This is a genomic window from Serratia quinivorans (assembly GCF_052113645.1).
GTDB classification, from domain to species: domain Bacteria; phylum Pseudomonadota; class Gammaproteobacteria; order Enterobacterales; family Enterobacteriaceae; genus Serratia; species Serratia quinivorans_B.
On the sequence record NZ_JBIEIU010000020.1, the window covers coordinates 1 to 55,007 of the forward strand.

Sequence of the window (55,007 nt, forward strand, 5' to 3'; positions counted from 1 at the left end):
TGAGGTGTCTGAGTGGCTGAAGGAGCACGCCTGGAAAGTGTGTATACGCGTAAGTGTATCGAGGGTTCGAACCCCTCCCTCACCGCCATATTTTAAAGAGAAAGTCTGGATTAACCTCCAGACTTTTTTTTTGCCTGTCATAACGAGCAGAGGAGAAAGATCCTCGACGGTTTTTGACAAGGCAAAAAGCCTGAACACAAGTTCAGGCTTTTTGTTGTCTGCCCTTCGCCTCAGTGCGTGCGACTGGCCGTCATCTGCGGCTGCATCACGCCACGGCGCCAGTCGCCCGGGGTTTGGCCATAGTGGCGTTTAAAACTGCGATTGAAGGACTGCTGCGAATCAAAGCCGAGTGAGATCGCCACGCTGACGATCGGCTCACCGCTGTTGGCCAGGCGCTCGGCCGAAACCCTCAGCTTCTGCATACGGATATACTCCCCCAGCGCGTAGCCGGTCTGGCGCTTGAACATACGTTGCAGGTGCCATTTGGAATACCCCGCGCGGCCCGCCACGGTGTTGATATCCAGCTTCTCTTCCAGATTGTTGTCAATCCACTCAATCAAATCAGTAATAAAACCCGTGCTGTTCATGCTGACGCTCCCATGACATTGGCAGGTAGATCCGCTGCCCGATGTCATTACGTTGCAGCAGTTTCGCATTAAATGCAATTTTTATTATTGCATTTAACAGAGGGGCACTTCTATAATCCACCCAATTAATGTAACCGATATTGATACATTAATGTGACAACAATGTGTTTCAAAACCTAACCGTTGCACCGATAGATGATGCAACCGCACTACCGTCGGTCTCAGGCCAGAGTCGTTACCCGGATCACAGGGCCGGGTGTATGGCCTGATTGTGCTTACCCACTGGAAATAAAAATAATGCCAAGCCAGCCAAACTCATTGTTCCACCCACTCCACCGCCAAAACGGCATCGGTTTCGGCGCACGCCTTTCGGCAGTCACGCTGCTGGCCATGCTGTTGGCGGGGTGTGATAACAGCGTCGCGAAGAATGCGGCTCCCCCGCCGCCTGCCGTCAGCGCCGCCGACGTGGTGATCAAACCCATCAGCCAATGGGATGCGTTTAACGGTCGGATCGAAGCGGTGCAAAGCGTGCAGCTGCGTCCGCGGGTTTCCGGCTATATCGACAAAGTGAATTACACCGAGGGCGATGAAGTCAAAAAAGGCCAGGTGCTGTTCACCATTGACGATCGCACTTACCGCGCCGCTCGCGAACAGGCTCAGGCCGAGCTGGTGCGGGCGCGCAATCAGGCGGCGCTGGCCCGCAGCGAATCCGGCCGGACCGAGAAACTGATCGGCAGCCAGGCGATTTCGACTGAAGTCTGGGAACAACGCCGTTCTTCCGCTGCCCAGGCGCAGAGCAACGTTTTGGCGGCCCAGGCCCAGTTCGACCTGGCGCAGCTGAATCTCGACTTTACCCGGGTGATCGCGCCAATCGATGGCCGTGCCAGCCGCGCGATGATCACCGCAGGGAACCTGGTCACCGCCGGCGACAGCGCCAGCGTACTCACCACACTGGTCTCGCTCGATAAGGTGTATGTCTATTTCGACGTCGATGAAGCCACTTTTCTGCGTTACCAAAATGATGGCCGACGCACGGCAAAACTGCCGGTGAAGATTGGGCTGGTGGGCGAAGACGGCTATCCGCATCAGGGCCTGGTGGATTTCACCGATAACCAGTTGAATGCCGGAACCGGCACCATCCGCATGCGTGCCCTGTTGGAAAACGCCGAACGTCGCTTTACGCCAGGGCTGTTTGCCCGGGTGCAGATGCCCGGCAGCGCCGTGTTCAACGCCATGCTGATCGACGACAAATCGGTGATGACCGACCAGGACCGCAAGTTTGTTTATATCGTCGATAAAGACGGCAAGGCCCAGCGCCGCGACATCGAAGTGGGCCGCGTGGCCGACGGGCTACGTATTGTGAGCAAAGGCCTGTCTGCGGGCGACCGGGTGATCGTCGACGGTATGCAAAAAGTGTTTATGCCGGGCATGCCGGTCGCAGCAAAAACCGTGGCGATCAACGCCAATGCTTCCGCGCTTAACTAAGCCCCAGCAGGAATCCTGAGCCATGGACTTTTCCCGTTTTTTCATCGACCGACCGATCTTTGCCGCGGTATTGTCGATCCTGATTTTTGTCGGTGGCGTGATCGCCATCCCGCTGTTGCCTATCAGCGAATACCCTGACGTCGTGCCGCCCAGCGTGCAGGTGCGCGCAGAATACCCGGGCGCCAACCCGAAAGAGATCGCCGAAACGGTGGCAACGCCACTGGAAGAAGCGATCAACGGCGTCGAAAATATGATGTACATGAAGTCGGTAGCCGGTTCTGACGGCGTGCTGGTGACCACCGTCACCTTCCGCCCGGGGACCGATCCTGACCAGGCACAGGTTCAGGTGCAAAACCGCGTGGCGCAGGCCGAAGCGCGGCTGCCGGAAGATGTGCGTCGGCAAGGGGTAACCACCCAGAAACAGTCTCCGGCCCTGACGCTGGTGGTGCATCTGGTTTCCCCTTCCGGTAAATACGATTCACTTTACCTGCGCAACTACGCCACCCTGAAGGTCAAGGATGAGCTGGCCCGTTTGCCGGGGATCGGCCAGGTACAGATTTTCGGTGCAGGCGAATACGCGATGCGCATTTGGCTGGATCCGAACAAGGTCGCCTCGCGCGGGCTGACGGCCTCTGACGTGGTTTCCGCCATGCAGGAGCAGAACGTGCAGGTTTCCGCCGGCCAGCTAGGTGCAGAACCGATGCCGACCCGCAGCGATTATCTGCTGTCGATCAATGCGCAGGGCCGTCTGCAAACCGAGGAGGAGTTCGGCAATATCATCCTCAAGAGTGGCGACAACGGCGAGATCGTCCGCCTGCGTGACGTGGCGCGCATTGAAATGGGATCCGGCAGCTATGCGCTGCGCGCCCAGCTCAATAACAAGGACGCGGTGGGGATCGGTATCTTCCAGGCCCCGGGCGCCAATGCTATCGAGCTGTCCAATGCGGTGCGGGCCAAAATGGCCGAGTTGTCGACCCGCTTCCCGGACGGCATGAGCTGGCAATCTCCGTACGACCCTACGGTGTTCGTGCGCGATTCGATCCGCTCGGTAATAGATACCCTGCTCGAAGCGGTGCTGCTGGTGGTGCTGGTCGTTATCCTGTTCCTGCAAACCTGGCGCGCGTCGATCATCCCGCTGCTGGCGGTTCCGATTTCTATTGTCGGCACCTTCGCCGCCCTCTATCTGTTGGGTTTCTCACTCAATACATTGAGTCTATTCGGGCTGGTGCTGGCCATAGGTATCGTGGTCGATGACGCCATCGTGGTGGTGGAAAACGTCGAACGTAATATCGAAGAAGGTCTGTCGCCGCTGGCGGCGGCGCATCAGGCGATGCGCGAAGTCTCCGGCCCGATTATCGCCATCGCCGTGGTGCTGTGCGCGGTGTTCGTGCCGATGGCGTTCCTTTCCGGCGTTACCGGCCAGTTCTATAAGCAGTTCGCCGTCACGATCGCCATTTCGACCGTGATCTCCGCCATCAACTCGCTGACCCTGTCACCGGCGTTGGCGGCGCTGCTGCTCAAGCCGCACGGTGCGCCGAAAGACATGCCGTCGCGCCTGATCGATCGGCTGTTCGGCTGGTTGTTCCGTCCATTTAACCGCTTCTTTGCCAACAGTTCGCAACGCTATCAGCGTGGGGTTTCTCGTGCGTTAGGCAAGCGCGGCGCGGTATTTGTGGTGTACGTGCTGTTGTTGTGCGCCGCAGGGGTCATGTTTAAAACCGTGCCCGGCGGATTTATCCCGACGCAGGACAAGCTTTACCTGATTGGCGGGGTGAAAATGCCGGAAGGCTCGTCACTGGAACGCACCGATGCGGTGATCCGCAAGATGAGCGCCATCGGCCTGAGCGTCGACGGCGTGACCGATGCGGTCTCCTTCCCTGGGTTGAATGCGTTGCAGTTTACCAATACGCCCAACACCGGCACCGTGTTCTTTGCGCTTGAGTCGTTAAGCACCCGCACCCGCAGTGCGGCGCAGATTAACGCCGAGATTAACACCAAGATTTCGCAGATCCAGGAAGGGTTCGCCTTCTCGATCATGCCGCCGCCGATCCTCGGCATCGGCCAGGGTTCCGGGTATTCGCTGTATATTCAGGACCGCGCCGGTCTGGGGTATGGCGCATTGCAGACCGCGATCAATACGATGTCGGGATCCATCATGCAAACGCCGGGCATGGGCTTCCCAATTTCGTCTTATCAGGCCAACGTGCCGCAGTTGGACGCGAAAATTGACCGTGACAAGGCCAAGGCGCAAGGCGTGCCGCTCAACGCGCTGTTCAGCACGCTGCAGACCTATCTCGGTTCGTCATACATCAATGACTTCAACCGCTATGGCCGCACCTGGAAGGTGATGGCGCAAGCCGATGGACAGTTCCGCGACAGCGTGGAAGACATCGCCAACCTGCGCACCCGTAACGATAAGGGTGAAATGGTGCCGATTGGCAGCATGGTCAGCATCAGTACCACTTACGGCCCCGATCCGGTGATCCGCTATAACGGCTTCCCGGCGGCGGATCTGATTGGTGATGCCGACCCACGCGTGTTGTCATCATCACAGGCGATGAGTGAACTGACGGTGATGGCCAACAAGCTGTTGCCGAACGGCATGAACATCCAGTGGACCGATCTGAGCTACCAGCAGTCCACCCAGGGCAATGCAGCGATCATTGTGTTCCCGGTGGCGGTGCTGTTGGCCTTCCTGGCGCTGGCGGCGTTGTATGAAAGCTGGACGCTGCCGCTGGCGGTGATCCTGATCGTGCCGATGACCATGCTGTCGGCGCTGTTTGGCGTCTGGCTAACCGGCGGTGACAATAACGTCTTCGTCCAGGTGGGGTTGGTGGTCTTGATGGGGCTGGCCTGTAAGAACGCCATTTTAATCGTCGAGTTTGCACGCGAGCTTGAGCTGCAGGGCAAAAGTATCATGGACGCGGCGCTGGAAGCCTGTCGTCTGCGACTGCGGCCGATCGTGATGACCTCCATCGCCTTTATCGCCGGGACCATTCCGCTGATCCTGGGCCACGGTGCCGGGGCAGAGGTGCGTGGCGTCACCGGCATCACGGTGTTTGCCGGTATGCTGGGTGTCACGTTGTTTGGGCTGTTCCTGACGCCGGTGTTCTACGTTACCCTGCGTCGTATGGTAACGCGCAAGGCGCGCCAGCAAACGGTATAACCTTCCGGTAACGTCAGTCATAAAAAAGCCCGGTTTAAAAACCGGGTTTTTTATTTGTCTTATCGTTTAGCGCGACTTACTTTTCTGCCGCTTCCGTGTCCTGACCGGCAAGTGCCATATATTCCGCACAGGCACGCTTATCGCCCCGCTCCAGCTCAGCCAATGCATCGGCCACCGTGTGGCGCGCCAGCACTTCCAGCGACGCTTCTTCCGCCTCGTTCACTACCGATTTAAAATACCAGCAGGCGTTGGCGCTGACCAGACAACGGGCCGGCACTTCCGGGCGCGCGGCCCAGATGCGTTTATCGTCAATCACGGACAGGTAGATATCGCGTAGGGTGATCTGCTCCGCCGGCCGCCCCAGGTGAATAGAGCCGTTACGGCCCAGGGTCGAGACGATGACGCCATTTTTGGTCAAGGGCACCATCAGCTTGCGGATAAAACTGGGATTGGCTTCCAGACCGGCGGCAAGGACCGCGCTGGTCGAACGCACACCCAGCTTTTCAGCCACGGCTACGCTAAGTACCATTTGCAACGCTGTCGGGAAGCGAAAATCTAACATGTTTTTATCTCTGTCTCCGGGAGACCAAATTCTCAGGTTTGGCCGGTGCGGCTCCTCGCCATAACACCCGCGCAACTGAGCAATAATATAACAAACACTGTTGCACTATTGAAGTTATGCCCGGATAAATCGCACGGATACATTAGTGCGGAAATTGTCGGGGTGCGGCATTAATCGGACGGATTTTTTCACCTGCAGTCACTGGGCTAACAACGTTGCTATTGGAAAGACGATGGGAATAAAAAGCAGAAACCCGCGCCAATGTTAATGCCGCTCGCTTAACTGCGTTAAACGATCAGAACTAACACTGTTCGCGGGTTTAATTCTTATAGGATGATCAGGCTTTGTTCAGCACCAGCTGGCCGCTTTTATCCAGCGGGATCTGGGTGCCGGGATCGTGATCCATTCGGATCTTGCCCTGCTGATTGCCAATCTTGTAGGTCACATCGTAACCCAGCATTTTCTGTGATTTGTCGTAGACCGTTTTGCAACGCTGCTGCGTGCTGGTGGTGGTGTCGTTATTCTGCATCGCCCCCTGCACCTGGTTACCGGCATAGCCGCCACCCAATGCACCGACGACCGTTGCGACATCACGTCCACGCCCCCCACCGAACTGGTGACCGATTACGCCACCGGCGACCGCACCCAGCACTGAGCCGGCAAGACGATTTTCGTCCTGCACTGGCGCACGGTGAGTCACCGTCACATTGCGGCATTCCTGACGCGGGGTCTTGATGGTTTCTTTGATCGGCGTTGCCGCGAGTACCTGCGCGTATTGCGGACCGGAAGAGAAAACGTCAAGACTGGCAACCGCAGCAATACCCAGAGCGGCTGCAATACCAATACCCACACCGGCTAACATTGACTTGTTCACAGGAAATCCTCCTGAAAGTGTTACCACGCATTTGTACCGGGGACTTTACCTACATTGCACCGCGCTTATTATTTTGCGCATTGGCGGCACGTGGTATTCCGGTTTACGGCGTGCGCGACGCGCCGTCTGTAAACGAGATAAAGTCTGCACAATGTTCCAGAACCTCGCAATAAGACAATGTGACCAAAGATGCCGTAAATCACGCTTACCCCCAGTGTTTAGGAGGAATCTTAAGACTTTTACCCATAATGACGGGACATTGTTCTACACAATCGGCGTGCAACCCCCCTAACCCACGGACTCGGGCACAAAAAAAACCCACGCGGGCGAACCGGCGTGGGCGAGTCGATAACCTGGGCTGTTAGTGCATTTTTAAACGCGGGCGGATCACCCGGTTGATGCCACCGACCAGCATCATCAGGCCGGTTTTGATGTAACCGTGCAAAGCGACCTGGTGCATGCGGTACAGCGAGATGTAGACAAAACGCGCAATGCGACCTTCCACCATCATCGAACCACGCATCAGGTTACCCATCAGGCTGCCCACGGTGCTGAAACGGGACAGAGACACCAGCGAACCGTGGTCTTTATACACGTACGGCTTCAGCGTCTGGCCGTTCATCAGCGCCAAAATGTTGGTAAAGCAGCGTGATGCCATCTGGTGCGCCGACTGAGCGCGCGGCGGTACAAAGCCACCGCCCTCTTTCGGACAGGAAGCACAGTCGCCAATGGCGAAAATGTTCGGGTCGCGCGTGGTCTGCAACGTTGGTTCTACCACCAGCTGATTAATGCGGTTGGTTTCCAGCCCGGCGATATCTTTCATAAAGTCCGGCGCCTTGATACCGGCCGCCCACACCATCAGATCGGCATCGATAAATTCGCCACCCTTGGTGTTCAGGCCGTTGGCATCCGCGCTGGTGACCATGGTGTTGGTCAGTACGCGTACGCCCAGTTTGTTCAGTTCCTGATGTGCAGCCGCGGAAATACGGGGTGGCAATGCAGGCAAAATGCGCTCACCCGCTTCGACCAGCGTCACGTTCAGCGCGCTGTTGTCCAGGCCTTCAAAACCATAGCTGTGCAGCTGCTTCACCGCATTATGCAACTCGGCGGACAATTCAACGCCGGTAGCGCCGCCCCCCACGATAGCGATGTTCACCCTCTCTTTTTGCCCCGGCTGCGCCGAGAACTTGAGGAACAGGTTCAACATCTCGTTGTGGAAACGTCGCGCCTGATGCGGGTTATCCAGGAAGATACAGTGGTCTTTGACGCCGGGCGTGCCGAAGTCGTTCGAGGTGCTGCCCAGCGCCATCACCAGAATGTCGTAAGACAATTCACGCTCAGGCACCAATTCGCCGCCCTGCTCATCGCAGATTTGCGCCAGGTGCAGCGTTTTCGTTTCGCGATTGATGTTGGTCAGCGAACCCAATTGGAAGCTGAAAGAGTGATTGCGCGCGTGCGCCAGGTAGCTCAGCGCGTCAACGCCGTCATCAAGGGAACCGGTGGCTACTTCATGCAGCAAAGGTTTCCACAGATGGCTGTGGTTACGGTCCACCAGCGTGATCTCTGCTTTGTGCTTACGACCGAGTTTATGGCCCAGGCTGGTCGCCAGTTCCAGGCCACCGGCGCCACCGCCCACGATGACGATTTTTTTCTTTGGCGTTGTCAAAATAACCCCCTAAATGTGAACCAATTGTTACCCAAGGGTAAAGAAATAATATCCTTAGAATACATAGGGTTCGCGTAAATTAAACCTGCTATCTGAAGCCAGAATAGCATGTGGGGTTATTTGGTCATACCAAAATTGATGTACATCAAACTTTTTTGGTTAAAGGCTGGACGAAGGGGAATTTTGAGGATTGTGATTCAAATAGTTAGCGCGGGGTCACAGTTTCAAAATTTGCCGCTCGACGGGCAAAACGGCGCTTTTTGACCCGAAAATGCCGCAATTTTTGCCCGAGAAAAGCAATCATTGCGGCGCTATCCGGCGTTATGAAACTGTTAAACCAGAGTCTTGAATGCCTTGATGCGTTGCAGGTGCGGCGAAATGTTTTTGAACTTGTGGGTTTGCTGTTCATCCCAGACGATTTCATAGTACTTGTGCAGCAGCTCCGCACTGCGCTGGCTGTCCAGCACCTCGTCATGGCGAGAAAGTACGGCCAGGCAGCGATCGCGGTTTTTCTCGCGGAAGTCTTCGACACACTTGGTGGCGATGTCGCGGTACTCTTCCGGCCGGTCGATTTTGCCTTGCATATGTTCTTCAGGATACAGGTTGGGGTTGAAGATCACCTGCCGGATACCGCACAGAAAGCCGATACGTTCGGCCCAAAATCCCCCCAGACCGACTCCGCAGATCAACGGATGTTTATCCCCTTCCTGCTGAACCGCCTTGTCCACCTCTTTCAACAAATGCTGCATGTCATGGCGTGGATGCAAGGTGCTGTAGCTGATAAAGCGCACGTCCGGATCGATAAACTGTAGCTGTAACACCTTTTCATGATTGCCGGGACTGGTGGAATCGAAGCCATGTAAATAGATAATCATGTGGATCCTCGCAACAAGCTGAGGGCCGCGTTGCCGCCCTCATCATTTACGCCGCATTACGACGCCCTGGGTTCACCCCGCATTACGCTGTTTGTGCTCCTCCCAGCGTTCGCTGAGCGCATTCAGTTCTTTATGCGCCTGCTGCCAGCGCGCAGAATCACGCAGCTCCTGACGGGTGAACTGACCGCGATGATATAACTGCTTCACCCTGTCTGCTTTGACCGGGGACAGGTTATCCAGCACGCTGACCGCCCCTGCGCGGTTATTGCACACCAGGATCATGTCGCAGCCGGCATCCAGCGCCGCCTGGCCGCGTTCGGCATAACTGCCCATGATCGCCGCCCCTTCCATCGACAGATCGTCCGAGAAAATGACGCCGTCAAAGCCCAATTCCTGGCGCAGGATCTGTTTTAACCAGTAAGGCGAACCGCTGGCCGGGCGAGGGTCTGCTTCAGTATAGATGACGTGCGCCGGCATCACGGCGTCCAGCAGCTGGTGATTTATCAATTCACGGAAGATCGTCATATCATGGTCGCGGATCTGCGCCAGCGGACGTGGATCGCGCGGGGTTTCTTTGTGCGAATCCGCACTGACGGCGCCATGGCCCGGGAAATGCTTGCCGGTGGTTTTCATGCCGGCGCTGTGCATGCCCAAAATGAACTGCTCAGCCATCACCAATGCCTGCTGCGGATCGCTGTGGAACGAGCGCTCACCAATTGCCGCGCTGACGTGGCCGATATCCAGCACCGGCGCGAAGCTGATGTCGATATCCTGTGCGATCATTTCCGCCGCCATCAGCCAACCGGCCTCTTGCGCCAGACGCTTGCCTTCATGAGCGGTGTTCAATGCGGCGAACGACTGCGCCGCCGGCAGGCGGGTGAAACCTTCACGGAAACGCTGAACGCGACCGCCTTCCTGATCCACCGCGACCACCAGCCGATCGTGGGAAGCCTCGCGGATCTGGCGCACCAGCTCACGCAACTGCTGCGCATCGTGGAAATTACGGGTGAACAGGATCAGGCCGCCCACCAGCGGGTGTTTTAAGATCTCACGTTCTTCTGCATCCAGCTCGTAGCTGGCGACATCTAACATTACTGGGCCCACGGCCACCTCACTTCATTATTTATTCAGAGCATGGGGATGTTAAACAAAAACGCCGGTGCAACACTGCGCCCCAGCGCAAAAATTCAGGATCGCCGGTCTGTTGCCAGCGCACTTCAAACCAAAGCAGCATCAGGTAGTCCACCCACGGTAACCAGCGCTGTACCTGCGCGCTTAGCAAGGGTAAATCAGCGTAGCCGATACGTGCATAATGCTGCAAAAAACGCAGCCGGCGGGCAGGCGACCAGGCGTTACCGCAAAACAGCGCGGCGATGTCCAACGCAATATCGCCATCGGCCGCATATTCCCAGTCAATCAGCCGCAAGCTTTCGCCATGGGCGATCGCATTGCCCGGATGAATATCCATATGCAGCGGTGCCAGCTTCAGCGGCGTTGGCGTACGACGGTGTTGGAAGTGCTGATGCAGTCGCAGCCAGGCGGGCGTCACGCGCCGACGATCAAGTTGCTGCCAGTAACGGGCAAACTGCTGATGCAGATCCAGCGGGTAGCCGCTGGGTGGTTGCCGATGCAGCCCAGCCATCATCGCCGCCAAGTCGCCATGTTCATTCAGCCGGGAAAACGCTGCCTCTGTGACAACGTCACCATCGAGCCATTGCAGGATAATCCATTGATTATTTTGCGCTAAAACTTGCGGGCCGATCCCCTTCCCACTGCGGCGCAACACTCGCGCCTCACGCCGACGGCTGACGCCAAGCGCGCTTTTCTCACGGCTTTGCCGGCGCGCCAATAGCTGCACGCCCTCGCCTTCAATGCGCCAGCTTTCGCCGGTCAGCCCTTGCACCGGGCTGAAACGACAACCGGCGGTTTTCACCGCCGGCAGCTCGTTCTCAATCAGTGTTCGCAACGCGGCTTCAGTGTGTAACGGCGCCATTGCCTGACCAGACGATTTCACCGGTTTGCACCAGCATCAATTGCATATCCAACGTTGGGGACTTCACGTCGCCGCTGACGTCGCTGTACAGCACGTATTGCGCGCTGACGATACGCGCCAGACCAATGGCTTTGCTACGCGAGCCCAGGCTGTCATCCGCAGACAGGCCGAGCGTTTGTTTGGCGCTGACCAACTGCGCTTCCGGCACAATGGAGAAGGTTTGATTCGACGCCAACGCCTTGTGCAGTGCCGAGGTCGCTTTCGCCGTCTGCAACGCGCCATTGGTGTTGTTCTTCACGCTGTCGAGCAGCAGCACGCTGCCCGGATTGACGCCATCGGCTTTCAGCATCTGCTTCACCAGCGGTTGTACGCTGCTCAGCCAGTCGAGCTGCTGAACTTTTGGGGGTTGCGGTACCGGTTCGCTGACCGGCGGCTGCGGCTCTTCGACCGGTGGCGTTACCGGCTCAACGGTCACCGGCGGCTGCGGTTGTTCCGGTTCCGGCGGACGCGACAGACAGCCGGTTAACATCAACGCGGCCAGCGCCACAAATAGATACTTTTTCATTAATCCCTCTCCCACTGAACCAAGAGTTTACAAGAATAGATACAGACGCACGCGTTTGGCATCGAGGTTGCCATTGAGCGAGTAAATGGTGGCGTCTGAATTTGGCGCAATAGTGATGGTGCGCGGCGCTTCAAAAGGCCGGATATCCAGCCCCTGATCGTCATACCAATAGAAGCGATAGTGTACCGTTACCGGCGTAGGCTGGCTGTTACTGAGTTCCGAAGTAGCCATCACGCGCCCGGAAGCATCCGAAATCGACGGATTGTCGGCCAGAATGCCCGCAGTAAGCACCGGCGAATCCATCACTACCGTCTGCCGCTCGTTAACCGCAATGCCTTTCGGGCTGCTGCAGCCCATCAACATGACGGCGGGTAACGCCAGTGCCATCAGACAACGCAGGGATTTGCTATAGCGCATGATTAACCTCGGTTAGCGTGACAGCAGCGGCCCCAATGCACGGCCACCGACCAAATGCATATGAATATGATAGACCTCTTGGCCGGCATGGCGATTGCAGTTAACAATCAGGCGGTAACCGTCATCGGCAATGCCTTCCTGTTCGGCAATTTTCGCCGCGGCGGTGATCATGCGACCGAGTGCGGCTTCATGCTCGACGGTAACGTCGTTAATCGTTGGGATCAACACATTGGGGACGATCAATATATGGGTTGGAGCCTGAGGTGAAATATCACGGAAGGCGGTGACCAGTTCATCCTGGTAGACCACATCAGCAGGGATTTCGCGGCGGATAATTTTACTGAAAATCGTTTCTTCGGCCATCTGGCGTTCCTTGTAAAGGGAAAAAGCTGTACGCAGTATGAGTGACAAATTCTACTGCTTTCAACCTGATTGCGCACTTTCCGCGTTGAGTGATGCAGAATCAGACAACCTGCCGAAAAAAATACGCCGTTGTGACTGTCGCCCGGCGGTGAACATCTGATTTTTTTCACTTTGGTTATTCACTATTGTTGCTTTACTTGCCTGCGGCCGCCGCCAATAGTAACCCTATGATTAGCAACGGATAGAAAACACCATGCGAGTAAAAATACTGGCGCTGGGCGCGCTGCTGCTGTGCGGCCATGCTGCGGCGGAAACCCAAAGCATCATCGATCTGCAAGCCAACCAGCAACATTTGCGCGCGGCGAAAAATCCTGCCGCCGTGGCACTGATCCCAGCCAATTACCCCTTTGCCGTCCCGGGCAAGCTAACCGTGGCGGTGGCGTCTGAAAATTCCCCGCCGTTGGCGCTGTTTGCCGAAGACAATAAAACGCTGATCGGCAGCGACCCGGATATGGCGCAACTGGTGGCGGACAGCCTGGGGCTTGAACTGAATCTGGTGCCCACGTCCTGGGAGGACTGGCCGCTCGGGATCAGCTCCGGCAAGTATGACGCCGCTATTTTTAATATTGCCGTGACCAAGCTGCGCAAAACCAAGTTTGATTTCGCGACCTATCGGGTGGATACGCTGGGCTTTTACGTGAAATCCACCAGCAAAATCAGCTCCATCAACCAACCCGCAGACGTTGCCGGGCTGCGGATCATTGTCGGTTCCGGCACCAATCAGGAAAACATTTTGCTGGGCTGGGATAAGCAGAACCGCGCCAACGGCCTGGCGCCGGTACAGCCGATTTATGTCACCGATGACGCCGCCGCCAACCTGAGCATTCAATCCGGACGCGCCGACGCTTTCTTTGGCCCCCACTCCACCGGGGCCTATAAAGCGGCACTGACCGGCAGAACCAAAATGGTCGGCATCGGCCCCAGCGTGGCCTACGTCGCGGTGACCACCAAAAAAGACAACGGTCTGGTTGCGGCAATCAACGCCGCCATCAACGGGGTGATCGTCAGCGGCGAATACGCGCAGGTGCTGGATCGCTGGGGTGAGCACGATGAAAAAGTCCCACGTTCCACCATCAATCCGCCGGGCATCGGTGACTAATCCTCAATGAGCTGCGGTGCGTGCGTACGCATCCAGTTGGCCAACGAGTCGAGCGTTGGGCGCAGCGTTTTGCCCAACGCCGTAATCTGGTATTCGACGCGCGGCGGAACCTCCGGGAACACCTGCCGCGTGACCAAACCCCGCAGCTCAAACTGCCGCAGTTGGCGCGTCAACTCTTTCTGGGCAATGGGCGCGACCGCACGTTGCAGCTCGCTGAAACGCACCGGGTCGTCGATCAATATCAACCGGTAAAGGATGGGAATAGCCCACTTCCCCGCGACCAGGTTCACGAAGTCCACCATCGGGCAAGGTTCACCCGCCGTCGGTAACCCGGCTAAATTTTTTTCGGCTGTAGAAAGCCCTGCCGTGCTCATTTCATCCCACCTTGTCCTTTAGTATCCAAAAGGTGCCTACTATGCAAAAGATACTATAGCGCAAATAATGCCTGTACCGACAATGAACAGGAGTGGGTTATGTCACGACTTAAAGGTAAATACGCGTTGATTACCGGCGGCACCAGCGGAATTGGTTTGGAAACTGCGCGCCAGTTTATCGCCGAGGGCGCTACCGTGGCGATCACCGGGCGTAGCCAAAGCGGCCTCGAGGCGGCGGAAAAAGAACTGGGTAATGTGCTGCTGTTGCGCAGCGATGCCGGCGATATCGACCAGCAGCGTGTTTTGGCACAGCAGTTAGCCGGCCATTGGCCGCGCCTCGACGTGCTTTACATCAACGCCGGCGACGTCACCCATCACCCCGTACAGGAGTGGGATGAGCAAAGTTACCAACGGCTGATGGACATCAATCTCAAGGGGCCGTTCTTTCTGATCCAGGCGCTGCTGCCACAGTTGGCTAATCCGGCATCGATTATCTTGTGCGGTTCGGTCAGTGCGCATATCGGCCTGCCGTTAAGCAGCGTTTACGCTGCCAGCAAGGCCGGGTTGTTGTCGCTGGCCAGAACACTTTCCGGTGAGCTGCATCCGCGGGGTATCCGGGTCAACGGTCTCAGCCCTGGCCCGACGGAAACCCCGGCGCTGGGCAAACTGGGGTTAAAAGATGCCGAGGAGCAGGCACTGCGCGACGAGATCCGTGCGCTGGTTCCTATTGGCCGTATGGGCACGGCGTTGGAACTGGCAAAGGCGGCGGTGTTTCTGGCTTCTGACGAGTCAGCCTTTATGGTGGGCAGTGAGTTGTTAATCGACGGTGGTGTGGGGAATTTGTAGCCACGAACATGGGGTGCAAGAACAGCAAGCCGTGGCAGCAGTGGCGACACGGCTTGGTACTCAGCCCAAACCGGGGATGGCGACGCCGAAAGTTTGCAGCAGCAACACCATGTTTAGCAGGATAATGATCACCGTACCGATGATCGACACCAGGCTGGTCAGGCGGCTATTCACAAATTCGCCCATGATGTCGCGGCGGCGGGTGAACATCACCAAAGCTATCATCGGGGCCGGCAGCGCCAGACTCAACACCACCTGGCTGTAAACCAGCGCGTCGGTGGCATTAACGCCTAGCGCTACCACGATGAACGCCGGCACCATGGTGACCAGGCGACGTACCCATACCGGGATGCGGAAACCGACAAATCCCTGCATGATCATCTGACCGGCCATCGTCCCCACCACCGAGCTGGAAATACCGGAAGCAATCAGCGACATCAGGAAGATACCCGCCGCCGCCGCACCAAACAGCGGCGTCAACGTATGGTAAGCCGTGCCAATCTCCGCCACGTCGCTGTTACCGGCATGGAAGGCGCTGGAGGCCATAATTACCATGGCGATATTCACCAGCCCGGCAATAGATAACGCAATCACCACTTCGATATTGGAAAAACGCAGCAGTTTGCGCCGCTCGCCGCTGTCACTGGCTGGCGCGCGGTGTTGGGTTAAACCCGAGTGCAGGAAGATGGCGTGCGGCATCACCGTGGCACCGATAATGCCCACTGCAATGGTCAGCGCCTGCGCATCCGGCAACTGTGGCGTGACCATGCCCATGCCCGCCGCTGCCCAGTCTACCGGTACGATAAACATTTCGACCAGGTAACACAGGGCAATCACGGCGACCAAGCCACCAATCATCAGTTCTACCGGGCGGAAACCTTTTTTCTCCACCATCAGCAAGGCATAGGTGATGACTGCCGTAACCCCCATTCCCGGTAGCAACGGCATATGAAACAGTAAGGCCAGTGCAATCGCGCCACCGAGGAACTCCGCCAGATCGGTAGCCATCGCCGCCACTTCACTGAGCAGCCACATGCCTATCACCACCGGGCGCGAGAATTGATCGCGGCACATTTCCGCCAGATTGCGGTGAGTGACGATGCCCAACTTGGCCGAAAGTGCCTGGAACAGCATGGCGATCAGGTTGGCCATCACCACCACCCATAACAGGCTATAGCCGTATTTCGAACCGGCCTGAATATTGGTGGCAAAATTACCGGGGTCCATATAAGCAATGGAGGCAATCACCGCAGGCCCGGCGAACAGCAGCGGCGTGAAGGCTCCACGCTTGCGCCCGGCAAGTGCGTTACCAATCGCCGTATTGGTTCGTTCGGTTAACGATGTGGTGGATGCCGCATCACGCATGGTTTACCCTCAATTTTATTCTGGTTATTTTTTACCCAACACTCAGCACAATGTAGCATCGGCTACACTTTATGCAAAACGGAAGACACTCTACCTTTGTGTACAAATATTTCTAATTATCACCCAATGCGCCTGGCGAATTGATAATGCGTCGCCTTTGGACTAACGTATGGCGGAACTGCATTAACCCGCAACTCACTGGTTTCACGTTTAAAGGACGTCTCAGAATATGGCAACAAGCGCACCAGATGACGCCGAACGCCCCGTCGTGGCTGAAATGCCGGACGAGGCCGAACATGCCCTGCGCTTCACCCGCGCTCGTGAAGCGCAATCCAATGCGCTGATTGAGGATTATGTCGAGCTGATCGCCGACCTGTTGGTCACCACCCGCGAAGCCAGAACCACCGACATCGCCAAACGCTTCGGCGTTTCGCACCCGACCGCGATCAAGAACATCGCCCGGCTGAAAAGTGCAGGTCTGGTCGAGTCACGGCCTTATCGAGGGGTTTTCCTGACGGAGGAAGGTGAACAACTGGCGCAGAAGGTGCGCCGTCGCCACCGGATTGTGGTCGACCTGCTGGTGTGTCTCGGGGTACCGAACGAAACGGCGGAACTGGACAGCGAAGGGATCGAGCATCACATTTCCAGCGACACCCTGGCGGTGTTTGAACAGTTCCTGCAAAAACACGCAGAAAAATAAATCCGCGCCAATAAAAAAGGGAGGCTTTCGCCGCCATTCCGACGCTAATAAAAACAAGCAGTTACAATAATATCAATGAGTTGGATACTTGTAACTGCCTGCCTAAAATGGGTATAGCGTGGGTGTTTGGGTCAATTTGTGGATCATGCCCTTAGCTGTATTAGCTCAAACTTGAGCTGACGTTGGTAACAGCCTAGGGTGTGTCCCGTAACTAATCATCAAAAATGACAATGACGCAATGGAAATAGACGAAACATGAATATGATTAGCTATGTATTGCAGCCATCTCCCGGAGACGGTATTTTGAATACCAAAACACAAGCCATCTTCGTCTTTTTATTTACATATTGTTCAGTTTTATAAAAAATGTTAATTTAAGATAGTATTTTTAAATGTAGGTAAAGATAATTTAGCACTGGTATAAATGAAGGTCATGGTGATACTTTTTACCATTCATAGTCATTTAACATCTGCAAGCGGAAAATATGAAACATATAAATTTTGAAGAAATATCTAAAGATTGTTCTAAATACAAAACTAAAAGACTACTTAAAGCGATACCATTTTTCAATGAAAACGAATCTGTTCGTCATTTAGTAAAATTCGAAACGCAAAACTTTAAAAATTTTCAACCTCATAATCACAACAAAAGACAGGAAAGAGATCGCTTTTTTGAGGATTTAATAAATAATACTCAATGTGATACCACGGTTAAGCATTTGTCTAAGCTCCTCTCAGTATTTAAAACATCTGAGATTATTATCGATGAAATAAAAACTGGTTTAAAAGCGCTGCCACTGATGGAAGAAAACATTCAGACATTATGCTGGGCTGTCATCAAAAATGCTTTAGAGGAAGGTTATCACTTACAAGAACTGATGGAAACTCACTCATCTAAAATTGGGGAAAGTGGAACTCCATTCACTCTAAATCAAAAAAATATTTTAACTGATGATGGAACCTCAATTTCCCCTGATTCCGCCTTAGATAAAATAGTTAGTTTTTTAACATTGACTCTGAAAATGTTTGCATATGAACATAAATTAACAAAGTCAGAAGACATTATAATTCCTGAAATGATAGATATTGATGAGTCTTTGGTTAATAACGCCTCATCAATTTTCTATTATTCTTTAGCATGGAACGAGTTGATCACATGTACTAAAAGTTGTATTTATTTTGACAACAATATACAGATTGCACAGCCTAATGAAATTCCAGAAAGTTCGAAAACAGATGGTATCACTACTGCTGTTATGTTCAATCGTACTATAGACGATTTTGAATATTTTGATACAATCTCTAATGAAAGATTGTCCAGACGCTTAAGCCAGAATTTCTTTGAAGCAATTTCTAAATTCCGGCTTGAAAAGAGACTTCCATCAGATATTAGTAAGTGGTCTGGTTCTTTAGATGCTCACCCAATAACACTTGAGGAATATCCATATTTAAGTTCTTTGATGGAAGCACTCTCAAGCCATGACAGCAATGACATTGTTTTAGGCTTGAGTTTACGCGAATGGGTAAGAGGATATTCTGTAATCTCATATTTATCACAAAATGCGAAATATAAGATTATTTATAGCAAGAAAGAAATTACTAGTGTACTAAGATTAGGTGGGTTTTCCGAATTAAAAGCAGATGTTTTTATAAAAAGCATCACATTTGGAAATGATAGTCGAGATATATATGACTCGCCACTAATTCAAACATCAAATTTTTCTTATTTATTATTCACGCCAGCATATACAGCGCCTCTTATCAGTAATATAATTCTTTCGAAATTCTCCTCTAAACAAGCCGATCTTTCAAAAAAAGGTTATGGGTTTGAGAATGATATGATAGAAACTCTAGATAAACATAAGTTGGTTAATAGTTATTTCAAATTTAAGCGGGGGCTAGAGCAATATGAATATGATGCTGTATTTTTACTTGACGACAAAGCATTTGTTTTGGAGTGTAAGAACACCACACTATCTGGAGGTTCATTAACAAGAGCTTTTCAAAAGAGAGAATTCATTGCAGAAGCAGCAGCGCAAGTGAAAAGGCTTGTTGATGGTTTATTATCAAATGCAGAAGTATTTGAGGAGCAGTTCGGGAAGAATATAAATGACTATGAATTAGTTCCTGTGGTTATGAATAATCTTCCATTTTCAATACCTGGAAAAATCGATGGTGTTTATGTTACTGACTCATCAGCATTTAACAGACTCATTAAATCAAGATATATAGATGTTGGTATAATTAGTCACGGTGATACTTATCAAATTGGCAATCAGAAACATGTTTTATCTATGTGGGAAAACGATACTCTAACTGCTAATGATATTATCAATCATTTTGAAAACCCAGTGCAGCTTCTTGATTTTTTAGAAAATAAGACCATAAAAGAATACCCATTAAGAGTCAGTCAAGACAAAGTGTTCTTCAATGTTGTATACGAGACCTGTTACGACTCCATGAGTAAGAAACAAAAAGAAATAATAGAAAAAAATTACCCAAATTTGTATTCTACTTCAAGAGAAAAGTGAATATAATTAAATATTGCAGCTCACCTTTTTATTCGCATAGTAGGTCCATAAAGACAGAGTGTGTTTTTTAAAAATGCACTCTAATATACTTATCTTTCACTGCAACAAAATTGAATTGTTTTCATGATTTCCTAAATAACTGTTCTAATTAGTAGATCATTCTAAGGGAACCCGGCCGGATTGTGTGATCTGATCAATAGTCAAACATCACAAATCACCAACTGGACTGAGCAATGCCGATCATAGCACCAATGCCCCGAACCAAACGGCGCCTAATGCAGAAAACCATTCATAAAATACAGGATAAGAACCATTACCGCAGATTAATCAGCCATGCTGATACACGCGTGGGTAAATCGAGTTGAGCGGCTGTGGCTGGCATTGCATGAAACGATTCCACGTAACCACTCGTACAGGAGTGTGTGGTAGCTACTGAAAAAGTCCGTCATTTTATGAAAACCGCTAGGCCATCCCCCGGAGGTAAGCATGGGCTGGCAAAAGTGCAGCGCTATTCGGATCAGTTATTTAGATCATGGGCTACGTCTGCTCCTCGCTCAGAGCAGACTGTCGGATTTAGTTGTGTACTACCAGGGTATGTGTCAGTTCAAGTCTGGGCTAACACTTAGCCAACAAATTCTAGTTTCTCTCTCGCAACATGTTCCCGCCATTCAGTGGGGTCGAATTCCCAACTTGGCGCTGACATATCGTTTTCATCACCTTCATTAACGAATGTTACCAAGAAAAAGATTTCATCCCCTTCTTCATCATCGTCATCCTCTACCACGTTTACATCAACAACAACCAAACGTTCTCCATCCGGAATTGTGGATACATACAAGCCTTCTTTAGGCACTTCAATATTATCAGGCATGGGTAACGCTCTCCTTTACGTTTACAAGTGGGTTAAATCTCACCGCGTCTTCCAAATAGTCCGGCGCAAAATGCGCATAAACCATCGTTTGTAAAATACTTGAATGCCCCAAAATCCGCTGTAACGCCAGAATATTGCCGCCGTTCATCATGAAATGGCTGGCAAAGGTATGGCGCAGTACGTGAACGGCCTGCCCTGCTGGCAAGCCGGGAGCAACCTCTTTGATGCACGTTCTCACGTACGGGTAATTGAGTTCGGCGAATATTGGCCCAGCCTTGATCCCAGAAGTAATTTCTTTGCAGAGTTCGATTGAGATCGGCACCGTTCGGTTTTTACTGTTCTTGGTGTTGAGGTAAGTCACCTTATTGCCGATCACCTCTTCACGTCGAACTTTGACCACCTCTCCCCAGCGTGCTCCTGTTGCCAGGCACAACTTAACCGCCTTCAGATGATCACCTTCCAGCCGGTCGAGCAACTGCCAGATTTCGTCATGAGTTAAGAAACCCATTTCCTGATCCGGCAGCTTAATTTTTTTCATCTCTTTGAGCGGATGCTCGCCATAGTAATGACCCAGATCGATAAGCACAGAGAACACCCCGCCCAATTTTTCCTGATCGAGGTTGACGGTCTTAGCCTTTTTGCCTTCGGCCAGCCGTAATACACGATAATCAGAAAATGAGGCGCGGGAGATCTGGCTAGCCTTGGGGTTCCCCATTTTGGCCGCCATCACCTGCAATTTATGCTCTATCTTCACGCCATCTTTCAGGTTCTGGCCATGATGCTTAAACCAGAGATCTATCAGTTCCGTGAGGGGTCGCTGATCGGCGGGTTTATCAACCCAATCTTTGTTGTTCTGTGTCGCGATAACCCAACGCTCAAACTGCTGCGCTTCTGACTTGGTTTTGAATTTTTTGCGGACTCGCTTACCCGTCCGACCTTGGGGACGTACGTCCACCATGTAGCCTTCAGCGCCCAGCGATTTAATACTCATCCCAAAGATTCCTTTCGTAACAAATGCCGCCCCGTTTCCAACGCTGCATTATTTTCCATGCGGTCAGCCAACCTTTTTGCCTTTTTGGTTGTTGGATGAACTGGGATACCCACTAGGGGAGAGAACCGGAGATATTTGCCCAACCTCCGGTGCAACGTCGCCAGTCATTAACCACATTGCATATTTTTTGAACCGCTGATGCTGAGTGATCATCAAGAGAAACTCACTCCCAACACTCTTGATACGATCTGTTTCGTATCGCTTCAAATTTCCTGCGGGAACCCCTGTTAATACTGCAAATTCTTCGCGGCTTAATCCTTCAGCCTCACGGATCTCACGAATTTTTGAACCTATGTTGGTTGACATGGTAATTATTTGTACCCATAATCCAGTTAATGGTACGGATATGTACCCTACATAATAGAAAACTGCGTGATCTCAAAGGGTATCATTATGAACAAAAACCGACAAAAAAAGGTGATTGGGGTAAGGGAAAACCAACTGCCGGCTGATTATCCATTTGGTGACCTGTTGGAAGAGTCGATCTCTGACTACGCCCTGCGCATCGGGAAGAACAAACAAACCATTCGTACACAGGCCGATACCGGGGCCCTGCCGATTTTGCAAGTGCGCCCAGGTGCAAAACGTCGCGTCAACCTTTACGCCATCTATCTGAACGCCAAGCGTCACGCTGAGAAATTTGTTGAACGAATGAGTTGAGGCAAAAAAATGCGACCAAGCGAACATGCCATCACCAAAATTAGCCGTAATTCATCACGCTATCGCGGTTTTGTTATTACTCGCCGTCCGCGCACTGTTGTAACGCTTTGCGCCAGGTATGAGATCAGCCAAGGCGATCAGTCTTACGGCCTGTTCGATGCACAGGCACTGGCAACGGATTACATAGACCAACTTTACGCACAACAACAGGTGGCAGCATGAAACAGGCTTACATCATTTTGGTTGACGATCTTCTGGCGCAGTACCACGCCAAGGCTGCCAACATCAGCGCCGCCAGCGCTATCGCCCCGGCAGTGCGGGCTGTTTCATTAAATGACCACGCATTCCGTTTGAGCATTGGCCTCACTGGCTTATTTAGTGCCGCAGAAGCCGCTGGCGACGGCGTGGCCGCTGCGGTGATCGATGCTTTGATGCTGCGTTGCAATAACGGTGATATCCCTGTGCCACGTGATATGCAGTGTTTCGTCTGATGGCCGGATTGACCGGCCCTATCTGAGAGCGCATCCCTTCCATCAACGTGTGGGCGATAGGCGTCGCGGGGTGTGCTCTCAGATAGGCACAACGAAGGGGAGAAATATGGGAGCCAATAATATGATTTCCACCAATGGTAAAGTTATTTTTATTGCAGAGGAAAAGACCAAGCACCCATTTATCTACAGAGGGAACCTGAACGATGTTGAATTGCGGGCATGGCTGCGGAGCGTGGAATATGCTCTAGAGCTGAAAAACTCCTCAACAACTTGCGTCAAGGAGTTAAATTTAGAAATCGAACGAATGAAGGCAAGGGAAGCTGAAAGAAACGAATTTATTTCAACAAGTGTTTATCCCACAGATCCGGGTCCCATTCATCATCCTGATAGCCCGGATATTTTGAAACAAACTTCCATGAAGGATAATCATTAAAATTGAAATCACCTTTTTTTAGTTGACTCATGATTTCATCAGAAATCTTTAGCTCTCTCAATTCGCCAGAGAGCAGAACTAAAGCATCTGAAAGAGTGGCGTTTTTAGCATCGCCAAGTGGTATTTTTTTATTGTTCACTAGATAAGAAACAAGTGCATTTTTGCCTTTGAGGACAAGCCGATGGGGATCATTTTCCTGTTTATATTCAAACAGGAGAAAATCAAGCTTAAATATAATAAGAGCACGTTCACTCAAATAGTTTTCCTTATCCGAGTGCAAGCTTACTCCATCATCGTCAATTTCTAGCGTTTTAAGTACGTTTTGGTATGTATTGGTGAACAAGCCGAAGTAATTAGTAAGAGAGATTTCCATCACAGTTCCTTCTTGTGGGCGGTTGATCGCTATGCCCGTGTTCCTGGCAGAACGTGGCGGGCATGTCGAAGATACCACAACGCGGCCGGGCGCGTAATCCCGGAGCATCAAGGACAATCGCACCAGTCCGGTCGCGCCCTAATAAATAAATGGGCTGCAAGAGAGCGGATAGATTGACCTAACCATGAGCCGGCATGGATAAAACCGGCACATATTCCAGTGCGCATTAATAATTGCTTATTGCAATATATAACCACTCGAAATAACAAATGCTGCCTTCTGGTGGCGGGTTTCCCACATCCTGAATTCAGGGGATTTTATGAATGACGTTGCGTTAATGGAATTACTAACCGAAGCCCGCCGCGCCTCGCGCCTGCAACTGCTGGAATTATTGAGCACACGAATTGAACGACTGGAAGCGGACAAGGCACCCAGAGAGCAAATTATTTCCATGCTGAAAAGCTGGATCAGCGCTCGCCAGAATATTGGTGCTGAACAAGTTAAGGGGAAATGACCGTGATCACTCTTGCTGGTACTGCTACCACACCGGAAATATACCGAAAGGCAATTATATTATTGTCTCAGTTTCGCCGTGGTAACCGTGTATTCCGTCGTATCAAGCCGCATGGCTATTTGAAAATAGATATTGGTTACCGCTGGCGTTTGCTGAGCAAAAACGGCGGCAAGGATTGGCGGTTAATGACCCATGAAACGTACAACGTGGAGTACCGAAAATGACGGAGATCTACCTTGCCATTGCGGCTATCGGGGCCGTTGTCGCTTTTGGTCTGATTGGCCTGTTTTTTTATCATGTTTGCAAATCTCTCCAGAGATCTGACAGCCAGTGTTTGCCACCCGAAGAACGCAATTACGACTAAGGATGCCCAATGGCTGATCAAATCGACATGGCACAGGAACGGCATCAGCTAATTCTTGACGCCCAAATCAAAAACGCCCGCCAGCGACCTTGCGGGTCTTCCGCATTTCACTGCGAAGAATGCGGCTCACCTATTCCCGAGCCACGTCGCCGCCTGCTCCATGGCGTCACTACCTGCGTGCACTGCCAGGAACATCGCGAAGCCAAATCACGACACATGAAAGGAGGTTCATTATGAACCGTCCCGCCCTTAAATGGCTTGGCAGTAAAGCCGGCATCATCGACACCCTGCGTCAGCATCTGCCCGAAGGCAAGCGCCTGGTTGAGCCGTTTGTCGGCTCCGGCGCGGTGTTCCTCAATACAGATTACGACCGCTATCTGTTGTGCGATATCAACAGCGATCTGATCAACTTCCACAACGTGGCCAAAAACCTACCCGATGCGCTGATCAGGGAGGCCAAAAATCTGTTTAAACAGCAGTCTGATGAGATTGGTTATTACGCTGTGCGGGCTGATTTCAATCTGCGTTGTGATAGTAATTTCCTGTACCGTGCAGCGCAGTTTCTCTACCTGAACCGCCACGGTTTTAACGGTGTTTGCCGCTATAACCTGAGCGGTGATTTCAATGTGCCTTTCGGTCATCGTAAAGCGCCCTATTTCCCCGAAGAAGAGATCCACGTATTTGCTGAGAAGGCTCAAACGAAAAAGGCCATTTTCCTGTGCTGTTCATTCCAGGAAGCGATAAGAATGGCCGAAACCGGTGACGTGATTTATTGCGACCCGCCCTATATCCCTGCATCAGCAACCGCCAATTTCACCAGCTACCACACCGACGGATTCACCAGCGACCAACAGCGAAAACTGGCCCGCATGCTGCGCATTGCGGCCCGCCGTGGGCGCCACGTTGTGGCATCAAACAGCGAAACATCCGCAGCGCTGGAGCTGTACTCCGATTTCAACATCACCACTACCACCGCCCGCCGTTCGGTCAGCGCCAATGCCGCTGGTCGCACGCGCGCTGGTGAGATCATCGCAACTATGGAGGCATCAACATGCAGCTAAAAGCGAGTGATTTGTTTGCCGGCTTGGGCGGTTCATCAACGGGCGCGGAAATGGCCGGTGTCGAAGTGGTTTGGGCTGGCAATCATTGGCCTGCCGCCGTCGAAGCCCATGAAAAGAACCATCCTGACGCAATCCACGTTTGCCAGGACTTACACCAGGCTGACTGGTCGCGGGTGCCACAGCATGATCTGATGATGGCATCCCCTTGTTGTCAAGGCCACAGCAAGGCACGCGGGAAGAAAGCAGGTAATCCCCAACATGACGCCAGCCGCTCCACCGCCTGGGCTGTTATTTCCGCCGCTGAATATCATCAGATGCCGAACATCATCATTGAGAACGTGGTCGAGTTCCTTCAATGGGCACTCTATCCGGCGTGGGAAGGCGCTATGCAGGCTCTGGGCTACTCACTAGCACCGCATATCGTGGATTGTGCCGATCTGGGCGTCCCGCAAAATCGCGTACGCCTGTTCATCATCTGCACCCGCAGCAAGAAGCCATTGCATTTAGTTCTGCCAAAAATACCGCATGTGCCGGCAGAAACCTTTATCGATTTCTCCGCAGGAAACTGGCAACCGGTTGAAAAACCGGGCCGCGCTACTGCAACGCTGGATAGGGTTAAAAGTGGTCGCGCACAGTTTGGTGATCGGTTCCTTTTTAGCTACTACGGCAACACCAAGACGGGGCGATCCCTTGCCCGTCCCATCGGCACAATCACCACACGCGATCGGTGGGCTGTAGTCGACGGCGATCGCATGCGCATTCTGACAAAGGAAGAGAACATGTTGGCCATGTCATTCCCGGCAGATTACATCAAGCCGCCATCCCACAAGTTAACTGTCCATATGGCTGGCAATGCCGTGCCCCCTAAAGCCATGTGCGAAATCATCACCGCTCTGGAGGCCCAGGCATGAATAAGCATCAAATCGAGCTATTCAATCAAGCACGTGAGGTGCTACTCAAAAAGGCTCTGATTTCTTCAGAAATCACGAGGGATATCGCAGTTGATGCGCTATTTAAATTCGCAGATTCCGGGGACTTTTTAAGGCTGATTCAATGCGCCGAGGCGGCAGAGTGGCGTGCGGCAGTCGAACACGAAGCTGCATGCAATTTGGTTGTTGAGCTGTCAGCAGCAAATAAGCGTATCGCCGAGCTGGAAGCCAGGGAAATAAAACTGACGCAGGAACGAGTTAATGCAGAGGCTGTACTGGCTAACATGTATGAGGCTGCAACTGGACAGCGCCCAGTGTGGTGTAACTGGTTTGGGTTTTCTGACGCGGTAGCAGAAGTAGCGGAGCTGCGCAAAAGGTCGCTGGCTTACCCAGCGCTTGTTCTTGCCGCGATCAAACACACTGAAAAAACAAGCGCTAATGAAACTTTCAGCGAACTGAAGAGGCTTCGTCTATGTAATCTTGGCTCAGAAAAACAGAGTCATATTGCTTCAAACCTAATCCATATTCTGATGCATCTACAAGACCCAGAGAACCCAGAAACTGACATGCGGGAACATATTCACCAAGGCCAGAACATGTGATGGATCTATAAAAAACATTCTCGTGACAAATAAGTATTTTGTAGGGGACTGAGAACATACCTGATGACTGAGAGTCAAGCCATTCGGTTATTGCCGCATCGAATGATGGTAATCCCATGCAGTCCTTCATTTTTATGTATCGGTGTTCCATATGAGGCCCCGTGCAATTGAAAGCATTGAAAATATTTTTGACTGAGACTGATTTATAAATGCTTAAGGAAGATAAGGGAAGATGTTTACAACCGTTGCTACCGGATAACTCTGCTGATGATACCCAGTACGCTAATGTGCCAACATCACTGACGGAGGCCAAAGTATGAGTAAAACGACTCACGGACGGCACCAACCATCCCCGCCGCTGCCATACCCTGGCAGCGGCGCACCTGCTTGTGAATGGGCATTCTCATGGAATGCTCCGCTCCCGGTTATTGATCCGTCGCTGAACCGACCGGCCGAGATCGATAAACAGACCGAGGAGCAGATCGCCGCCACCCTGCGCGCACATCATCTGTTAGAACAACAACCACAGCTGATCCAACGCGATGTGCGCTACCACATCAACAATCTGGAGGAATCCCAGGGCATCCGCCGGGGCAATGCGTACTTGACGAAAAACTTTGTTGAGCGCGTATTGCCACGGCTTGATCTCGTCAGTGAAAAATACCGCGTTTCCGATAACAACAGCGATGCAGCCCTGTGCCACCGCTTTAACCATCTGCCGGACGCCGGACGATCTGATATTGAACTGCTGGCGAAAGATATCGCCGCTGTCATCAAGCAGGAACTGAGCGTAGTCGATGAAGAGACTGGCCGGTCTTCTGAATTATTGAACGTTATGGCGCTATATAAAGGGGCAGCCGCGCTCACCCGCAGGTTTAAGCAAAAGCCGCCACTGTGGAAAACCTACCAGGTGGCCCGCTGGAAAATGACAGTGGAGAACACCTCACCGGCAGTCATGCGCATGATGTCAGAAGATTGGTGGCTGCGCCGTTTGCGACGCCATTCTGACCGCTGGAAAGAACACCTGCATATAGCTATCGGTCACGTCAGCAAAAAAGCGACGCCCTATGCCAGCCGGCCAACCGTCAGCGATTGGCGGGAGCAGAAACGCCGCACCCGTGAATTCTTAAAATCGATGGAGCTGGAAGACGACGAAGGCAATCGCATATCGCTGATCGACAAGTACGATCACAGCGTTGCAAATCCAGCCATTCGCCGCTGCGAGCTGATGAACCGCATTCGTGGTTTTGAGGATATCTGCAACGAAATGGGGTTCGTGGGGGAGTTTTACACCCTGACAGCCCCTTCCCGCTTCCATGCCACCAACAGACATGGCCACCGCAATCGCAAATGGTGTGGAGCCAGCCCGGACGAAACGCAGCGCTATCTGCGTAATGTGTGGGAACGCGCACGCGCCAAGCTACATCGTAAAGGGTTTCGTATCTTCGGGATCCGTGTGGCTGAGCCGCACGGTGACGGCACGCCTCACTGGCATATGCTGCTATTCATGCGGCCCGAGGTAGTTGATCAGGTGCGCGATATCCTGCGCGCTTATGCCTGCGCGGAAGACACTGACGAGCTTTACAGCGAACGCTCAAGAAAAGCCCGTTTCCACGCCGAAGCCATAGATCCAGAAAAAGGCAGTGCCACCGGGTACATCGCCAAATACATCTCAAAGAATATCGACGGTTACGCACTTGATGGCGAACTGGACGACGACAGCGGCAAAGAGCTGAAAGAGGTTGCCCCGGCGGTATCCGCCTGGGCAGCCCGCTGGCGCATCCGCCAGTTTCAGTTTATTGGCGGCGCACCGGTGACGGTTTACCGCGAATTGCGCCGTATGGCTGACCATGAAACCGCACTAGGCCTCAGTGTCGAGTTTGCCGCCGTACATGATGCTGCCGATTACGGCCGCTGGGCTGAATACGTCAACGCCCAGGGTGGCCCCTTTGTCCGACGTGACGATCTGATCGTGCGCTCCTACTACGAGCCGGCAGAAGCCACTAACGACTATGGCGAAGACGTGATCCGGATCCGGGGTGTATTTTCACCACCGGTCGGGATGGATACCCCAATTATCACCCGCACGAAGGAATGGAAGTTCGTTCCGGCCCGTGCCGTTGACCTGGCCGTTGACCTTAAGGGCGCGCCTGCGCCCTCTCGGAGTTCTGTCAATAACTGTACGGTGCAGCCGGAAAGGCTAAAAACCAAGCAGGTGCAGGAATCTCCGCCACCGCCTGAAAACCTCGATTTTGAGCGAATAACCGACAAAGAACGGCGGTTGATGCTCCGGCGAATACGCAGCGCACCGCCAGAACCTGCAAAAAATCCATTTATGGTCGTCGCCGAGGGCTTCGCATTGCCAGACGAGGGGCTAAATCTGCCACCAATAAGGTCGGTACTACCTGACACAGCCAGCATTAAGCGATGGCGGGAGCAAGTGCGCCACGAGCAAGAGCAGCGCGCCCTGGCTTATTTCAGTTTGGATGATGGACAGGAGGCTGAAACTCACCGGCCACCTACGGCCAGCGCTGGCATTAACACAATCAAACGACCACTCAGCAAGCTGGAACGCCAGATCGGCAGCTTCGCCGAGTCCATCGGTTTCAGCCTGGATGCCTGCATTTTGAAATCGGTGGCCAGGGGCGCAACGGTCACTATCGACGGTCAGCGCTACCGAGCGCGGGCAGATGGTTGTCTGTACCAGCAATCAACTCCAGCAGCCACTACCGCGCTGACGCGGCTCACCGCGCTTTGGCATCAGCAGATACCAGGACAAACACGCCTTGTTGGCGAGCACCTGAGAAAAGAAACCATAAAGCAGCAATCGGAGGAATAGCATGACCACATCGGCAGAACGTAAACGCGCCCAGCGCCAGCGTGACAAGGCGAACGGTATCACTACGATCACCCTGCGCGTAGACAGCCAGGAAATGGCGATGATTTTGGAGGGTTGCCAGCAGCGCCGGATAGCCAGGGAACCTTACGAGGTAACGGAATACCTGATTGGCCTCATTCGACAAGACAACAAATTGCTGCATAAACAGCTATCAGAACTGCGGAAAAGCAGTTGCGAGAAGTGTGGGGATACATTGCCAGGCGAGATGCGTGGGTGCTGCATGCAAGGGGATTCTCAATGTTGGCAGACGGCAGGATACAAAAAGCTGATGCTGACCACGCTATAGAACCTTTGACAGATGAGAATAGCAGAGGTGGAAATAGCGTGTATTAACTCAGATTTGAACTGACACTTTTGCGAGTCATGCATAATATGGCAGATAACCTTGCATTGAATCAAGCAACTGAAATATAAGAGTATTATTTCAAATCCATCTACCTTTCGGCCAAGTATTCAATGAAATTCCTGCATGAGTTCTTGGGTGAACCCTGTTAAAGTCAAACTTGAGCATACTGATATTTAGGAATTGATGTATGAATAGTCACATATAAAAATATTATGTCTGCTAATATTTTAAACTTTGAGGCCACGATTGACTCAAGCATTCAACAGGGAACAATTATCAGCCTAATGGGGGTATAATTTGAGTTTGAAAGATTTCGCATCATTTATTGCAATAATAATTTCGCTTACTGCATTGTATTTTGCCGTAAGAAATTACAGGCGAAAGTCTGGCATCCACATAAGAGGACAATTTTGCATAACTTCAAGTGCAAATGCCGAAGATAAATACGTTAGTAGCATTACCTTGGAAAACTTCAAGGATAGGTCAGTTATAATATTCAAGGTATTTTTAAGGGTTGGCATTAATTATTATATTGAAATCGATGACTTCGAGCACGACCCGAAAATACTAAAATCCTATGAATCATACACCAGTAACTATGGTCCAGTTGACTTTTATTGTTTTAATATGAATAGAATTAAACTCAATCATTTCCTTCATTCAAGAAACACTAAAATTCACATTGTATTATCCACTTCCCATGGTAAGTATGTAGTAAAAGATTTTATAGAAAGATGGGATCCTGTATTTGACTTCTTCAGGAATCATTTTACAGCCTGTATCCAGCCAATGAGACCAATTAAAAATTCAGGTTACTATGGTTCGGAATTCAAATATTTAGTCAAGTTGCATACTGAAGATGAGTACATTAGAACAATCCCAGTTTATTCTAATGACTTTGATTATCCACGATTTGATAAGTTTAGGCTTACAGTAGAGTCTCTTTCCTCTCGTGAGAGTCTTGAAAATTTTTTAACAGAACAAGCAATAAATGGGAATTTAAAATGTGTGAATGTGGAAGTTATCGATGCAGAAAAACTAAGGAAGATGAACTACAGTCATGAATTTGAAAACGTATATGAGGCTGAACACTGTAGTCCATTTTATTATTTTGTCGTTGGCAGGTTGTTAACCATATTGAGTGACATTCAACTCTATTTCATCAATCGAAAACATAAAAAGGCCAATAAAAAATTTAACCAAAAAAATCAATAGCACCTCTACGCCACACAGCGAGGTGCTTCTTCTTTACATCTACAAATCTGATCGCCTCGCAACAATGTCCAAGAGAATGCAGTGCGGGTCTGGGGAGTTTAGGCAGAAAAAACGATCCCTATCGATCCTCTGTTCCGTGCCGTCCCCCCCGCCCCCGCGCTGCATACTTGAGAGTTCACTTTTTATGCAGTAGAAAATTATACCAAAGCCTTGCTGGCAGTAACCTGAAGGACTGATTTGATAGTCAAGAACGTATGCGGATTGTTGCACTTTAGGTTATGCAGTGTTTTTTCATTTAAAATCCGAGTCGATCCCGATAAAAACACGCTTAGACAAGAAAGCCAGTGCTGGGTAAGTCAGATGACATGATACTAACCTGCGACGTCACATTTTTATTTCCAACAGTCGTAGACATGTCATTTTCATAAAAAAAATCGTTTGTGACATGTCACAGCAACACACAGAAATGCATAAACATGTTAATAATAACGTAAAGCCACCAGTTGGGGCGACCTTTACTGTGGTGTTGAGAAAGTGTTTGGCTAACAGTCAATCTGGTTGGTATATTATGGATACTTACACAAGATAATCTACCTCTATAAAATTGAAGGACTTTATGGCCAATTACATAGATAGTAATATATTAAGTCAATCATACGTACATGTTGAACCAACATGGCTAACATCTGTTACTAATGAGCAAAAAGAAGCCGAACTTCAGAGGATTAAGGATAGCATTACGGAATATGCTCAAAAAAGGTTAAAGTTCTTCCTATATGATGATGTTGATATAGAAGTTGAATTTGAAGACGGTTCTATTAAAGCAAAGATAACTGCTTATGGTAAAGTTTGTGTTCTATTAAGTGCTCTAACCCCTGCAGGGCATGTTGTTGCTAACTACCCTCAGTATAGAGAAGGTGTTAAAGCCATTATATCTGATGTTCATAAAATTGGTAACGTTGTAAACTCTGAGGTTTTATTCCAAACACAATCAAGAAGTAAGGATGAGATTATCAGAGTTGAAGCCAGAAAGGGAATTGTTGGATCTCTTGAGAAAATACATAATAAAATGACATCAATTGAAAACAAACTAATTAGAAAAGATAATTCATCAATTTCTATATATAACGACATGTTGGATCTTAATAAATACATATCAGAGTTAGATGCTAATCTTAAAGACAAACAGGACAGGGATTCTATATCAAAATCACTTCATGAAGGTGTTAAAGAATTAAATTTAAAGAAAGGAAGGTTTAAGTTAAATGATTCTCTTAGTGAGAATATGTACGAAGACTTACTCTCTGAACGGAAAATTATATTGGAAAATCTATCACAGTGGTAAGGTCAATCATGGTTAGTGATTGCCCCAAAGACTTGAGGTAAAAATTAATTTCAAGAACAAACCATCTTAGCTGATGGTTTTTTACTTTTAAACCGCAAATCTTATTATTAGCGGAGCGCAATAACTAAATCCGTTCTACCGGTCAAGTCGCAAGATGCTCATTTTTAGAATCCCGTTTATGCTGTATAAATGTCAGAGCCCGACGGATGAGACATAGAGCCATCTTCAAACTGATGTGACTCTATAAACCAAGTAAGAGTCAGTTCCACCCCCACAGCGGGTATATTACTCCAAGTTAAGGGGAACATCATTGGACTCCCCAACCGATTATAGTACCCATAAATAAAATACGAGAGAGAAATGGGATCACTTACTATCTTTAAACGATGTAAACTTTCCTAGTTTAGCTGTAGAACCATTGTCTTTTAAGTTTAGTTCTTGGCAAAGCCTAGCATAGATTTTCTTCGGAAAAACACCTTTAAAACCCCATACATCACCTGCTTTTTTCATCTCGAGGATACCAGAGATGTTCTCATATTTGTAACCAAGCTGATTACGAACGATATATTTTGACACTTGTCCACTGGCAATCAATCCCTGTGCCGCTACTTCTGTAACGAGCTGGCGAAACTCATTCTCTTCTATATTTTTTATATCATCATTTTTTGTAAATATCACTTCAACATCAAAATATTCATTCATAGTTAACCCCCATAGATATATGGATTAATATAACCACATTATTCAACCTCATGACATAAAAAATAAATTTCACATCACCCATTAAATATCACCCATCTCTTCAATAACGCATCTTGAGAAACTTTATGATTTACTTTCAAACAAACACCTTCGAACTGTTGATAACCATTTTCAAAAGCACCTTTAGAAAAACGAATGCTATTATCAGCAGGATCGATAGCGCATAAATTCAAATCAAACAAGGTATGAATATCACTACGAAGCAGTAACCCATTACTGATATGATTATGGCTATCGTTTCGATACGCATCAACATGAGCTGCTTCGAGAATATCTACCAGCTCACATCCGGTAACAGCACAGACAGGGTTCGATACTAAAAGTTGGTCTCGAAATTTTTTTTGCCCACGTCGTTGTTTTATTTGTCTTTCAACCATATTTCTTTGATCATCAATCATCAAAATTGGTGCGTCATTATCAGCATCTCCGGCTTCAAGACCCAGAACTAAAGCAGGTTGAATGCCAAATAACTTGATAGCCCAATGAAAATTAACTTCCTGAATTGACATTTGACCATTATAGCGTGGAGTCTCAGCGATGAGTCTCTCCATTGTAACACCAGTTATCTCTTTGTAATGAACGCCATAATTGGCAATAAACTCTACAGCTGCTTCAAATATCACTCTTGGCTCATTAAACTCATGACCATTTTCACAGCGCCATTTAGGCTTAATATTCTTCCTCGGAATGATTTTTTTTGCGCTACAATCCATGTGGATGCATTTATTGCGTTTTTTATCTATATTTTTTGTTGCAACTCTATCAATAACAGAAACCCCTAGGACCTTGTTTCTATTTGTAATGATAACAATATCACCTACTTTTACATTTTTGTGGTTAGCGACAAAACTGTCATAACGATAAAATGAGGATGAGTCATCATGGTAACCATCATTTCCCCAATACCTTAAATCATCCTGTTCAATATTTTTAAAGGACCATGCTTTCTGTGTCACGAACTTATCCCGTATCTAAAGATTATTGGTTTGCTCTATCAAATCGCAAAGGGTTTTGATTTACAAGTTAAACCCATCACATGGTAACGATACCAACGTTTTGAACTCCCGCTTCGGGCCAAAGACGATTGCCGGACCAAATTTTAGCTCAGACCATTAAAAGTGCTAGCTCAAGTATGAGTCAGTGTATTTTTAGAGTAAAAGCTTATGAATCCTGTTTAAGCAGCTCATAAGGTTTAAAGCTGATCACCTCTTCCCCTGCCCACTCGTTAAGTTCGCATAGCCGTTCCTGCAATGGGGCCAGCTCGTTAATCGCAAATACCCGCGCAGCTTTCTCAACATCACCAAAACCACCGGTATTGTTCGGTAAAATCCCCATCAGTTGCGGTGGTGTGCGCTGGGCGGCAAGCTGATCATCGCGGGTCACGTTCTTGATGTTCAAAAACTCGTCCTTTGCCGCGACTTCGGCTAGCGGGATCAGTTGTAACCCGTCCGGCTTACCGCCAGGCGCATACATAAACAGGTTGCGGAAGTTACCCGGCCCTTTTGACTCTTTCAGCGCTTTGCGCAGATTATCGATATCCTCCTGCTTGTGCGCTGCATCGTTCATGTACAGGATAAACCCGGCATGACTGCCGTTAAGGTAGTATTTCCGACGGAACAGCGTCGCCGCCTCATTAAGCCAAATGGAGTTAAGCGAGGAAAGGTATTCGGGAACGCCGTAAATCTCCTGGTTAATGTCAGGATCCAGCAGGTGAAAAATAGAGCCCTCCGCAAACTGATGCGGCTCCATCCACGATTGCACGAACCAGTAAGAATCAGTTTCTACACCACGGCGGGTGTATTTCGCCAGACTGGGGGCCAGCTTCATCAGACCACCCAACCGGTTATAGCGCCCCTCAATAAAGCTGTTGCCGAACACCATAAAATCCTGTGCATAGCGGCTAAAATCCTGCTTTGACAGCAACCGGTGTGGTTTGAACATACTCACTAAAATATTGCGCTTCATGGTGATCGGTGAACTGTGATGCACCGCAGCGCGGAACGTCTTCGCCAGGCCACTGAAAGAGATCGGCGGCTCGTACCAACGGTCAACAATGCTGCATTCCAGGTAGTCCAGGATTTCACGCCGATCCAGCATCGGGATCGGGTCGCCGAAGGTGAAGGTCTCAACATGCGGCGCGCCGCTTTCTTTCTGCGTAATCGGCTGGGTGTTTTTGTGGCCCCGGTTGCGTTTGCTCATTTAAAAAATCTCCATAAAACCTGTATTGCTACCGGTTGCCCCTTCGAGCGGCTCATTGAATAAGGCGTGCATGACTGCCCAGGCCACATCACCGTGGCTGACACCTTCGGCGCGACTGGTGACATAGGTTGCCCGGCGGCCCGTTGCGGTCATCTGTTTGCGGATAGACATAAACGCCTGGGCGATATCCAGCGCGCCGGCGTCGAACTCCAGGCGGCCGGAGCGGATCACGTCGCGGGCTTTCAGTACCAGGTCGGTTTTCATTTCAAGGCTGTAGTTGATGGCGTTAACTGCCGGGAAGAACTGGCGCACCAGTTGCGACACCGCACGGCCAAGGCCGGTGTTATCAATACCGATATAGGTCACGTTGTAGCGCTCAGTCAGCGCCTTGATATTTTTGGCCTGGGCGGAAAAATCCATACCGCGCCATTGATGGCGCTCCAGCACCCGGAACTTGCCGCCGGCAATCAGCGGCGGCAGGATAACCGCACAGCCGGCGCTATCGCCGTTTTCCGAACTGGCCGGGTCATAACCGATCCAGACTTCCCGCGCCGCCACCGGGCGCAATGCGAAGGGTTTAACGTCTGTCCAATGCTCCCAACTGTCGACCATGCAACGCTGCATTTCCCCCATCGGGAACACCGATGCGGTATCGTCAATGAAGTTACACATGAATAGGTTTTCAAAGTCTTCATCACTGTTTTCTTCGCGCAATTCATCCAGATCAAACAGGTCACAGCCACCGCGTAGCGCATCTTCAATGGTAACGATCTGGCGAAACTGCTTATCTTCACAGAGCAGGCCGCTGGCCAGACGTTTATAGCTAACGTCAATTTCCCGGCGTCTGTCCTTCGACTTACCCTTGTTAAACAGCGTGCCATTCCAGAATGAATAGGCTTCATGGGTCATGCTGGACGGGGTAGAGAAATAGGTGGAGCGGTAGCGCGTTTGCGACGCCATTCCCGATGCGGCCCGGCGCAGCTTCTTAAAGCCTGGGATCCAGAAATATTCATCCAGATACAGGTTGCCCGGTCGCCCCTGGGCGGTGTTGGAGTTGGTGCCCAGGAAATGCATTTCCGCCGCGTTCGGCAGGATGATCGTTTCGCCGCGCAGCTCTACATCAACCTCCTGTGCAAACGCCATGATGTAGTTTTTGAACTGGTGCGCCTGTGCTTTCGAAGCAGAAACAAACATCTGATTGCGGCCCGTATCCAGGGCGTCGATCAGGGCTTCGCGGGCAAAATAGTAGGTTGCGCCAATCTGGCGACTTTTCAGAATGTTGCGGATACGGAATTCTTTCGACAGCCCGGCCTGATACCAACTGCGTTGATACTCAAACATCTGTTCCAAAAAGATTTCTTTCAGTCGGGCGTGTTGCTCGTCCGTAAAGGCATTTTTCTGCGTGCGTTTACGCGGGCCAGCGTTACGGGCGGCAATGTTGGGGTTAAGATCCGCCTCATTCCCGCCGCCATTGTATTTCCCTATGCGGGCGTGTCGCTCCGCCTGGCGCGCCAACAGGTCAATTTCTTTGAGGTCGCGCCCTTCCTTCTCCGGCTTCAGGATCAGTTGGCAATACCGGGCGGCGGTCGTGATTTGCATCTGGTCGAGCGGGCCGTAATCGTCCCACTTGTCGCGGCGTTTCCAACTGTGTACCGTGACGGGCTTCACCCCGATCATCTCGGCGATGCGGGTCACTCGCAGCCCCTGCCAATAGAGATACATAGCTTGACGCCGGGGATCTAAATCGGCACTGATAGTAATAGCATTCATGCGCAATCAGCCTGAAATTCAACGTTTCAATGCCGAAAGGCTACCTACCCGCTACCGCCAACACCCTTAATGTACCTTGTGCCATCGACCACACAAGGCCGCCGCGTTGTCCCCATTCCGGCCCCCCGCCAACATAAGCCAAACACGGCCAACACCGGCCTAATTCGCTTACATGATCGGGGCTTATCCAATGCCAATTTCAAAATCTTTCCGTGTCGCCGTCGAGGGGGCAACCAGTGATGGCCGTCAGATCCAGCGCCAGCACATCAAAGAGATGGCCGAAACCTATAACCAGCAATTCAAAGCGGCGCGCGTCAATCTTGAGCATTACCTGAGCATTTTCCCTGATAGCACCTTCTGTGCTTATGGTGATGTGATCTCCCTGAGTGCCGATGAAATCAGCGATGGCCCGCTAAAAGGGAAAATGGCGCTCTACGCCCAGGTTGATGCAACGGATGGACTGGTGCAGTTGAACAATAAGCGCCAGAAAATTTTCACCAGCATTGAGTATTACGAAAAATTCGCTGACACCAACAAAGCCTATCTGACCGGCCTCGCGTTCACGGATAACCCTGCATCACTCGGCAGTGAGGCGATGAAATTCAGCTCAAATCACCTGGCGCAGAAAGGCCTGTTTTTCTCTGCCGCCGAAGAAACCACCCTCGAATTCGAAACACCGGAAACCGATAAGCCGAACCTGCTCGCCAGCATTAAAGCCATGTTCAGCAAACGACAGGTCTCTGATGATGCGCGCTTTATTGATGTTCATCAGGCCGTGGAGTTGGTCGCCGAAAGGCAGCAGCAGGCTGAGGAAAAACTTTCCGGTCTGGATGGCATGAAAGACACCATTCAAAAGCTGACAGACCGGCTGAGCACCAGCGAGACGGCATTTTCTGCTCTGAAAACCAAACTCAGCACCACCGACCGAAGCGACAAGCGTCGCGAACTGTCAACGGGTGGCGATAGCGCCGAGCTAACCGACTGTTAAGCAACCAATTACAGGCGGTGACAGCACCGTTCTAGCCGATTTATAGGAAAAGAGACATGAGAAAGGTAACCCGTGAGCAGTACAAGAAGTATGTGAACCAGATTGCGGCCATCAACGGCATTGATGCCCTGGACGTAGCGGGAAAGTTCACCGTTGAGCCCTCCGTCAGCCAAACCCTGGAAGAAAAAATCCAGGAAAGCAGCGGTTTCCTGAAAAAAATCAATATCGTCCCGGTTGATGAACAAAGCGGTGACAAAATCGGCCTGGGGATTGATCGCCCGGTTGCCAGCACCACCAACACCGATGAAAAAGACCGTGAACCTATTGATCCGACCAATCTGGATGAACAAGGCTACATGTGTACCCAGACCAACTTTGATACCGCATTGAAGTATTCAAAGCTGGACTCATGGGCAAAATTCAAAGATTTTCAGGTAAAAATCCGCAACCAGATTGTGAAACGGCAGGCGCTGGATCGCATCATGATCGGCTGGAACGGCGTAAAGCGTGCGAAAACGTCCGACTTCACCGTCAACAAGCTGTTGCAGGACGTGAATATTGGCTGGCTGGAAAAAATCCGCAAAGGCGCGCCGGATCAGGTGATGTCAAAAATTTTGGATGAGGCTGGCGCGATCGTTTCAGAAAAAATCCGCATCGGTAAAGCCGGTGACTATCACAACCTGGACGCCCTCGTTATGGATGCCGTCAACGAACTGATCGCCGCCTGGTTCCAGGACGATACCGAGTTGGTCGCCATCGTCGGGCGCTCCCTGCTGGCGGATAAATACTTCCCGATCGTCAACAAAGAGCAGGAAAACAGCGAAATGCTGGCGGCGGACGTCATTATCTCGCAAAAACGCATCGGCGGGTTGCAGGCGGTGCGCGTCCCTTCCTTCCCGGATAACACCATTCTGATCACCCGCCTGGATAACTTGTCGATCTACTGGCAAGACGGTACCCGCCGTCGCCACATCATCGACAACCCGAAACGCGATCGCATTGAAAACTACGAATCGGTCAACGAGGCGTACGTGGTGGAGGATTACCAATGTGCCGCACTGATCGAAAACATCGAAATCCTCAAACCAGCCGCACCCGCACCCAAGGAGGATTAATCCATGACCAGTCCGGCACGCAGGCATAAGCAATATATCGCTGCGCAGCAGTCCTCTTCACTGAGTGAGGCGGCCAGCCTGAGCCACCTGGGCAACTATGACCTGCTGCTGTTCAAGATGCAGCAGGACTTGGCCAGGCTGAGCGGTGTTGAGTCCCACGACACCAAGGCGGAACTGAAACGCAGCATGATCCCCACTTACATGCCGTGGGTGGCCGGTGTGCTGCAAAGCGATGCCGGCAGGCAGGACGCCATTCTGATGCGCGTGCTGGTCTGGTTGCTGGACGTGGGCGACATGGAAACCGCGCTGAATATCGGCGAATACGCGGTCAAGCATGATTTGGTTGCCCCGGATGGTTTCGAACGTTCTACCGGCTGCCTGATTGCCGAAGAGTTGGCCGCCGCAGCACAACGCAGCATGACGGCCGGTAAGCCGCTGGATACCGCGCAGTTACTCCGCGCTCAGCAGTTGCTCACAGGGCAGGATATGCCGGACAAGGTCAAAGCCCGGCTGTATAAATTCGCAGGATATGCCCTGCGTCAAGACGGTGACAACGTGCTTGCCCTGGACACATTAACAAAAGCCCTGCTGAAAGATGAAAACTCTGGCGTGAAAACGGATATCAAGCAGTTGGAAAAACTCATTCAGGCAGGAAGTTAACGAATCGCCCCCGGCGAGGGCGGCACGGGAGCCGCGACAGGTTTTAACCGCATCAACGCTCCCGTCCACCGCCCGACTCACAGAGAAAAAACATGGTCAGCATAGCGATTGAACCCGCACCGGGCGACCAGATCCCCGGCAACAATCTGGAAATTGATGTGACACCGGCCCCCGCGCCACAGGTCAGCACCGTGATTAAAAATACGGATTTCTGGCCGAATATCGACCTGAAACAGTACCGGGAAGATATGCGCCAGGACGGCACGATCACACAGCCACGCCTGCTGGAAGCCGCGCGCAATGCCATCAATGAAGTTAACGATCGCTTGGCCAACTGGCGAAAACAGCAGCAAAGCGCGGGCTATAGCGAGTTGGATCAGGTTCCTGCCGATCGTCTGGATGATGAGAGCACCCGCGTACAGCTTTACCGCCGTGCGGTGTTTTGTCTGACTCAGGCCAGCCTGACCGAGCGTTTTCGCAGCTTTGACGCCACCAATTCGGGCAACAAACGGGCCGAATCACTGGAGCCAACCGTTGACGATCTGCGCCGCGATGCGGATTGGGCCATCAATGATTGCCAGGCACTACCCCGCATGACGGTTGAGTTGATCTGATGAAAGTCTATGCGCACCAGGGCGACACCGTTGATGCACTGTGCCAGCGCTATTACGGCAAAACACAGGGTGTCACCGAGCAGGTATTGCTGAGCAATCCGGGCCTGGCCGATCGGGGGCCAATTCTGCCCCACGGTTGCCCGGTAGACATGCCGGATATCATTCAGGCCGCATCAGTGCAAACCCTTCAATTATGGGATTAACCCCCTGCGGGCGGGAGGTGGAGAATGAAAATTATGACGGAAAAACTTGCCGCCAGTCTTAACTACTGCATTGCCGGCGGACTCTGCACCGGCGGCCTGGTCGACTGGTTCCGCCATGTAGACTGGAATCAGGTTGCGGTGATCGGCGGTTTTATCCTGGGCCTGATCACCTATCTCACACAGACTTATTTCGACTGGCGGCGCACCAGAGCCTATGAAAAAGGGGTGAGCGCCGGGATCATCACCGAGCCGCCGGTAAAGCGCCGACTGTTCCGTAAGGAGGCCGAATAATGGCGATGTCATCCACCTTGCGAAAAAGCTTGCTTGGTGCTGCCGGTACCGGCGCGCTGGCGATCGCTACCCTGATGATCCCCGAGCTGGAAGGCGTCAGACTTGAGCCTTACCGCGACGTTGCCGGCGTGTTGACGGTCTGCTATGGCCACACCGGGCCCGATATTATTCCCGGCAAACGCTACAATCTGGCGCAATGCACAGCCATGCTGGATAAAGACCTAATCCCCTTTTCCCGTTCGGTTGAGCGCTCGGTAAAGGTTCCGGCGACGGAGTACCAAAAAGCCGCGCTGATCAGTTTCAGCTACAACGTGGGGGTTTACGCTTTCGAGCATTCCTCCCTGCTGCGCAAGCTGAACGCGGGTGATGTGGCCGGGGCTTGCGCTGGCCTTCGCCAGTGGATTTATGCCGGCGGCAAACCGTGGAAAGGCCTGATGAACCGCCGCGATATAGAGCATGAGGTCTGCACTTGGGGGCAAAAATGGCCCGTCTGATTGCCGTCATCATCCTGATCCTACTCTGCCTGCTGGCCTTTCTGTTCTACAGCAATCAGGGGCTGCGCCAGGTGCGCGACACATTGCAGGATGCCAACGGCCAGTTAACCCGCCAGATTGATTGGCAGAACAAGACGCAGCGCGCTGTTGCTGCCATTGACGAAAACCGAAGCCGGGAATTAACCGATGCGAAAAGTAAAATTGATGATTTGCAGCGTGATATTGCCGATGGCCGTCGCCGGTTGCGGCTCAGCGCCACGTGTCCAACCGCCACCGCCGCCGGCCTGGCTGATGCAAACGGGCCCCGACTTACTGACGCCGCTCAACGGGATTATTTCACTCTCAGAAAGCGAATTGAAACCGCCCACAGCCAAATAGCGGGCTTGCAAGACTACATCCGCAACGTATGCCTGGTGCAACCGTAGGAGCGATCATGTTAAAACCGGACTCACTTCGCGCGGCCCTGAGCGGTTCCGTAAGCTATGTGAAGCAAAACCCCGATTGCCTGCATATTTTCATTGATAAAGGGGTGATTTACTCCACCCTGGCCCCGTCGCTGTCTTTTGAATATCAGTACACGCTTAACCTTATCGTGACCAGCTACGCCGATGACGCCAATCTGTTGATCGTGCCAATCCTGCATTGGCTGCGAACCCATCAGCCCGACATCATGGCCAATCCGGATAAACGCGGTGATGGCTTCACCTTTGAAGCCGATTTCCTGAGCAATGCGGCGCGAGATATCAGCATTGATCTGAAGCTGACCGAGCGTGTGATCGTCAGCGAAGACAATGGCAAGCTGAACGTCAGGCATGTGGATGAACCAACGCCACCGCCGAGCGACCTCAGCAGTTATGAAATCTGGATGGAAGGCCGCAAGGTGGCAGCATGGGCAGCTTGAGCGACTTCCAGACACTGGATGAAACGCTGTCCGTGTTGCTCCAGCAGCTTTCTCCGCAATCACGCCAGTTATTCACCCGCCAGGTGGCCAAAGAGTTGCGCCAGCGCCAGCAAAAGCACATCCAGGAACAGAAGAACCCGGACGGTTCGCCGTACATACCGCGCAAAAACAAACGGCGGGATAAACACGGTCGCATCCGCCGCAAGATGTTTACCCGGCTGCGCACCGCGCGCTTTATGAAAACCGAATCCAACACCGATGAAGCCGCCGTGACATTTGCCGCCGGTGTGACCAATTTATCCGTCGTGCACCATTACGGCCTGCGGGATAAAGTCAGCCCAGATGGCCCCACCGTGCGCTATGCGCGCCGGCAGTTGCTGGGCTTCACCGATGCTGATATTGAATGGATTAAAGATCTGGCACTGACACACATCGCCAGGTAGTTACCCCGCCTTACTGACCACCACCCCGCCTTGTGTCATCGCTGGCACAAGGCACACAAAATGCCCCATGCGCCCGCACGCGGCACACTGGCAGCATGAAAGCATCCATCGCCGAACTAAAACGCCTCCTGGCCAACATTGTGCGCATTGGCACCGTCTCCGAAGTGGATACGGCCAAAGGCCTGTGCCGCGTGAAGATCGGGAAAAATGAAACCGACTGGCTAAATTGGTTAACGCTGCGAGCCGGTCGCGTGCGCTTTTGGTCTGCCCCGTCGGTTGGCGAACAGGTGATCGTGCTGAGCATCTTCGGTGAACTGACCACCGGCTTTGTACTCCCGGGGGTATTTTCGGATCAGTATCCCGCCGCCTCGGCTTCCCCCAATGCTGTTCGTCTGGATTTCCCCGACGGCGCGGTTATTGAGTACGAGCCTGAAAACGGCACGCTGACGGCAAAGGGCATGAAGTACGCCGATATTCAGGCATCTGAGAAAATTAGCGCTACCACCAAAGTCGTGATGGTGGCCGCTAGCCAGATGATCACCCTGGATGCGCCCGTGGTGGAATGCACCAATAAATTGATTGCCGGCTCACTGTTGCTCAAGTACGGCGGTGAAATGTTCGGGAATATCACCCACACCGGCGGCAACTTTAATTCCAACGGCGTGATCATCCACATCCATTATCACGGCAACGTGCAGAACGGCGGCGGTAACACCGGGGGGCCAGCATCATGATGTATCTCGGCATGAACCGTAACAATGGCCAGGCTATCAGCGAGATCGAACACATCCGCCAGTCGATCAGCGATATTTTGATCACCCCTGTCGGTAGCCGAGTCATGCGCCGTGACTACGGTTCGCAGCTTTCGACCCTGATTGACCAGCCACAAAACCCCACGCTGAACCTCCAGATGATGGCAGCCATTTATGGTGCGGTTCTGCGCTGGGAAACCCGAATTTCTCTCACTGCGATCAATCTCGCTTCCAGCGTTGACGGGGAAATGGTGGCTGATTTGGTCGGCAACCGGACGGACACCGCCGGACGTATCCAGTTTTCCTTACCGGTCAGGGGGCAATAATGGCCACCATTGATTTGAGCCAGCTACCGGCGCCAGGCGTAATTGAACCTCTTGATTTTGAGTCGATATTCTCTGAGAGAAAAGCCTGGTTTATCTCCTTGTTCCCCGTCGATAAACAAGAGAGCGTCAGGCGAACGCTGCAATTTGAGTCGGAACCCGTCGTCAAGCTATTGCAGGAAAATGCCTATCGAGAGGTGTTGCTACGCCAGCGCGTTAATGAGGCCGCACAGGCGGTCATGCTGGGGTATGCCGCAGGCAGTGACCTCGACCAGCTTGGCGGCAATTATAACGTTGCCAGACTGGTGATCACCCCGGCCGACGACAGCACATTACCCCCTGTGGCCGCCGTCATGGAAAATGACAGCGATTTCCGTGTGCGTATCCAGCAAGCCTTTGAAGGATTGAGCGTGGCCGGTTCGGTGGGGGCGTATCAATTCCATGGTCGCAGTGCTGACGGCCGCGTCGCCGACGTATCTGTCACCAGCCCAACACCGGCAAGCGTCACGGTGTCGGTGTTATCCCGCGAGGATGACGGCACGGCCAGCCCGGAGCTGATTGCGATTGTTGAAGCGGCACTCAATGCCGAGGATGTGCGGCCAGTGGCTGACCGGGTGACCGTGCAGTCGGCGGCGATTGTGTCATATGAGATTGACGCTGTGCTCTACCTGTTTCCGGGGCCGGAGGCTGAACCTGTTCGACAGGCATCGGAGCAAAAGCTCAAAGCCTATATTGGCACGCAGCACCGCCTCGGGCGTGATATTCGCCTGTCGGCCATTTATGCCGCCTTGCATGTTGAAGGTGTCCAGCGTGTTGAACTGAAAAGCCCGGCTGCCGATATCGTTTTAGACGAGACGCAGGCGTCGAACTGTTCCCGGTACCAGTTGGCCGTTGGGGGATCCGATGAGTGATAGTCGCCTGCTGCCGGTCGGGTCATCACCGTTAGAAGTTGCGGCAGCCACGGCCTGCGCTGAGTTTGCGCGGGTGCCGGTACCGCTGCGCCAGCTCTGGAACCCGCAAGCCTGCCCGCTAAACCTGTTGCCGTATTTGGCGTGGGCGTTTTCAGTCGACCGATGGGATGAGCATTGGCCGGAGGCGACAAAACGCAGCGTTGTCGAGAGTGCGCATTTTGTGCACCGGCATAAAGGCACCATCAGCGCACTGCGTCGCGTCGTTGAACCGCTCGGCTATCTGATTGAGGTGCGCGAGTGGTGGCAGCTTAACGAGACCCCCGGCACGTTTCGACTGGTTGTCGGTGTGCTGGAAACCGGCATCACTGATGAGATGTATCGGGAGCTGGAGCGCATGATAGCCGACGCCAAACCAGCCAGTCGCCACCTTGTCGGCCTTGCAATTAGCCTGTCCAGTGCTGGTGCTGGCTATGTGGGGGCAACAAGTTACAGCGGCGATGCGCTGACCGTTTATCCCTATATACCCGAAACCATTTCTGTCGGCGGCACCGGTTATAGCGGCGCGGCAATTCATCTTATTGACAACCTGAGAGTAAACGCATGACAGCAAAATTCTTTGCCATTTTGACCAGCCAGGGCGCAGCGAAACTGGCAAATGCGACCGCACTCGGCACCCGAGTTGACCTGACGCATATCGCCGTCGGTGACGGTGGCGGCACCCTGCCGACACCTGACGCGGCACAAACGGCCCTTAAGGGTGAGAAGCGTCGCGCGGCCATCAATCTGCTGACCATTGACCCTGGCAACGACAGCCAGATTATCGCCGAGCAAATCATCCCGGAAAATGAGGGCGGTTGGTGGATTAGAGAGATTGGTCTTTTTTCCGCTGACGGCACGCTGATTGCAGTCGCTAACTGCCCGGAGACCTACAAGCCGCAGTTACAGGAAGGCAGCGGCCGCACACAAACCATTAGAATGGTGCTGATTGTCTCCAGCACCGAAGCGGTGACGCTCAAAATTGACCCGGCGGTTGTGCTGGCAACGCGGCAATATGTTGATGAACAAATCGGCGAGCACGAGAAATCACGTAATCACCCCGACGCCACATTAACGGAAAAGGGCTTTGTGCAACTCAATAGCGCCACTGACAGCAGCAGTGAGGCGCGGGCGGCTACGCCGAAAGCGGTGAAGGCGGCGAATGATAACGCGAACACCCGATTATCAACGGCTAATAACCTGAGCGAGATCCGAATCGCCGGGCGCAATGCACAGTTGGCCGCACAAGAGAATATCGGGCTTGCTGAATACGGTATTTCCCCGGCGGTTAAGGCGACAACGGGGACGGATTTAAATACGGTCTTGACCCGTGGCGATAGCGTTGTGACTAACCCCGTAAATGGCCCGATTACTGACGCGGGGACGTTCTTTTTGCAAGTGAGGACGTGGCAATCCGGAACCGGTGCGGCCGGTTATCGTACTGTTCAGGAAATTTGCGGCTATGGGACGTCAGGGAGCCTGAGTAACCGGACCTGGAAACGCACATGGACAGGCACCGTTTGGGGTGGTTGGATTGAGTTTTATTCAGAGGCATATAAACCCTCAGGCTTATTACTCAACACGCGGACGTTTACGGCCAGCGGGATATATAAACCAACAGCAGGGGCCAAATTTATCCGCATCACGATGACAGGGGGTGGAGGTGGTGGCGGCGGTTGCCAGTCTCACAATAATACTGAAACTTTCTCCGGCGCAGGCGGTGGCGCGGGTGCTACTGTCATTACAAGATTCGAGTTATCTGGTGCCACAAGTTATCCCGTGACCATTGGCAGTGGCGGCGCTGGAAGAACAGGTGCAGCTAACGGCGGCGATGGCGGGGCGTCGTTCTTCTCTTACTTGTTTTCGGCACCCGGCGGTAGAGGTGGGGGCAAATCTGGTGTTTCAAATACAGCGGGTGGCGGCGGTGGGGTTGCTACCACCGGTGATATCCGTATCCCCGGTGGTTCAGGAGCCGATGGTCAATCGGGTTCTGTCATGATGGCAGGCATCGGCGGTTGCTCCTATTTTGGCGGGGGTGGTCGTGCAGGTGCTGGCGGCGGCATCGGTGGTAGTGCGCCGGGTTCTGGTGGCGGCGGTGCTTATGACACTAGTTTTGTCGGGACGATGTACAAAGGCGGTGATGGGGCGTCGGGTATTGTAATTATTGAGGAGTTTTCATAATGAGGATAGGAAACTATGCCGTAATTACAACCGGCGGTAACAAAGTAGAAAACATCATTGTGGCTGACGATTCCTTCAGTTTAGACGGTTTCGATCTTATCCCATTTGCAGTGGATGTGGATGACCTTTGCCAAATTGGCATGTTCTACAACGAAAAAGACGACAGATTTTATGATGATGAGTTGTTTACAAAGATTGGTGGCGTAAGCGCCGAAAGCGACTGATAAAAAGAACATAGCCCGCAAATGATGCGGGCTATGCGTTGTGTGCGGCGTTTCCCTGATGTTGCCGTGATAAGTCCTATGAAAGGGATCAATGCATCGATAATGATCTGTTAAAACGGTCGTGCTCTTTCCTTATATTGCCCTTAGTTCTACTGATCCTCGCACCTTGTGCCATCCCCCACACAAAGCCCACCACATGCATTAACCACCTGTCGCAGACACCATAGGGGAACACCGTTACAGGAGATCCGCCTAATGGCTCAAGACTATCATCACGGCGTGCGCGTGCAGGAAATCAATGAAGGCACCCGCAGCATTACCACCGTCAGCACGGCCATTGTTGGTCTGGTCTGTACCGGTGATGACGCCGACGCGAAAACATTCCCGTTAAACACGCCCGTATTGCTAACCGACGTATTGACCGCCAGCGGTAAAGCTGGCGAATCCGGTACCCTTGCCCGCTCTCTGGACGCTATCAGCGATCAGACAAAACCCGTGACTGTCGTCGTGCGTGTCGCTCAGGGAGACACCGAAGCAGAAACCACCACCAACATCATCGGCGGAGTGACCCCCGAGGGGAAAAAAACCGGTATGAAAGCCCTGTTGGCCGCGCAAAGTCAGCTTGGTGTAAAACCCCGCATTCTGGGTGTGCCAGGCCATGATAATGAGGCTGTAGCCTCCGAATTGCTGGCTATCGCGCAAAGCCTGCGAGGTTTCGCTTACCTGTCCGCCCACGGCTGCAAAACCGTGGCCGAAGCCATCGACTACCGTAAGAATTTCAGCCAGCGCGAAGCCATGCTGATCTGGCCGGACTTCCTGAGCTGGGATAACGTAACCAACGCATCGGCAACCGCCTACGCCACGGCCCGTGCGTTGGGATTACGCGCAAAGATTGATGAGCAAACCGGCTGGCACAAAACACTGTCAAACGTCGGCGTCAATGGCGTGACCGGGATTAGCGCCGACGTATATTGGGATTTGCAAGATACGGCCACCGACGCCAATCTGCTGAACCAAAACGACGTCACCACCTTAATCCGCAAAGATGGATTCCGTTTCTGGGGTTCCCGCACCTGCTCAGATGATCCGCTGTTCCAGTTTGAGAACTACACCCGCACCGCGCAGGTGTTGGCGGACACCATGGCCGAAGCGCAAATGTGGGCCGTTGATCAACCTATGTACCCTTCCCTTGCCAAAGACATTATCGAAGGCATCAAGGCCAAATTCCGCGAGCTGAAATCCGGCGGCTACATCATCGACGGCGATTGCTGGATCGATGAGTCGGCCAACGATAAAGACACGTTGAAAGCGGGCAAGCTGATCCTGGACTACAACTACACGCCCGTGCCGCCGCTGGAAAATCTGCTGCTGCGCCAGCGTATCACCGACCAGTATCTGATGAATTTTACTCAGAACGTGAACAGCTAAGGGGGACGCGATGGCCTTACCACGCAAACTGAAATTCCTGAACCTGTTCAATGATGCCAACAACTATCAGGGCGTCGTTGAAGAAATCACCCTACCGAAGCTGACGCGCAAGCTTGAACAGTATCGTGGCGGCGGCATGAACGGCAGCGCCGGCGTTGATCTGGGGATCGATGATAGCGCACTGGACGCAGAAATCACCCTCGGCGGTATTGAGGCCCAGCTTTATAAGCAATGGGGGATCGCCAAGGTTGATGGCGTGCTGCTGCGTTTTGTCGGCTCTTTCCAGCGCGATGACACCGGCGAGATTGTCGCCGTGGAAGTGGTCATGCGCGGACGTTTTTCTGAGTTTGACTTCGGCAACTACAAACAGGGCGACAACACCCAAACCAAACTCAGCGCCAAAAATACTTATTACAAACTGACGATGGACGGCGCTGTCCTGCTTGAAATCGACGTGGTGAACATGATCGAAATCGTGGATGGCGTCGACCGCCTGGCAGAACACCGCCGCGCTATCGGTCTGTAACTGCCCTGCCCAATTGCATCGATGTTCCCTGGCCCCACGCTGGGGCCGGTAAACCAGACAAAATGAAGGTCAAACAATGAAAAGCGATAAAACTGTAAACACTGAAATTGATGATGGCCAGGGCAATGCCGTTACCGAATTGTTGAACAAACCGGTGATCCTGGACGTTCCTGTCCTGCGCGGCACCACGCAGATCACCGAAGTGACCGTCAACATGCCGAACGCCGGCGCGTTGCGTGGCACCCGTTTGCAGGAGCTGATTGAAACTGACGTCAATTCACTGATCACCGTGTTGCCGCGTATCACTTCCCCGACCCTGACGGCTAACGAAGTGGCCAGCCTGGATCCGGCAGACCTGTATCAGTTATCTCAAGCGCTGGCACTTTTTTTCTTACCGAGTTCGGTCAGATCCGATTTCCTGAAAAGCTGACAGTTGAAGACCTGACGGCGGACATTGCCGCCGTCTTCCACTGGCCGCCAACCGTTACCGACCTGATGCCGCTGGCCGAGCTGTTGGAATGGCGGCACAAAGCTATTATCCGCAGCGGGGCTAGTGATGAGTGACAAAAACCTCCGATTGCAGGTTTTACTGAGTGCGGTCGATAAGATCACCCGCCCGTTTAAATCCATGCAGGCCAGTAATAAAGCGCTGGCCACGTCTGTTAAAACCACAAAAGACCAGTTAAAACAGCTTGATACTCAAGCCGGGAAAATTGACGGTTTCCGCAAGACAAAAACCCAGGTTGCCGCCGCCGCGCAAGCGCTGAGCACTGCCCGCGAAAAAGCGCGCGATCTGGCCGTTGCCTTGAAATCCACGGACGGCCCCACCGCCAAGCAGACCCGCCAATTTCAGAAAGCCAGAGAGGAAGCGGCCAGGCTTCAACAGAAATTCTCAGATTTACGGCTTTCACTGCAAAACCAGCGTACCGCCCTGCAAAACAGCGGCGTGGCAACCAATCGATTGGGTGAGGCTCAGCGTTCTCTGCGGTCAAACATTACCGGCGTGACAGGTGCATTAGCCGCGCAGCAGAAACGATTAGACCAGCAGGCCCAGCAGCAAAAGCGGCTGAATGCTGCCCGTCATCAGTTTGATGAAAGTAATCAGCGCAAAGTGATGGCCGCAGGGGTGGGCTATACGTCAATGGCCACCGGGCGCGCCATGGGCCGTGGGCTGGTTGACGCTCTGCATGTGGGCTATGACTTCGATGCAATGATGAGTAAAACCCAGGCAGTAACGCGCATCCCAACCAAAGCCGATCCGCAAATGCAGTCATTACGGCACCAGGCGCGAACCTTGCCGCTATCGTCAAAATTTACCGATCTCCAGGTGGCCGAAGGGCAATATTTCCTTGGCAGAACCGGCTATTCACCTCAGCAAGTTTTAAAAGCAATGCCGGGAATGTTGGATCTGGCCTCTGCCGGTGACATTGACCTTGGCACTACGGCCGATATTGCGTCAAACATCCAAACTGCCATGGGGATCCCTGCGGAAAAAATGGACAGAGTGGCCGACGTGCTAACCGCCCTGTTTACCCGTAACAACGTTGATATTCCCATGTTGGGTGAATCACTGAAATATTCCGCCGGTGTGGGCCGTGAGTACGGGCAAAGCCTGGAGACAGTATCCGCTGCCACGGCGATTATGGGTAACGCCGGTATTCAGGGAAGCCAGGCGGGTACGGCGATGCGCGCCATTTTGAGCCGTATCGGCAACAGCCCCACGGTTAACCGGTTGGGGGTAACAACCAAAGATAAAGACGGTAACATGCGCGATCTGGTCGATATTCTAAAAGATATCGACAAAAAAACGTCAAAGATGGGGAACGTCGATCGCGGAAAGATTTTTAAAGACATTGCCGGCATGTACGCGGTCACCGGATTTGGTGAACTTATGCGGGCAGTGTCAGACGGTAAGCTGCAACGAATGCGCGGCACGCCAGGTGAGTATGACGGGGAGGCTAAGCGTGTTTCCAGTACCATGCTGGATAACATGAAGGGCGACATGACGATGCTACATGCCGCTCTGGAAAATATCAGCGTTGAATTATTTGAGAAAAATGACGCCTGGCTGCGCAAAACAGCGAAAGGCATCAGCAACTTTTTACATGGTGTCGCGGAATTCCTGAAAGAACACCCTAAAGTTAGCGCCGCCCTCGTCAAGATTGGCGCAGCGGCTGCCATTTCAACCACCGTTTTCGGTACGCTGGCCATTGCCGCTGTCGGATTGCTGGGGCCGTTCGCCCTGCTCCGATTCAGTACACGTATGTTAGGGATCCGCCTGCTGCCCAAATTGTCACTCAGCATGCTGAAATTCGCCAGCACCACCCCGATCACTAAAAAACAGGTTGTAGGCTTTAGCCAAAAGCTGTTGGATGCGGGCAAAAATGCGCTGACCTTTTCCAAACAGCTTCTTGGCGGAGCTGGCCGCGCTGTCGTGTCTTTTGCATCATCGCCGCTACAGACTGCAACGAAAGGGATTAAGGGGATTGGCCGCGTCTTTCGCTGGCTGGCAACGTCACCACTGCGCTTCCTGCGTTTTGCTCTGGGTGGGTTGGGGAGCATGTTCGGCATTCTTGTTAGCCCTCTGGGGTTGATCACTGCCGCTGTCGTCGGCGCGGGTCTGCTGATTTATAAATATTGGAAACCCATCAAGGCTTTCCTGGGCGGCGTGGTTGATGGGTTTAAAACTGCGGCAGCCCCCATCAAAGACGCTTTCGCACCACTAAAGCCCGTATTCACCTGGATTGGTGACAAAGTTAAAGCGTTGTGGGGTTGGTTTACCGATCTGCTAACGCCGGTAAAATCGACGAAAAAAGATTTGGATGGCGCGGCATCGGCGGGGAAAAAGTTCGGTAAGTTTCTGGCGGCCGGCATTGAGTTAGCTCTTACCCCGCTGAAACTGCTCATAGAATCGATCAAGTGGGTACTGGGCAAACTGGATGAAGTTAAAACCAAGTCAGAAAAAACGCGCATTCTGGCGCGGACTAATCCCGCCGTTGCCGATGCGGCCCACCGCGCTGGCGTAACGATGACACCGGCACCGCAGGGTAATTCTGCTGATGCCATACGCCGTCGTTACACCGGTGAGCATGACAGCGGCGGCAGGATCCCCCTGGGGAAATTTGGCGTGGTGGGCGAGTATGGCCCGGAAATCGTCAACGGGCCGGCGAATGTCACCAGTCGCAAGAATACCGCCGCCATGGCAGCAGTCGCCGCGTTATTTATGGGTGGCCCTGCTACCGCTGCGGACGCCCCCTTGCATCCCTACAGCTTGCCGGGGAGCCAATACCCACGCGGGGCAAATCCATCTCATCACCAGGGCGGTGATACCTACATCGACATTCACGCCCCTATTCAAATTATCGCTCAGGCCCACCACAACCCGCAGGACATTGCGCGGGAGGTCGCGCGGCAACTGGATGCACGAGAACGGCAGGCAAGATCCAGGGCCAACAGCAGTTTTAACGATATCGAGTGAGGACGATCATAATGATGATGGCATTAGGCATGTTCGTGTTTATGTTGCAAACCGTTCCATACCAGGAGTTTCAGCACCAAATGGCCTGGCGACATCCGACCAATAGCCGCGTCGGGCTTCGCCCACAAAGCCAGTTTCTGGGGCCGGATGATGAAACCATCACGCTGAGCGGTGTTTTGCTGCCGGCATTAACCGGGGGGCGTGTTTCTCTGATGGCTATCCAATTGATGGCGGAAACCGGCAAGGCCTGGTCATTGATTGAGGGAAGCGGCGCAATACATGGCATGTTCGTGATCGAGAGCCTGAGTCGCACCAAAACTGTATTCTTTGCGGATGGCTCAGCACGCCGTATTGAGTTCACCATCACGCTCAAGCGCACGGATGAAGGACTAAAAGACATGTTCGGCGACTTATCTCAGCAATTTGAAGACCTGGCCGGGCAGGTTTCCGATACCGTCGGTGGGTTCCTGTCATGAGCCTGATCGATGCATTGGATAAACTCGGTGGCGACAATACCCCGGCTTACTCGCTTACAATTGAGGGTGTCGATATCACCGGGAAGGTGAAAGAAAAATTAATCAGCCTGACGCTAACGGATAACCGGGGTTTTGAGGCTGACCAGATCAATATTGAGCTTGACGATAGCGAAGGCAATTTAAAGCTGCCCCGCCGTGGCGTCAGCCTGGCTGTTGCACTTGGCTGGAAAGATACCGGGGTGATCGATAAAGGGACGTTTGTTGTTGATGAAATTGGCCATGCTGGCGCGCCTGACGTATTGACCATAACAGCCCGTAGTGCAGATTTTCGGCAAACATTGAACGTGCAACGCAATGCCTCTTACCATAAAAAGACCCTAGGGGATATTGTCAGAACCATTGCCAGCCGCAATAAGTTGGTAGCAGTCATCAATAAGAATGTGGCAGATATTCAGATCGGACATATCGACCAAACGACCGAGTCAGACGGGAGTTTTATCACCCGTTTGGCAAAAGAGAATGGCGCTGTTGCAGCGATAAAAAACGGCAATCTGCTGTTTTTTAAGCAAGGGCAAAACATGACCGCCGGGGGAAAACCGATCCCGGCAATCCTCATTAACCGCCAGTCAGGTGATAACCATCAATTCACGCTAACCGATCGGGGGGCCTATACCGGTGTTGTGGCCAACTGGCTGAATACCCGCGCAGCAAAAAGCGAACAGGTGAAGGTTAAACGCCGTCGAGTGAAAAAGCCCGTTGTTGCCGATGAAAAACAAGGGGAATACCTGATCGGCAGCGATGAAAATGTATTGGTACTGCGTCATACCTACGCATCAAAATACAATGCACAGCGCGCGGCAAAGGCAAATTGGGAACGTATTCAGCGTGGTGTTGCCACCTTCTCTATTCAGCTTGCTCACGGGCGCGCAGACATTTACCCGGAAGCACCGGTCACGGTTTCAGGTTTCAAAAAAGAGATTGATGAGGCCAACTGGACGTTGGTTAAAGTGACTCATTCACTGAACAACAGCGGTTTTACCACCGCCCTCGATTTGGAGGTCAAGATTGACGATTTGGAAATGGAGTGATGCATAACAGCAATAATCGTGCATAATTATTAGCAATACTGACCATAGTCAGGGCATCTCGGAGGATCCCGCCATGATGCATTGTCCACTTTGCGGCCAGGCCGCACACACTCGTTCATCCAGCTATATCACCTCAACCATCAAAGAACGTTACAACCAGTGCACCAACATCAATTGTGGGGGCACATTCGTGAGTCACGAAACCTTTACCCGCATGATTTCCCAACCGCAAACCGTGGATCCTGTACAGCCTCACCCCAAAAGCAACGGACAAACCTCACTGATCTTCGGCTAATTAGGCTGCCCGCAGATGTGGGCAGTTGTACGAACTCGCTTACCCTGCGGTCTTAATGTGGACACTAAAAATAAAAAACACTTATAAATCAATACATAAACCAATAAAAAAGGGAGGCTTTCGCCTCCCTTAAAACTCCCCTGCCTGACCTGAATTAATGGTTACGG

General features: G+C 52.1%; 64 protein-coding genes and 1 pseudogene (1 of these 65 running past the window's edge). 44 read left to right on the forward strand and 21 right to left on the reverse strand.

Annotation, left to right across the window (positions count from 1 at the left end; all coding sequences use genetic code 11):
- Positions 1–230 precede the first annotated feature (230 nt).
- Positions 231–587 (reverse strand): helix-turn-helix domain-containing protein, encoded by a 357-nt coding sequence (locus ACGS9J_RS24015; RefSeq protein ID WP_442233142.1) that lies wholly within the window; start codon positions 585–587, stop codon positions 231–233.
- A gap of 390 nt (positions 588–977) precedes the next feature.
- Here ACGS9J_RS24015 and ACGS9J_RS24020 point away from each other — a divergent pair, with 390 nt between their 5' ends.
- Positions 978–2,072: an efflux RND transporter periplasmic adaptor subunit gene (locus tag ACGS9J_RS24020; protein WP_442233202.1), complete on the forward strand. Its 1,095-nt coding sequence runs from the start codon at positions 978–980 to the stop codon at positions 2,070–2,072.
- Between the two features lie 22 nt (positions 2,073–2,094).
- Positions 2,095–5,238, forward strand: coding sequence for a multidrug efflux RND transporter permease subunit SdeB (gene sdeB, locus ACGS9J_RS24025; protein WP_442233143.1), 3,144 nt, complete (start codon positions 2,095–2,097; stop codon positions 5,236–5,238).
- A 76-nt stretch (positions 5,239–5,314) separates the two neighbouring features.
- On the opposite strand, the gene ACGS9J_RS24030 is transcribed toward sdeB, so the two are convergent.
- The 9 genes from ACGS9J_RS24030 to hinT form a co-directional block, all read right to left on the reverse strand.
- On the reverse strand, positions 5,315–5,800 hold the full coding sequence (locus ACGS9J_RS24030; protein ID WP_442233144.1) for an RrF2 family transcriptional regulator: 486 nt from the start codon (positions 5,798–5,800) through the stop codon (positions 5,315–5,317).
- A 337-nt stretch (positions 5,801–6,137) separates the two neighbouring features.
- Positions 6,138–6,674 carry a glycine zipper 2TM domain-containing protein gene (locus ACGS9J_RS24035; protein WP_169534192.1) on the reverse strand — a complete coding sequence of 179 codons (537 nt, stop codon included), beginning with the start codon at positions 6,672–6,674 and terminating at the stop codon, positions 6,138–6,140.
- 361 nt (positions 6,675–7,035) lie between these two features.
- Positions 7,036–8,340 carry an NAD(P)/FAD-dependent oxidoreductase gene (locus tag ACGS9J_RS24040; RefSeq protein WP_442233145.1) on the reverse strand — a complete coding sequence of 435 codons (1,305 nt, stop codon included), beginning with the start codon at positions 8,338–8,340 and terminating at the stop codon, positions 7,036–7,038.
- 332 nt (positions 8,341–8,672) lie between these two features.
- Entirely contained in the window at positions 8,673–9,215 is a 543-nt protein-coding gene (gene ycfP, locus ACGS9J_RS24045; RefSeq protein WP_044549850.1) for an alpha/beta hydrolase YcfP, read from the reverse strand.
- A 72-nt stretch (positions 9,216–9,287) separates the two neighbouring features.
- The gene (gene nagZ, locus ACGS9J_RS24050; protein ID WP_442233146.1) at positions 9,288–10,307 is read right to left on the reverse strand and encodes a beta-N-acetylhexosaminidase; all 1,020 of its coding nucleotides are present in this window, start codon (positions 10,305–10,307) and stop codon (positions 9,288–9,290) included.
- A gap of 31 nt (positions 10,308–10,338) precedes the next feature.
- Positions 10,339–11,208, reverse strand: coding sequence for a phosphotransferase (locus tag ACGS9J_RS24055; RefSeq protein WP_442233147.1), 870 nt, complete (start codon positions 11,206–11,208; stop codon positions 10,339–10,341).
- Positions 11,189–11,773 (reverse strand): penicillin-binding protein activator LpoB, encoded by a 585-nt coding sequence (gene lpoB, locus ACGS9J_RS24060; RefSeq protein ID WP_442233148.1) that lies wholly within the window; start codon positions 11,771–11,773, stop codon positions 11,189–11,191. Before lpoB ends, ACGS9J_RS24055 begins: the two co-directional genes overlap by 20 nt.
- A 27-nt stretch (positions 11,774–11,800) precedes the next feature.
- Positions 11,801–12,190: a YcfL family protein gene (locus ACGS9J_RS24065; protein ID WP_442233149.1), complete on the reverse strand. Its 390-nt coding sequence runs from the start codon at positions 12,188–12,190 to the stop codon at positions 11,801–11,803.
- Between the two features lie 12 nt (positions 12,191–12,202).
- A complete protein-coding gene (hinT, locus tag ACGS9J_RS24070; protein ID WP_442233150.1) occupies positions 12,203–12,553 on the reverse strand; it encodes a purine nucleoside phosphoramidase in 351 nt (116 codons plus the stop codon).
- A gap of 253 nt (positions 12,554–12,806) precedes the next feature.
- On the opposite strand from hinT, the gene ACGS9J_RS24075 reads away from it, so the two are divergent.
- Positions 12,807–13,712 carry an ABC transporter substrate-binding protein gene (locus tag ACGS9J_RS24075; protein ID WP_442233151.1) on the forward strand — a complete coding sequence of 302 codons (906 nt, stop codon included), beginning with the start codon at positions 12,807–12,809 and terminating at the stop codon, positions 13,710–13,712.
- Here the strand turns inward: ACGS9J_RS24075 and ACGS9J_RS24080 are convergent.
- Positions 13,709–14,086, reverse strand: coding sequence for a winged helix-turn-helix transcriptional regulator (locus ACGS9J_RS24080; protein ID WP_442233152.1), 378 nt, complete (start codon positions 14,084–14,086; stop codon positions 13,709–13,711). The two genes, ACGS9J_RS24075 and ACGS9J_RS24080, sit on opposite strands and share 4 nt — an antisense overlap.
- A 99-nt stretch (positions 14,087–14,185) precedes the next feature.
- On the opposite strand from ACGS9J_RS24080, the gene ACGS9J_RS24085 reads away from it, so the two are divergent.
- Positions 14,186–14,932 carry an SDR family oxidoreductase gene (locus tag ACGS9J_RS24085; RefSeq protein WP_442233153.1) on the forward strand — a complete coding sequence of 249 codons (747 nt, stop codon included), beginning with the start codon at positions 14,186–14,188 and terminating at the stop codon, positions 14,930–14,932.
- 60 nt (positions 14,933–14,992) lie between these two features.
- Here the strand turns inward: ACGS9J_RS24085 and ACGS9J_RS24090 are convergent, their stop codons facing one another.
- Positions 14,993–16,297 (reverse strand): Nramp family divalent metal transporter, encoded by a 1,305-nt coding sequence (locus tag ACGS9J_RS24090; protein WP_442233154.1) that lies wholly within the window; start codon positions 16,295–16,297, stop codon positions 14,993–14,995.
- A gap of 229 nt (positions 16,298–16,526) precedes the next feature.
- Here ACGS9J_RS24090 and mntR point away from each other — a divergent pair, with 229 nt between their 5' ends.
- The 3 genes and pseudogenes from mntR to ACGS9J_RS24105 all read left to right on the forward strand — a co-directional run.
- A complete protein-coding gene (gene mntR, locus ACGS9J_RS24095; RefSeq protein ID WP_442233155.1) occupies positions 16,527–16,997 on the forward strand; it encodes a manganese-binding transcriptional regulator MntR in 471 nt (156 codons plus the stop codon).
- A gap of 485 nt (positions 16,998–17,482) precedes the next feature.
- Entirely contained in the window at positions 17,483–19,528 is a 2,046-nt protein-coding gene (locus ACGS9J_RS24100; RefSeq protein WP_442233156.1) for a hypothetical protein, read from the forward strand.
- Positions 19,529–19,876: 348 nt separating this feature from the next.
- A pseudogene (locus tag ACGS9J_RS24105) lies at positions 19,877–20,031 on the forward strand (IS630 family transposase); the annotation flags it as partial.
- 119 nt (positions 20,032–20,150) lie between these two features.
- On the opposite strand, the gene ACGS9J_RS24110 reads toward ACGS9J_RS24105, so the two are convergent.
- The 3 genes from ACGS9J_RS24110 to ACGS9J_RS24120 form a co-directional block, all read right to left on the reverse strand.
- Positions 20,151–20,399 (reverse strand): hypothetical protein, encoded by a 249-nt coding sequence (locus ACGS9J_RS24110; RefSeq protein ID WP_442233157.1) that lies wholly within the window; start codon positions 20,397–20,399, stop codon positions 20,151–20,153.
- Positions 20,392–21,390, reverse strand: a complete 999-nt coding sequence (locus tag ACGS9J_RS24115; protein WP_442233158.1) for a phage integrase — start codon at positions 21,388–21,390, stop codon at positions 20,392–20,394. The genes ACGS9J_RS24110 and ACGS9J_RS24115 overlap by 8 nt, the downstream gene beginning before the upstream one ends.
- A gap of 63 nt (positions 21,391–21,453) precedes the next feature.
- Positions 21,454–21,756: a helix-turn-helix domain-containing protein gene (locus ACGS9J_RS24120; protein WP_442233159.1), complete on the reverse strand. Its 303-nt coding sequence runs from the start codon at positions 21,754–21,756 to the stop codon at positions 21,454–21,456.
- 87 nt (positions 21,757–21,843) lie between these two features.
- On the opposite strand from ACGS9J_RS24120, the gene ACGS9J_RS24125 reads away from it, so the two are divergent.
- Genes ACGS9J_RS24125 through ACGS9J_RS24135 form a run of 3 tightly spaced genes read left to right on the forward strand, consistent with a single transcriptional unit; the run spans position 21,844 to position 22,601 of the window.
- Entirely contained in the window at positions 21,844–22,110 is a 267-nt protein-coding gene (locus ACGS9J_RS24125; RefSeq protein WP_315289819.1) for a DNA-binding protein, read from the forward strand.
- A gap of 9 nt (positions 22,111–22,119) precedes the next feature.
- Positions 22,120–22,332 carry a hypothetical protein gene (locus ACGS9J_RS24130; RefSeq protein ID WP_442233160.1) on the forward strand — a complete coding sequence of 71 codons (213 nt, stop codon included), beginning with the start codon at positions 22,120–22,122 and terminating at the stop codon, positions 22,330–22,332.
- Positions 22,329–22,601: a hypothetical protein gene (locus ACGS9J_RS24135; protein ID WP_442233161.1), complete on the forward strand. Its 273-nt coding sequence runs from the start codon at positions 22,329–22,331 to the stop codon at positions 22,599–22,601. Before ACGS9J_RS24130 ends, ACGS9J_RS24135 begins: the two co-directional genes overlap by 4 nt.
- Positions 22,602–22,936: 335 nt before the next feature.
- Here the strand turns inward: ACGS9J_RS24135 and ACGS9J_RS24140 are convergent, their stop codons facing one another.
- Entirely contained in the window at positions 22,937–23,407 is a 471-nt protein-coding gene (locus ACGS9J_RS24140; protein ID WP_442233162.1) for an ECs1072 family phage-associated protein, read from the reverse strand.
- 319 nt (positions 23,408–23,726) lie between these two features.
- On the opposite strand from ACGS9J_RS24140, the gene ACGS9J_RS24145 reads away from it, so the two are divergent.
- The 10 genes from ACGS9J_RS24145 (at position 23,727) to ACGS9J_RS24190 (ending at position 32,682) form a co-directional block, all read left to right on the forward strand.
- Positions 23,727–23,921, forward strand: a complete 195-nt coding sequence (locus ACGS9J_RS24145) for a hypothetical protein (protein ID WP_442233163.1) — start codon at positions 23,727–23,729, stop codon at positions 23,919–23,921.
- A complete protein-coding gene (locus tag ACGS9J_RS24150) occupies positions 23,918–24,145 on the forward strand; it encodes a ParE family toxin-like protein (RefSeq protein ID WP_442233164.1) in 228 nt (75 codons plus the stop codon). The genes ACGS9J_RS24145 and ACGS9J_RS24150 overlap by 4 nt, the downstream gene beginning before the upstream one ends.
- 149 nt (positions 24,146–24,294) lie before the next feature.
- Positions 24,295–24,522, forward strand: a complete 228-nt coding sequence (locus ACGS9J_RS24155) for a TraR/DksA family transcriptional regulator (RefSeq protein WP_442233165.1) — start codon at positions 24,295–24,297, stop codon at positions 24,520–24,522.
- Positions 24,519–25,346 (forward strand): Dam family site-specific DNA-(adenine-N6)-methyltransferase, encoded by an 828-nt coding sequence (locus ACGS9J_RS24160; RefSeq protein ID WP_442233166.1) that lies wholly within the window; start codon positions 24,519–24,521, stop codon positions 25,344–25,346. The genes ACGS9J_RS24155 and ACGS9J_RS24160 overlap by 4 nt, the downstream gene beginning before the upstream one ends.
- Positions 25,337–26,257, forward strand: coding sequence for a DNA cytosine methyltransferase (locus ACGS9J_RS24165; RefSeq protein ID WP_442233167.1), 921 nt, complete (start codon positions 25,337–25,339; stop codon positions 26,255–26,257). The genes ACGS9J_RS24160 and ACGS9J_RS24165 overlap by 10 nt, the downstream gene beginning before the upstream one ends.
- Positions 26,254–26,877: a hypothetical protein gene (locus tag ACGS9J_RS24170; protein ID WP_442233168.1), complete on the forward strand. Its 624-nt coding sequence runs from the start codon at positions 26,254–26,256 to the stop codon at positions 26,875–26,877. The genes ACGS9J_RS24165 and ACGS9J_RS24170 overlap by 4 nt, the downstream gene beginning before the upstream one ends.
- A gap of 316 nt (positions 26,878–27,193) precedes the next feature.
- Positions 27,194–29,716 (forward strand): replication endonuclease, encoded by a 2,523-nt coding sequence (locus tag ACGS9J_RS24175; protein ID WP_442233169.1) that lies wholly within the window; start codon positions 27,194–27,196, stop codon positions 29,714–29,716.
- A gap of 1 nt (position 29,717) precedes the next feature.
- A complete protein-coding gene (locus ACGS9J_RS24180) occupies positions 29,718–30,062 on the forward strand; it encodes a hypothetical protein (protein WP_442233170.1) in 345 nt (114 codons plus the stop codon).
- 357 nt (positions 30,063–30,419) lie between these two features.
- Positions 30,420–31,337 (forward strand): hypothetical protein, encoded by a 918-nt coding sequence (locus ACGS9J_RS24185; RefSeq protein WP_442233171.1) that lies wholly within the window; start codon positions 30,420–30,422, stop codon positions 31,335–31,337.
- 616 nt (positions 31,338–31,953) lie between these two features.
- Positions 31,954–32,682: a hypothetical protein gene (locus tag ACGS9J_RS24190; protein WP_442233172.1), complete on the forward strand. Its 729-nt coding sequence runs from the start codon at positions 31,954–31,956 to the stop codon at positions 32,680–32,682.
- Between the two features lie 366 nt (positions 32,683–33,048).
- On the opposite strand, the gene ACGS9J_RS24195 is transcribed toward ACGS9J_RS24190, so the two are convergent.
- From ACGS9J_RS24195 to ACGS9J_RS24210, 4 genes are all read right to left on the reverse strand, one after another.
- Positions 33,049–33,384, reverse strand: a complete 336-nt coding sequence (locus ACGS9J_RS24195) for a hypothetical protein (RefSeq protein ID WP_442233173.1) — start codon at positions 33,382–33,384, stop codon at positions 33,049–33,051.
- Between the two features lie 74 nt (positions 33,385–33,458).
- Positions 33,459–34,400 carry an HNH endonuclease gene (locus ACGS9J_RS24200; RefSeq protein WP_442233174.1) on the reverse strand — a complete coding sequence of 314 codons (942 nt, stop codon included), beginning with the start codon at positions 34,398–34,400 and terminating at the stop codon, positions 33,459–33,461.
- A 205-nt stretch (positions 34,401–34,605) separates the two neighbouring features.
- Entirely contained in the window at positions 34,606–35,643 is a 1,038-nt protein-coding gene (locus ACGS9J_RS24205; RefSeq protein ID WP_442233175.1) for a phage portal protein, read from the reverse strand.
- Positions 35,644–37,413 (reverse strand): terminase large subunit domain-containing protein, encoded by a 1,770-nt coding sequence (locus tag ACGS9J_RS24210; protein ID WP_442233176.1) that lies wholly within the window; start codon positions 37,411–37,413, stop codon positions 35,644–35,646.
- A gap of 190 nt (positions 37,414–37,603) precedes the next feature.
- Here ACGS9J_RS24210 and ACGS9J_RS24215 point away from each other — a divergent pair, with 190 nt between their 5' ends.
- From ACGS9J_RS24215 to ACGS9J_RS24330, 24 genes are all read left to right on the forward strand, one after another.
- Positions 37,604–38,401: a GPO family capsid scaffolding protein gene (locus ACGS9J_RS24215; RefSeq protein WP_442233177.1), complete on the forward strand. Its 798-nt coding sequence runs from the start codon at positions 37,604–37,606 to the stop codon at positions 38,399–38,401.
- Positions 38,402–38,457: 56 nt separating this feature from the next.
- Positions 38,458–39,516, forward strand: a complete 1,059-nt coding sequence (locus ACGS9J_RS24220) for a phage major capsid protein, P2 family (protein ID WP_442233178.1) — start codon at positions 38,458–38,460, stop codon at positions 39,514–39,516.
- A gap of 3 nt (positions 39,517–39,519) precedes the next feature.
- Positions 39,520–40,176: a phage terminase small subunit gene (gpM, locus tag ACGS9J_RS24225; RefSeq protein WP_217331045.1), complete on the forward strand. Its 657-nt coding sequence runs from the start codon at positions 39,520–39,522 to the stop codon at positions 40,174–40,176.
- A gap of 92 nt (positions 40,177–40,268) precedes the next feature.
- Positions 40,269–40,790, forward strand: coding sequence for a head completion/stabilization protein (locus ACGS9J_RS24230; protein ID WP_442233179.1), 522 nt, complete (start codon positions 40,269–40,271; stop codon positions 40,788–40,790).
- Entirely contained in the window at positions 40,790–40,993 is a 204-nt protein-coding gene (locus ACGS9J_RS24235; RefSeq protein WP_049211534.1) for a tail protein X, read from the forward strand. Before ACGS9J_RS24230 ends, ACGS9J_RS24235 begins: the two co-directional genes overlap by 1 nt.
- A 24-nt stretch (positions 40,994–41,017) precedes the next feature.
- Positions 41,018–41,284, forward strand: coding sequence for a phage holin (locus ACGS9J_RS24240; RefSeq protein ID WP_442233180.1), 267 nt, complete (start codon positions 41,018–41,020; stop codon positions 41,282–41,284).
- A complete protein-coding gene (locus ACGS9J_RS24245) occupies positions 41,284–41,778 on the forward strand; it encodes a lysozyme (protein ID WP_442233181.1) in 495 nt (164 codons plus the stop codon). The genes ACGS9J_RS24240 and ACGS9J_RS24245 overlap by 1 nt, the downstream gene beginning before the upstream one ends.
- Positions 41,766–42,203 (forward strand): lysis protein, encoded by a 438-nt coding sequence (locus ACGS9J_RS24250; protein ID WP_442233182.1) that lies wholly within the window; start codon positions 41,766–41,768, stop codon positions 42,201–42,203. The genes ACGS9J_RS24245 and ACGS9J_RS24250 overlap by 13 nt, the downstream gene beginning before the upstream one ends.
- An 8-nt stretch (positions 42,204–42,211) precedes the next feature.
- Positions 42,212–42,679, forward strand: coding sequence for a phage tail protein (locus tag ACGS9J_RS24255; RefSeq protein WP_442233183.1), 468 nt, complete (start codon positions 42,212–42,214; stop codon positions 42,677–42,679).
- Positions 42,667–43,122 (forward strand): phage virion morphogenesis protein, encoded by a 456-nt coding sequence (locus tag ACGS9J_RS24260; protein ID WP_442233184.1) that lies wholly within the window; start codon positions 42,667–42,669, stop codon positions 43,120–43,122. The genes ACGS9J_RS24255 and ACGS9J_RS24260 overlap by 13 nt, the downstream gene beginning before the upstream one ends.
- 95 nt (positions 43,123–43,217) lie before the next feature.
- Positions 43,218–43,856, forward strand: coding sequence for a phage baseplate assembly protein V (locus tag ACGS9J_RS24265; protein ID WP_442233185.1), 639 nt, complete (start codon positions 43,218–43,220; stop codon positions 43,854–43,856).
- Positions 43,853–44,200 (forward strand): GPW/gp25 family protein, encoded by a 348-nt coding sequence (locus ACGS9J_RS24270; protein WP_442233186.1) that lies wholly within the window; start codon positions 43,853–43,855, stop codon positions 44,198–44,200. Before ACGS9J_RS24265 ends, ACGS9J_RS24270 begins: the two co-directional genes overlap by 4 nt.
- On the forward strand, positions 44,200–45,108 hold the full coding sequence (locus ACGS9J_RS24275) for a baseplate assembly protein (RefSeq protein ID WP_442233187.1): 909 nt from the start codon (positions 44,200–44,202) through the stop codon (positions 45,106–45,108). Before ACGS9J_RS24270 ends, ACGS9J_RS24275 begins: the two co-directional genes overlap by 1 nt.
- Positions 45,101–45,712 (forward strand): phage tail protein I, encoded by a 612-nt coding sequence (locus ACGS9J_RS24280; protein ID WP_442233188.1) that lies wholly within the window; start codon positions 45,101–45,103, stop codon positions 45,710–45,712. Before ACGS9J_RS24275 ends, ACGS9J_RS24280 begins: the two co-directional genes overlap by 8 nt.
- Entirely contained in the window at positions 45,709–47,325 is a 1,617-nt protein-coding gene (locus ACGS9J_RS24285) for a phage tail-collar fiber domain-containing protein (RefSeq protein WP_442233189.1), read from the forward strand. The genes ACGS9J_RS24280 and ACGS9J_RS24285 overlap by 4 nt, the downstream gene beginning before the upstream one ends.
- Positions 47,325–47,549, forward strand: a complete 225-nt coding sequence (locus tag ACGS9J_RS24290) for a hypothetical protein (RefSeq protein ID WP_442233190.1) — start codon at positions 47,325–47,327, stop codon at positions 47,547–47,549. The genes ACGS9J_RS24285 and ACGS9J_RS24290 overlap by 1 nt, the downstream gene beginning before the upstream one ends.
- 255 nt (positions 47,550–47,804) lie before the next feature.
- Positions 47,805–48,977, forward strand: a complete 1,173-nt coding sequence (locus ACGS9J_RS24295; RefSeq protein ID WP_442233191.1) for a phage tail sheath protein — start codon at positions 47,805–47,807, stop codon at positions 48,975–48,977.
- Between the two features lie 10 nt (positions 48,978–48,987).
- The gene (locus ACGS9J_RS24300; protein WP_099062525.1) at positions 48,988–49,503 is read left to right on the forward strand and encodes a phage major tail tube protein; all 516 of its coding nucleotides are present in this window, start codon (positions 48,988–48,990) and stop codon (positions 49,501–49,503) included.
- Between the two features lie 76 nt (positions 49,504–49,579).
- The gene (locus ACGS9J_RS24305; RefSeq protein ID WP_442233192.1) at positions 49,580–49,933 is read left to right on the forward strand and encodes a phage tail assembly protein; all 354 of its coding nucleotides are present in this window, start codon (positions 49,580–49,582) and stop codon (positions 49,931–49,933) included.
- Between the two features lie 11 nt (positions 49,934–49,944).
- Entirely contained in the window at positions 49,945–50,067 is a 123-nt protein-coding gene (locus ACGS9J_RS24310; RefSeq protein WP_075205621.1) for a GpE family phage tail protein, read from the forward strand.
- Positions 50,060–52,981, forward strand: coding sequence for a phage tail tape measure protein (locus ACGS9J_RS24315; RefSeq protein ID WP_442233193.1), 2,922 nt, complete (start codon positions 50,060–50,062; stop codon positions 52,979–52,981). Before ACGS9J_RS24310 ends, ACGS9J_RS24315 begins: the two co-directional genes overlap by 8 nt.
- A gap of 11 nt (positions 52,982–52,992) precedes the next feature.
- A complete protein-coding gene (locus tag ACGS9J_RS24320; RefSeq protein ID WP_261151078.1) occupies positions 52,993–53,457 on the forward strand; it encodes a phage tail protein in 465 nt (154 codons plus the stop codon).
- Complete coding sequence (locus ACGS9J_RS24325; protein WP_442233194.1) at positions 53,454–54,545, forward strand: phage late control D family protein; 1,092 nt, start codon at positions 53,454–53,456, stop codon at positions 54,543–54,545. Before ACGS9J_RS24320 ends, ACGS9J_RS24325 begins: the two co-directional genes overlap by 4 nt.
- Before the next feature lie 73 nt (positions 54,546–54,618).
- Positions 54,619–54,840, forward strand: coding sequence for an ogr/Delta-like zinc finger family protein (locus ACGS9J_RS24330; protein ID WP_442233195.1), 222 nt, complete (start codon positions 54,619–54,621; stop codon positions 54,838–54,840).
- Between the two features lie 154 nt (positions 54,841–54,994).
- Here ACGS9J_RS24330 and ptsG read toward each other — a convergent pair whose 3' ends face one another.
- Positions 54,995–55,007 carry the end of a PTS glucose transporter subunit IIBC gene (ptsG, locus tag ACGS9J_RS24335; protein WP_442233196.1) on the reverse strand. It continues 1,421 nt past the right edge of the window, so 13 of the gene's 1,434 nt are visible here — the last part of the coding sequence; the start codon falls outside the window, past its right edge; the stop codon is at positions 54,995–54,997.

What these genes read in the sequence shown, in the direction of transcription:
- ACGS9J_RS24180 (WP_442233170.1), top strand. Translation starts at nt 29,718, where the DNA reads ATGACCACATCGGCAGAACGTAAACGCGCCCAGCGCCAGCGTGACAAG.
- ACGS9J_RS24160 (WP_442233166.1), top strand. Translation starts at nt 24,519, where the DNA reads ATGAACCGTCCCGCCCTTAAATGGCTTGGCAGTAAAGCCGGCATCATC.
- ACGS9J_RS24155 (WP_442233165.1), top strand. Translation starts at nt 24,295, where the DNA reads ATGGCTGATCAAATCGACATGGCACAGGAACGGCATCAGCTAATTCTT.
- ACGS9J_RS24150 (WP_442233164.1), top strand. Translation starts at nt 23,918, where the DNA reads ATGACCGTGATCACTCTTGCTGGTACTGCTACCACACCGGAAATATAC.
- ACGS9J_RS24260 (WP_442233184.1), top strand. Translation starts at nt 42,667, where the DNA reads ATGGGCAGCTTGAGCGACTTCCAGACACTGGATGAAACGCTGTCCGTG.
- ACGS9J_RS24280 (WP_442233188.1), top strand. Translation starts at nt 45,101, where the DNA reads ATGAGTGATAGTCGCCTGCTGCCGGTCGGGTCATCACCGTTAGAAGTT.
- ACGS9J_RS24145 (WP_442233163.1), top strand. Translation starts at nt 23,727, where the DNA reads ATGAATGACGTTGCGTTAATGGAATTACTAACCGAAGCCCGCCGCGCC.
- ACGS9J_RS24270 (WP_442233186.1), top strand. Translation starts at nt 43,853, where the DNA reads ATGATGTATCTCGGCATGAACCGTAACAATGGCCAGGCTATCAGCGAG.
- ACGS9J_RS24190 (WP_442233172.1), top strand. Translation starts at nt 31,954, where the DNA reads ATGGCCAATTACATAGATAGTAATATATTAAGTCAATCATACGTACAT.
- ACGS9J_RS24305 (WP_442233192.1), top strand. Translation starts at nt 49,580, where the DNA reads ATGAAAAGCGATAAAACTGTAAACACTGAAATTGATGATGGCCAGGGC.
- ACGS9J_RS24330 (WP_442233195.1), top strand. Translation starts at nt 54,619, where the DNA reads ATGATGCATTGTCCACTTTGCGGCCAGGCCGCACACACTCGTTCATCC.
- ACGS9J_RS24075 (WP_442233151.1), top strand. Translation starts at nt 12,807, where the DNA reads ATGCGAGTAAAAATACTGGCGCTGGGCGCGCTGCTGCTGTGCGGCCAT.
- ACGS9J_RS24210 (WP_442233176.1), bottom strand. Translation starts at nt 37,413, where the DNA reads ATGAATGCTATTACTATCAGTGCCGATTTAGATCCCCGGCGTCAAGCT.
- ACGS9J_RS24140 (WP_442233162.1), bottom strand. Translation starts at nt 23,407, where the DNA reads ATGGAAATCTCTCTTACTAATTACTTCGGCTTGTTCACCAATACATAC.
- ACGS9J_RS24295 (WP_442233191.1), top strand. Translation starts at nt 47,805, where the DNA reads ATGGCTCAAGACTATCATCACGGCGTGCGCGTGCAGGAAATCAATGAA.
- ACGS9J_RS24285 (WP_442233189.1), top strand. Translation starts at nt 45,709, where the DNA reads ATGACAGCAAAATTCTTTGCCATTTTGACCAGCCAGGGCGCAGCGAAA.
- gpM (WP_217331045.1), top strand. Translation starts at nt 39,520, where the DNA reads ATGACCAGTCCGGCACGCAGGCATAAGCAATATATCGCTGCGCAGCAG.
- ACGS9J_RS24065 (WP_442233149.1), bottom strand. Translation starts at nt 12,190, where the DNA reads ATGCGCTATAGCAAATCCCTGCGTTGTCTGATGGCACTGGCGTTACCC.
- ACGS9J_RS24275 (WP_442233187.1), top strand. Translation starts at nt 44,200, where the DNA reads ATGGCCACCATTGATTTGAGCCAGCTACCGGCGCCAGGCGTAATTGAA.
- ACGS9J_RS24015 (WP_442233142.1), bottom strand. Translation starts at nt 587, where the DNA reads ATGAACAGCACGGGTTTTATTACTGATTTGATTGAGTGGATTGACAAC.
- ACGS9J_RS24290 (WP_442233190.1), top strand. Translation starts at nt 47,325, where the DNA reads ATGAGGATAGGAAACTATGCCGTAATTACAACCGGCGGTAACAAAGTA.
- ACGS9J_RS24245 (WP_442233181.1), top strand. Translation starts at nt 41,284, where the DNA reads ATGGCGATGTCATCCACCTTGCGAAAAAGCTTGCTTGGTGCTGCCGGT.
- ACGS9J_RS24255 (WP_442233183.1), top strand. Translation starts at nt 42,212, where the DNA reads ATGTTAAAACCGGACTCACTTCGCGCGGCCCTGAGCGGTTCCGTAAGC.
- ACGS9J_RS24265 (WP_442233185.1), top strand. Translation starts at nt 43,218, where the DNA reads ATGAAAGCATCCATCGCCGAACTAAAACGCCTCCTGGCCAACATTGTG.
- ACGS9J_RS24195 (WP_442233173.1), bottom strand. Translation starts at nt 33,384, where the DNA reads ATGAATGAATATTTTGATGTTGAAGTGATATTTACAAAAAATGATGAT.
- nagZ (WP_442233146.1), bottom strand. Translation starts at nt 10,307, where the DNA reads ATGTTAGATGTCGCCAGCTACGAGCTGGATGCAGAAGAACGTGAGATC.
- ACGS9J_RS24165 (WP_442233167.1), top strand. Translation starts at nt 25,337, where the DNA reads ATGCAGCTAAAAGCGAGTGATTTGTTTGCCGGCTTGGGCGGTTCATCA.
- mntR (WP_442233155.1), top strand. Translation starts at nt 16,527, where the DNA reads ATGGCAACAAGCGCACCAGATGACGCCGAACGCCCCGTCGTGGCTGAA.
- ACGS9J_RS24080 (WP_442233152.1), bottom strand. Translation starts at nt 14,086, where the DNA reads ATGAGCACGGCAGGGCTTTCTACAGCCGAAAAAAATTTAGCCGGGTTA.
- ACGS9J_RS24100 (WP_442233156.1), top strand. Translation starts at nt 17,483, where the DNA reads ATGAAACATATAAATTTTGAAGAAATATCTAAAGATTGTTCTAAATAC.
- ACGS9J_RS24120 (WP_442233159.1), bottom strand. Translation starts at nt 21,756, where the DNA reads ATGTCAACCAACATAGGTTCAAAAATTCGTGAGATCCGTGAGGCTGAA.
- ACGS9J_RS24030 (WP_442233144.1), bottom strand. Translation starts at nt 5,800, where the DNA reads ATGTTAGATTTTCGCTTCCCGACAGCGTTGCAAATGGTACTTAGCGTA.
- hinT (WP_442233150.1), bottom strand. Translation starts at nt 12,553, where the DNA reads ATGGCCGAAGAAACGATTTTCAGTAAAATTATCCGCCGCGAAATCCCT.
- ACGS9J_RS24325 (WP_442233194.1), top strand. Translation starts at nt 53,454, where the DNA reads ATGAGCCTGATCGATGCATTGGATAAACTCGGTGGCGACAATACCCCG.
- ACGS9J_RS24240 (WP_442233180.1), top strand. Translation starts at nt 41,018, where the DNA reads ATGAAAATTATGACGGAAAAACTTGCCGCCAGTCTTAACTACTGCATT.
- ACGS9J_RS24135 (WP_442233161.1), top strand. Translation starts at nt 22,329, where the DNA reads ATGAAACAGGCTTACATCATTTTGGTTGACGATCTTCTGGCGCAGTAC.
- sdeB (WP_442233143.1), top strand. Translation starts at nt 2,095, where the DNA reads ATGGACTTTTCCCGTTTTTTCATCGACCGACCGATCTTTGCCGCGGTA.
- ycfP (WP_044549850.1), bottom strand. Translation starts at nt 9,215, where the DNA reads ATGATTATCTATTTACATGGCTTCGATTCCACCAGTCCCGGCAATCAT.
- ACGS9J_RS24115 (WP_442233158.1), bottom strand. Translation starts at nt 21,390, where the DNA reads ATGAGTATTAAATCGCTGGGCGCTGAAGGCTACATGGTGGACGTACGT.
- ACGS9J_RS24170 (WP_442233168.1), top strand. Translation starts at nt 26,254, where the DNA reads ATGAATAAGCATCAAATCGAGCTATTCAATCAAGCACGTGAGGTGCTA.
- ACGS9J_RS24250 (WP_442233182.1), top strand. Translation starts at nt 41,766, where the DNA reads ATGGCCCGTCTGATTGCCGTCATCATCCTGATCCTACTCTGCCTGCTG.
- ACGS9J_RS24090 (WP_442233154.1), bottom strand. Translation starts at nt 16,297, where the DNA reads ATGCGTGATGCGGCATCCACCACATCGTTAACCGAACGAACCAATACG.
- ACGS9J_RS24315 (WP_442233193.1), top strand. Translation starts at nt 50,060, where the DNA reads ATGAGTGACAAAAACCTCCGATTGCAGGTTTTACTGAGTGCGGTCGAT.
- lpoB (WP_442233148.1), bottom strand. Translation starts at nt 11,773, where the DNA reads ATGAAAAAGTATCTATTTGTGGCGCTGGCCGCGTTGATGTTAACCGGC.
- ACGS9J_RS24130 (WP_442233160.1), top strand. Translation starts at nt 22,120, where the DNA reads ATGCGACCAAGCGAACATGCCATCACCAAAATTAGCCGTAATTCATCA.
- ACGS9J_RS24020 (WP_442233202.1), top strand. Translation starts at nt 978, where the DNA reads ATGCTGTTGGCGGGGTGTGATAACAGCGTCGCGAAGAATGCGGCTCCC.
- ACGS9J_RS24300 (WP_099062525.1), top strand. Translation starts at nt 48,988, where the DNA reads ATGGCCTTACCACGCAAACTGAAATTCCTGAACCTGTTCAATGATGCC.
- ACGS9J_RS24125 (WP_315289819.1), top strand. Translation starts at nt 21,844, where the DNA reads ATGAACAAAAACCGACAAAAAAAGGTGATTGGGGTAAGGGAAAACCAA.
- ACGS9J_RS24320 (WP_261151078.1), top strand. Translation starts at nt 52,993, where the DNA reads ATGATGATGGCATTAGGCATGTTCGTGTTTATGTTGCAAACCGTTCCA.
- ACGS9J_RS24215 (WP_442233177.1), top strand. Translation starts at nt 37,604, where the DNA reads ATGCCAATTTCAAAATCTTTCCGTGTCGCCGTCGAGGGGGCAACCAGT.
- ACGS9J_RS24235 (WP_049211534.1), top strand. Translation starts at nt 40,790, where the DNA reads ATGAAAGTCTATGCGCACCAGGGCGACACCGTTGATGCACTGTGCCAG.
- ACGS9J_RS24205 (WP_442233175.1), bottom strand. Translation starts at nt 35,643, where the DNA reads ATGAGCAAACGCAACCGGGGCCACAAAAACACCCAGCCGATTACGCAG.
- ACGS9J_RS24220 (WP_442233178.1), top strand. Translation starts at nt 38,458, where the DNA reads ATGAGAAAGGTAACCCGTGAGCAGTACAAGAAGTATGTGAACCAGATT.
- ACGS9J_RS24230 (WP_442233179.1), top strand. Translation starts at nt 40,269, where the DNA reads ATGGTCAGCATAGCGATTGAACCCGCACCGGGCGACCAGATCCCCGGC.
- ACGS9J_RS24175 (WP_442233169.1), top strand. Translation starts at nt 27,194, where the DNA reads ATGAGTAAAACGACTCACGGACGGCACCAACCATCCCCGCCGCTGCCA.
- ACGS9J_RS24085 (WP_442233153.1), top strand. Translation starts at nt 14,186, where the DNA reads ATGTCACGACTTAAAGGTAAATACGCGTTGATTACCGGCGGCACCAGC.
- ACGS9J_RS24110 (WP_442233157.1), bottom strand. Translation starts at nt 20,399, where the DNA reads ATGCCTGATAATATTGAAGTGCCTAAAGAAGGCTTGTATGTATCCACA.
- ACGS9J_RS24055 (WP_442233147.1), bottom strand. Translation starts at nt 11,208, where the DNA reads ATGGCGCCGTTACACACTGAAGCCGCGTTGCGAACACTGATTGAGAAC.